Annotated in this window: 54 protein-coding genes; 20 read left to right on the top strand and 34 right to left on the bottom strand. The window is 71.6% G+C overall.

Translation table 11 applies throughout. The features are described 5' to 3' along the window. Positions 1 to 75: 75 nt before the first annotated feature. On the top strand, positions 76 to 609 hold the full coding sequence (cpt, locus tag ABGB14_RS33555; protein WP_347647859.1) for a chloramphenicol phosphotransferase CPT: 534 nt from the start codon (positions 76 to 78) through the stop codon (positions 607 to 609). Positions 610 to 745: 136 nt separating this feature from the next. Further along, on the top strand, positions 746 to 2,140 hold the full coding sequence (locus ABGB14_RS33550) for a hypothetical protein (protein WP_347647858.1): 1,395 nt from the start codon (positions 746 to 748) through the stop codon (positions 2,138 to 2,140). A 53-nt stretch (positions 2,141 to 2,193) separates the two neighbouring features. Here ABGB14_RS33550 and ABGB14_RS33545 read toward each other — a convergent pair whose 3' ends face one another. Beyond that, positions 2,194 to 3,528: a hypothetical protein gene (locus ABGB14_RS33545; protein WP_347647857.1), complete on the bottom strand. Its 1,335-nt coding sequence runs from the start codon at positions 3,526 to 3,528 to the stop codon at positions 2,194 to 2,196. A gap of 238 nt (positions 3,529 to 3,766) precedes the next feature. Between ABGB14_RS33545 and ABGB14_RS33540 the strand changes: the two genes are divergently transcribed. After that, complete coding sequence (locus tag ABGB14_RS33540; RefSeq protein ID WP_347647856.1) at positions 3,767 to 4,015, top strand: hypothetical protein; 249 nt, start codon at positions 3,767 to 3,769, stop codon at positions 4,013 to 4,015. A gap of 71 nt (positions 4,016 to 4,086) precedes the next feature. Here the strand turns inward: ABGB14_RS33540 and ABGB14_RS33535 are convergent, their stop codons facing one another. The 3 genes from ABGB14_RS33535 to ABGB14_RS33525 all read right to left on the bottom strand — a co-directional run bounded on the left by ABGB14_RS33535 (position 4,087) and on the right by ABGB14_RS33525 (position 7,251). Then, positions 4,087 to 5,223 carry a serine hydrolase domain-containing protein gene (locus ABGB14_RS33535; protein ID WP_347647855.1) on the bottom strand — a complete coding sequence of 379 codons (1,137 nt, stop codon included), beginning with the start codon at positions 5,221 to 5,223 and terminating at the stop codon, positions 4,087 to 4,089. 106 nt (positions 5,224 to 5,329) lie between these two features. After that, positions 5,330 to 5,992: a response regulator transcription factor gene (locus ABGB14_RS33530; protein ID WP_347647854.1), complete on the bottom strand. Its 663-nt coding sequence runs from the start codon at positions 5,990 to 5,992 to the stop codon at positions 5,330 to 5,332. Further along, positions 5,980 to 7,251 (bottom strand): sensor domain-containing protein, encoded by a 1,272-nt coding sequence (locus ABGB14_RS33525; protein ID WP_347647853.1) that lies wholly within the window; start codon positions 7,249 to 7,251, stop codon positions 5,980 to 5,982. Before ABGB14_RS33525 ends, ABGB14_RS33530 begins: the two co-directional genes overlap by 13 nt. 139 nt (positions 7,252 to 7,390) lie before the next feature. Here ABGB14_RS33525 and ABGB14_RS33520 point away from each other — a divergent pair, with 139 nt between their 5' ends. Both ABGB14_RS33520 and ABGB14_RS33515 read left to right on the top strand, forming a co-directional pair. Further along, positions 7,391 to 7,621: a hypothetical protein gene (locus ABGB14_RS33520; RefSeq protein WP_347647852.1), complete on the top strand. Its 231-nt coding sequence runs from the start codon at positions 7,391 to 7,393 to the stop codon at positions 7,619 to 7,621. 100 nt (positions 7,622 to 7,721) lie between these two features. Next, positions 7,722 to 8,240 carry a hypothetical protein gene (locus tag ABGB14_RS33515; RefSeq protein WP_347647851.1) on the top strand — a complete coding sequence of 173 codons (519 nt, stop codon included), beginning with the start codon at positions 7,722 to 7,724 and terminating at the stop codon, positions 8,238 to 8,240. 199 nt (positions 8,241 to 8,439) lie between these two features. Here ABGB14_RS33515 and ABGB14_RS33510 read toward each other — a convergent pair whose 3' ends face one another. Then, positions 8,440 to 9,606 (bottom strand): zinc-dependent alcohol dehydrogenase, encoded by a 1,167-nt coding sequence (locus tag ABGB14_RS33510; protein WP_347647850.1) that lies wholly within the window; start codon positions 9,604 to 9,606, stop codon positions 8,440 to 8,442. Continuing rightward, positions 9,603 to 10,073: a hypothetical protein gene (locus ABGB14_RS33505; protein ID WP_347647849.1), complete on the bottom strand. Its 471-nt coding sequence runs from the start codon at positions 10,071 to 10,073 to the stop codon at positions 9,603 to 9,605. Before ABGB14_RS33505 ends, ABGB14_RS33510 begins: the two co-directional genes overlap by 4 nt. A 253-nt stretch (positions 10,074 to 10,326) precedes the next feature. Here ABGB14_RS33505 and ABGB14_RS33500 point away from each other — a divergent pair, with 253 nt between their 5' ends. After that, on the top strand, positions 10,327 to 11,031 hold the full coding sequence (locus tag ABGB14_RS33500) for a TetR/AcrR family transcriptional regulator (protein WP_347647848.1): 705 nt from the start codon (positions 10,327 to 10,329) through the stop codon (positions 11,029 to 11,031). Positions 11,032 to 11,050: 19 nt separating this feature from the next. On the opposite strand, the gene ABGB14_RS33495 is transcribed toward ABGB14_RS33500, so the two are convergent. After that, positions 11,051 to 12,160 (bottom strand): hypothetical protein, encoded by a 1,110-nt coding sequence (locus tag ABGB14_RS33495; protein WP_347647847.1) that lies wholly within the window; start codon positions 12,158 to 12,160, stop codon positions 11,051 to 11,053. A gap of 343 nt (positions 12,161 to 12,503) precedes the next feature. Between ABGB14_RS33495 and ABGB14_RS33490 the strand changes: the two genes are divergently transcribed. After that, complete coding sequence (locus ABGB14_RS33490; RefSeq protein ID WP_347647846.1) at positions 12,504 to 13,409, top strand: helix-turn-helix transcriptional regulator; 906 nt, start codon at positions 12,504 to 12,506, stop codon at positions 13,407 to 13,409. A gap of 1 nt (position 13,410) precedes the next feature. Here the strand turns inward: ABGB14_RS33490 and ABGB14_RS33485 are convergent, their stop codons facing one another. The 3 genes from ABGB14_RS33485 to ABGB14_RS33475 all read right to left on the bottom strand — a co-directional run bounded on the left by ABGB14_RS33485 (position 13,411) and on the right by ABGB14_RS33475 (position 16,395). After that, a complete protein-coding gene (locus ABGB14_RS33485) occupies positions 13,411 to 14,232 on the bottom strand; it encodes an SAM-dependent methyltransferase (protein WP_347647845.1) in 822 nt (273 codons plus the stop codon). Positions 14,233 to 14,362: 130 nt separating this feature from the next. Beyond that, positions 14,363 to 15,526, bottom strand: coding sequence for a glycosyltransferase family 4 protein (locus ABGB14_RS33480; RefSeq protein ID WP_347647844.1), 1,164 nt, complete (start codon positions 15,524 to 15,526; stop codon positions 14,363 to 14,365). After that, a complete protein-coding gene (locus ABGB14_RS33475) occupies positions 15,523 to 16,395 on the bottom strand; it encodes a sulfotransferase (RefSeq protein ID WP_347647843.1) in 873 nt (290 codons plus the stop codon). The genes ABGB14_RS33480 and ABGB14_RS33475 overlap by 4 nt, the downstream gene beginning before the upstream one ends. A gap of 250 nt (positions 16,396 to 16,645) precedes the next feature. Between ABGB14_RS33475 and ABGB14_RS33470 the strand changes: the two genes are divergently transcribed. Beyond that, positions 16,646 to 17,983 (top strand): acyltransferase, encoded by a 1,338-nt coding sequence (locus ABGB14_RS33470; RefSeq protein WP_347647842.1) that lies wholly within the window; start codon positions 16,646 to 16,648, stop codon positions 17,981 to 17,983. 70 nt (positions 17,984 to 18,053) lie between these two features. Here ABGB14_RS33470 and ABGB14_RS33465 read toward each other — a convergent pair whose 3' ends face one another. The 5 genes from ABGB14_RS33465 to aztB all read right to left on the bottom strand — a co-directional run bounded on the left by ABGB14_RS33465 (position 18,054) and on the right by aztB (position 22,444). Then, positions 18,054 to 18,230: a hypothetical protein gene (locus ABGB14_RS33465; protein ID WP_347647841.1), complete on the bottom strand. Its 177-nt coding sequence runs from the start codon at positions 18,228 to 18,230 to the stop codon at positions 18,054 to 18,056. 112 nt (positions 18,231 to 18,342) lie between these two features. Then, positions 18,343 to 19,512 carry a zinc metallochaperone AztD gene (gene aztD, locus ABGB14_RS33460; protein WP_347647840.1) on the bottom strand — a complete coding sequence of 390 codons (1,170 nt, stop codon included), beginning with the start codon at positions 19,510 to 19,512 and terminating at the stop codon, positions 18,343 to 18,345. 24 nt (positions 19,513 to 19,536) lie between these two features. Beyond that, positions 19,537 to 20,451: a zinc ABC transporter substrate-binding protein AztC gene (gene aztC / locus ABGB14_RS33455; protein WP_347647839.1), complete on the bottom strand. Its 915-nt coding sequence runs from the start codon at positions 20,449 to 20,451 to the stop codon at positions 19,537 to 19,539. After that, positions 20,448 to 21,605, bottom strand: coding sequence for an ABC transporter (locus tag ABGB14_RS33450; RefSeq protein WP_347647838.1), 1,158 nt, complete (start codon positions 21,603 to 21,605; stop codon positions 20,448 to 20,450). The genes aztC and ABGB14_RS33450 overlap by 4 nt, the downstream gene beginning before the upstream one ends. After that, complete coding sequence (gene aztB, locus ABGB14_RS33445) at positions 21,602 to 22,444, bottom strand: zinc ABC transporter permease AztB (protein ID WP_347647837.1); 843 nt, start codon at positions 22,442 to 22,444, stop codon at positions 21,602 to 21,604. The genes ABGB14_RS33450 and aztB overlap by 4 nt, the downstream gene beginning before the upstream one ends. 51 nt (positions 22,445 to 22,495) lie before the next feature. On the opposite strand from aztB, the gene aztA reads away from it, so the two are divergent. Continuing rightward, positions 22,496 to 23,248, top strand: coding sequence for a zinc ABC transporter ATP-binding protein AztA (gene aztA / locus ABGB14_RS33440; RefSeq protein ID WP_347647836.1), 753 nt, complete (start codon positions 22,496 to 22,498; stop codon positions 23,246 to 23,248). Positions 23,249 to 23,295: 47 nt separating this feature from the next. Here the strand turns inward: aztA and ABGB14_RS33435 are convergent, their stop codons facing one another. After that, complete coding sequence (locus ABGB14_RS33435; RefSeq protein WP_347647835.1) at positions 23,296 to 24,402, bottom strand: hypothetical protein; 1,107 nt, start codon at positions 24,400 to 24,402, stop codon at positions 23,296 to 23,298. A gap of 134 nt (positions 24,403 to 24,536) precedes the next feature. Here ABGB14_RS33435 and ABGB14_RS33430 point away from each other — a divergent pair, with 134 nt between their 5' ends. Next, the gene (locus tag ABGB14_RS33430; RefSeq protein WP_347647834.1) at positions 24,537 to 25,547 is read left to right on the top strand and encodes a LuxR C-terminal-related transcriptional regulator; all 1,011 of its coding nucleotides are present in this window, start codon (positions 24,537 to 24,539) and stop codon (positions 25,545 to 25,547) included. Between the two features lie 88 nt (positions 25,548 to 25,635). On the opposite strand, the gene ABGB14_RS33425 is transcribed toward ABGB14_RS33430, so the two are convergent. Further along, a complete protein-coding gene (locus tag ABGB14_RS33425) occupies positions 25,636 to 28,722 on the bottom strand; it encodes a BTAD domain-containing putative transcriptional regulator (RefSeq protein ID WP_347647833.1) in 3,087 nt (1,028 codons plus the stop codon). 303 nt (positions 28,723 to 29,025) lie between these two features. Between ABGB14_RS33425 and ABGB14_RS33420 the strand changes: the two genes are divergently transcribed. Next, entirely contained in the window at positions 29,026 to 29,397 is a 372-nt protein-coding gene (locus ABGB14_RS33420) for a cupin domain-containing protein (RefSeq protein WP_347647832.1), read from the top strand. Between the two features lie 86 nt (positions 29,398 to 29,483). Here the strand turns inward: ABGB14_RS33420 and ABGB14_RS33415 are convergent, their stop codons facing one another. The 6 genes from ABGB14_RS33415 to ABGB14_RS33390 form a co-directional block, all read right to left on the bottom strand. Continuing rightward, a complete protein-coding gene (locus ABGB14_RS33415) occupies positions 29,484 to 30,683 on the bottom strand; it encodes a DUF1266 domain-containing protein (protein WP_347647831.1) in 1,200 nt (399 codons plus the stop codon). A 42-nt stretch (positions 30,684 to 30,725) separates the two neighbouring features. Then, entirely contained in the window at positions 30,726 to 31,064 is a 339-nt protein-coding gene (locus ABGB14_RS33410) for a metalloregulator ArsR/SmtB family transcription factor (protein WP_347647830.1), read from the bottom strand. Positions 31,065 to 31,137: 73 nt separating this feature from the next. Then, positions 31,138 to 31,956: an SAM-dependent methyltransferase gene (locus tag ABGB14_RS33405; RefSeq protein WP_347647829.1), complete on the bottom strand. Its 819-nt coding sequence runs from the start codon at positions 31,954 to 31,956 to the stop codon at positions 31,138 to 31,140. A gap of 194 nt (positions 31,957 to 32,150) precedes the next feature. Continuing rightward, positions 32,151 to 32,888, bottom strand: a complete 738-nt coding sequence (locus ABGB14_RS33400) for a trypsin-like serine protease (protein WP_347647828.1) — start codon at positions 32,886 to 32,888, stop codon at positions 32,151 to 32,153. Between the two features lie 145 nt (positions 32,889 to 33,033). Further along, the gene (locus ABGB14_RS33395) at positions 33,034 to 34,107 is read right to left on the bottom strand and encodes a peptidase (protein WP_347647827.1); all 1,074 of its coding nucleotides are present in this window, start codon (positions 34,105 to 34,107) and stop codon (positions 33,034 to 33,036) included. 123 nt (positions 34,108 to 34,230) lie between these two features. Further along, positions 34,231 to 34,521 carry a hypothetical protein gene (locus ABGB14_RS33390; protein ID WP_347647826.1) on the bottom strand — a complete coding sequence of 97 codons (291 nt, stop codon included), beginning with the start codon at positions 34,519 to 34,521 and terminating at the stop codon, positions 34,231 to 34,233. Between the two features lie 272 nt (positions 34,522 to 34,793). Here ABGB14_RS33390 and ABGB14_RS33385 point away from each other — a divergent pair, with 272 nt between their 5' ends. Next, a complete protein-coding gene (locus tag ABGB14_RS33385) occupies positions 34,794 to 35,132 on the top strand; it encodes a DUF3040 domain-containing protein (RefSeq protein ID WP_347647825.1) in 339 nt (112 codons plus the stop codon). Between the two features lie 96 nt (positions 35,133 to 35,228). Here the strand turns inward: ABGB14_RS33385 and ABGB14_RS33380 are convergent, their stop codons facing one another. Continuing rightward, positions 35,229 to 36,713, bottom strand: coding sequence for a serine/threonine-protein kinase (locus tag ABGB14_RS33380; RefSeq protein ID WP_347647824.1), 1,485 nt, complete (start codon positions 36,711 to 36,713; stop codon positions 35,229 to 35,231). A 121-nt stretch (positions 36,714 to 36,834) separates the two neighbouring features. On the opposite strand from ABGB14_RS33380, the gene ABGB14_RS33375 reads away from it, so the two are divergent. From ABGB14_RS33375 to ABGB14_RS33360, 4 genes are all read left to right on the top strand, one after another. Continuing rightward, a complete protein-coding gene (locus ABGB14_RS33375) occupies positions 36,835 to 37,260 on the top strand; it encodes a hypothetical protein (RefSeq protein WP_347647823.1) in 426 nt (141 codons plus the stop codon). A 44-nt stretch (positions 37,261 to 37,304) separates the two neighbouring features. Then, positions 37,305 to 38,033, top strand: a complete 729-nt coding sequence (locus ABGB14_RS33370; protein ID WP_347619813.1) for an FHA domain-containing protein — start codon at positions 37,305 to 37,307, stop codon at positions 38,031 to 38,033. A gap of 33 nt (positions 38,034 to 38,066) precedes the next feature. Next, complete coding sequence (locus tag ABGB14_RS33365; RefSeq protein ID WP_347647822.1) at positions 38,067 to 38,438, top strand: arsenate reductase family protein; 372 nt, start codon at positions 38,067 to 38,069, stop codon at positions 38,436 to 38,438. Positions 38,439 to 38,600: 162 nt separating this feature from the next. Next, complete coding sequence (locus ABGB14_RS33360) at positions 38,601 to 40,277, top strand: glycosyltransferase (protein ID WP_347647821.1); 1,677 nt, start codon at positions 38,601 to 38,603, stop codon at positions 40,275 to 40,277. A 23-nt stretch (positions 40,278 to 40,300) separates the two neighbouring features. On the opposite strand, the gene ABGB14_RS33355 is transcribed toward ABGB14_RS33360, so the two are convergent. Continuing rightward, positions 40,301 to 41,572, bottom strand: a complete 1,272-nt coding sequence (locus ABGB14_RS33355; RefSeq protein ID WP_347647820.1) for a sensor domain-containing protein — start codon at positions 41,570 to 41,572, stop codon at positions 40,301 to 40,303. Between the two features lie 120 nt (positions 41,573 to 41,692). Then, positions 41,693 to 42,532 (bottom strand): alpha/beta hydrolase, encoded by an 840-nt coding sequence (locus ABGB14_RS33350; protein ID WP_347647819.1) that lies wholly within the window; start codon positions 42,530 to 42,532, stop codon positions 41,693 to 41,695. A gap of 111 nt (positions 42,533 to 42,643) precedes the next feature. On the opposite strand from ABGB14_RS33350, the gene ABGB14_RS33345 reads away from it, so the two are divergent. From ABGB14_RS33345 to ABGB14_RS33330, 4 genes are all read left to right on the top strand, one after another. After that, positions 42,644 to 43,252, top strand: coding sequence for a helix-turn-helix domain-containing protein (locus ABGB14_RS33345; protein ID WP_347647818.1), 609 nt, complete (start codon positions 42,644 to 42,646; stop codon positions 43,250 to 43,252). 127 nt (positions 43,253 to 43,379) lie between these two features. Further along, positions 43,380 to 44,732: an MFS transporter gene (locus ABGB14_RS33340; protein ID WP_347647817.1), complete on the top strand. Its 1,353-nt coding sequence runs from the start codon at positions 43,380 to 43,382 to the stop codon at positions 44,730 to 44,732. 9 nt (positions 44,733 to 44,741) lie between these two features. Further along, a complete protein-coding gene (wrbA, locus tag ABGB14_RS33335; protein ID WP_347647816.1) occupies positions 44,742 to 45,350 on the top strand; it encodes an NAD(P)H:quinone oxidoreductase in 609 nt (202 codons plus the stop codon). Continuing rightward, the gene (locus ABGB14_RS33330; RefSeq protein ID WP_347647815.1) at positions 45,347 to 46,018 is read left to right on the top strand and encodes a DUF4386 family protein; all 672 of its coding nucleotides are present in this window, start codon (positions 45,347 to 45,349) and stop codon (positions 46,016 to 46,018) included. The genes wrbA and ABGB14_RS33330 overlap by 4 nt, the downstream gene beginning before the upstream one ends. A gap of 56 nt (positions 46,019 to 46,074) precedes the next feature. Here the strand turns inward: ABGB14_RS33330 and ABGB14_RS33325 are convergent, their stop codons facing one another. The 8 genes from ABGB14_RS33325 to ABGB14_RS33290 all read right to left on the bottom strand — a co-directional run bounded on the left by ABGB14_RS33325 (position 46,075) and on the right by ABGB14_RS33290 (position 54,374). After that, positions 46,075 to 46,344, bottom strand: a complete 270-nt coding sequence (locus ABGB14_RS33325; protein WP_347647814.1) for a GlsB/YeaQ/YmgE family stress response membrane protein — start codon at positions 46,342 to 46,344, stop codon at positions 46,075 to 46,077. Positions 46,345 to 46,460: 116 nt separating this feature from the next. Then, on the bottom strand, positions 46,461 to 47,231 hold the full coding sequence (locus tag ABGB14_RS33320) for a GolD/DthD family dehydrogenase (RefSeq protein WP_347647813.1): 771 nt from the start codon (positions 47,229 to 47,231) through the stop codon (positions 46,461 to 46,463). After that, on the bottom strand, positions 47,228 to 47,812 hold the full coding sequence (locus ABGB14_RS33315) for a ribose-5-phosphate isomerase (protein WP_347647812.1): 585 nt from the start codon (positions 47,810 to 47,812) through the stop codon (positions 47,228 to 47,230). The genes ABGB14_RS33320 and ABGB14_RS33315 overlap by 4 nt, the downstream gene beginning before the upstream one ends. Before the next feature lie 29 nt (positions 47,813 to 47,841). Next, a complete protein-coding gene (locus tag ABGB14_RS33310; RefSeq protein ID WP_347647811.1) occupies positions 47,842 to 49,611 on the bottom strand; it encodes a dihydroxyacetone kinase family protein in 1,770 nt (589 codons plus the stop codon). A 43-nt stretch (positions 49,612 to 49,654) separates the two neighbouring features. After that, the gene (locus ABGB14_RS33305) at positions 49,655 to 50,677 is read right to left on the bottom strand and encodes an NAD(P)-dependent alcohol dehydrogenase (RefSeq protein WP_347647810.1); all 1,023 of its coding nucleotides are present in this window, start codon (positions 50,675 to 50,677) and stop codon (positions 49,655 to 49,657) included. Between the two features lie 37 nt (positions 50,678 to 50,714). Then, entirely contained in the window at positions 50,715 to 51,761 is a 1,047-nt protein-coding gene (locus ABGB14_RS33300; RefSeq protein WP_347647809.1) for a substrate-binding domain-containing protein, read from the bottom strand. A 49-nt stretch (positions 51,762 to 51,810) separates the two neighbouring features. Then, the gene (locus tag ABGB14_RS33295; protein WP_347647808.1) at positions 51,811 to 52,830 is read right to left on the bottom strand and encodes an ABC transporter permease; all 1,020 of its coding nucleotides are present in this window, start codon (positions 52,828 to 52,830) and stop codon (positions 51,811 to 51,813) included. Then, positions 52,827 to 54,374 (bottom strand): sugar ABC transporter ATP-binding protein, encoded by a 1,548-nt coding sequence (locus ABGB14_RS33290; protein WP_347647807.1) that lies wholly within the window; start codon positions 54,372 to 54,374, stop codon positions 52,827 to 52,829. The genes ABGB14_RS33295 and ABGB14_RS33290 overlap by 4 nt, the downstream gene beginning before the upstream one ends. Positions 54,375 to 54,763 lie beyond the last annotated feature (389 nt).

Here is a 54,763-nt window from a genome sequence, read left to right as displayed (position 1 = left end):
CTGACCAGGGCGTTGTCCACCGTACTGCCCGAAATGTGCTTTCAGGTCCGCTGTCGGACGCTCTAGTGTGGCGTCGTGACCACTAACGTGATCTTGCTGAATGGTGGGTCCAGTTCGGGGAAGTCCGGCATCGCCCGGTGCCTCCAGGCGGTCCTGCCCGACCCATGGCTGGCTCTCAGTGTCGACACCATGGTCGACGCGATGCCCGCTGCCATGCGGGGGTCGGAGTCCGGGATCGAGTTCGCTCCGGACGGCGCCGTGAACGTCGGGCCGGAGTTCATGGCTCTGGACGCGGCGTGGACCGAGGGGGTCGCCGCCATGGCCCGTGCGGGTGCCCGGATCGTCATCGACGACGTCTTCCTCGGGGGAGCGGGATCCCAGGAGCGGTGGCGGAAGGCTCTCGCCGGGCTGGACGTGTTGTGGGTCGGCGTCAGGTGCGAGAGCGCGGTCGCGGCCGGCCGCGAGATCGCGAGGGGCGACCGGCCCCGGGGCATGGCCGCTCTGCAGGCGGAGGTGGTCCACCAGGGCGTGACCTATGACCTGGAGGTCGACACCACCCGCACCGAGTCCCTGGACTGCGCGCGGGTCATCGCCGCCCGGGTCGGCTGAGCGGGGGTCCCCCGCGAGGGCGGTCTTGGGAAGACACATATGACCCCAGAGTGATCAAACTGTTACTCATAGTTACTATGGGTCGGGTTGGTGCACGTATGCAGCGTGCAGCCGCGGATTACTCCAGGGGGCTGAAATGACCGATGACACCCGGGCCGAGAAGATAGAGGTCGACGCTGAGGAGACGGCGGTGGGGGCCGAGGCCACGCTGCTGCACTCCCAGGACGACCCGGCGGCCTCGGCGGCGATCGACGAGGCGGTGGCGTCAGAGCTGCTGGAAGACGCCTCCGCCCGCACCGCGGCCGAGGCCAGGCGCGAGAGCGAGAGCCAGATCGCCGCACTCGCCGCGCACGATCAGGAGCGCGTACGCGGGCTCCAGCGCGACCTGGGCGCCATGGGCGCGGAGGTCTGGCCGGTGGCCAGGTGGTGGGGTTTCGAGATCCACCTCAACGAGAGCGCGGCGCTGCTGGCCTCCGAGATCGCCCAACCGGCAGGAGAGCTCTCGGGCACCGTGCTGGGCTCCTGGCTCGCCCGGATCGTGGAGCGCTCGGTACGGGACAAGGCCGCCTGGATCACTTCGGCCGCCCGGCCGTACGGGGTCCGGCTGGTCTCGCCGTGGACCGCGCCCGCCATGCTCGTCCCCGCCCGCGACGACGACAGGCCCGGCGGCGACGCCCAGCTCTACTGGGCGATGCACGAGCCGGACGAGGGGTGGAGCGACGACCAGCCGTTCGTCGACCACTTCAGCGTCTCGGGGCCGGCCCTCGCGGAGTTCCAGGACCGCCTCTACCTGGCGCACCGCGGCGGCGACGGCGACTCCAGCCTGTGGTGGGCGGTCTACGACGCCGAGGAGGGCTGGAGCGAGGACCAGCGGTTCCCCGAGCACTTCAGCGACTCGGGGCCGGCGCTGGCCGCGTACGACGGGCAGCTCCACTGCGTGCACCGGGGCGCGGGCGACGACGCGCTGTGGTGGACGCGCTGGGACGGCACCTGCTGGACCCCCGACCAGAAGCTGCCCGGCCACGCCGGCTCCGCCGCCCCCGCGCTGGCCGCGTACGACGGGCAGCTCCACTGCGTGCACCGGGGCGCGGGCGACGAAGCGTTGTGGTGGACGCGGTGGGACGGCGCCGAGTGGAGCCCCGACCGGCGGCTGCCCGGCCACTCCAGCCGGTCGAACCCGGCGCTGGCCGTCTACCAGGGCCACCTCTACTGCGTGCACCGCGGCGCCGGCGAGGACTCGTCGTTGTGGTGGACGCGGTGGGACGGCGCCGAGTGGAGCCCCGACCAGAAGCTCCCCCGCCACCACGCCGCGGAGGGCCCGTCGCTGACCGTCTACAAGGACCGCCTCTACTGCGTGCACCGCGGCGACGCCGACCAGAGCCTGTGGTGGACCGCTTTCAACGGCTCCGGCTGGAGCATCGACCAGCGGCTGCCCGGCCACCACAGCGGCGAGGGCCCGGCCGTCATCGCCTACCGCGACAAGAACGCCACCCGCGACCAGCTCATGTGCGTGCACAGGGGCCGCCGCTGAAACGCCCCGCAGAAACACCGGGTGCCGGCCCGAGCCGGCACCCGGTGCGCGGGTCACCACCCCGCGAGCTGCTCCAGGAACCACTCGACCAGGGTCGGGGACACGCTGCTGTGCGCCGAGTTGCCGAGGTCGCAGCAGAACGCGTCCAGGAACGTCTCGTCCTTGGGCAGGTCGCTGAGGTCGCGGTAGAGCTCGGCCTGCCACTGGAAGGGGTCCCTGGCCAGGGCGACCGCGCTGACCACGGGGACGAAGCAGCCGGCGCGCAGGGCGTTGTCGATCGGCAGGCCCATCGCGTCGGCGAGCCGGCCCCACGAGTCGAGCGTGCCGCCCGGAGCGCCGTCGAACGCGGCCACGTGGCTGGTGGCGCTCGTCCACACCGGCCCGCCGAACCGTACCGTGCCGACGTTCTGCAGCTCGCCCAGGTCCGGCTGGATCCTCGCGGTGAGCTGCAGGGAGTCGTGGCGCAGGTCGAAGACCGGCGTGCCCGGCGGCAGGACGGGGCCCGTGCCGTTGCCGATCCCGTTGGCCATCCCCAGCTTGTACGGGCGCATCGGGAACCAGCCGACCCGGCGCAGGTCGTCGAGGAAGCCGGTGCGCAGCGTGCTGGCGGTGGCGACCGGGCCCGAGTAGTTCTCGTTCTCGACCCAGGCCCACAGGAGTTGCTGCGCGGCCGGGCTGCGGATCAGGTCGGCCTGGCCCGGCCCGTCGGAGGGCGGCTGGATCGACTCGTGCAGGTAGGCCAGCTGCTGGAGCACCAGCGGGATCCAGGCGCCGAGGTGCGGCGTGTCGTAGGAGAAGTACTTGTCCGTCTGGTGGTCGAGGCGCTCGCTCTCCATGCGGGCCAGCGCGTACCTGGTGATCATGCCGCCCATGCTGACGCCGCCGACGACCAGCGGATCGTCGCCCCGGCGCTCCTCGATGGCGCGCAGGACGCAGGTGACGGCGACGGCGGCGTTGGCCTGGATGTAGGTGTGCCGCTCGTCGAAGCCGAGCAGCACCACGTCGATGCCCATCATCCTGAGCTGGTCGAGGAACCCGGGGACGTTCTTCTGGTAGGGGGCGTTGAGGTGCAGCCAGAGTGCGTCGAGATCGCTCGGCCCGTGGTTGAAGCCGTCGGCGATGATCAGCGGCCGCGACAGCGCCGTGTGCCCCTCCGCCAGGTGCACGGCGGCCCGGCCGGTGGCCGTGTGGCCCTGGTACGGCTCGTCGCCCACCAGGTCCCAGACGAGGTCGGCCCTGGGCGCCTGGCCGTCGCGCTCGGGCGGCGTGGCGAACCAGACCCCCTGACGCCCGAGCGCGTCCGCGATGCGCTGGACCTGGTCGGCGGAGAGAGTGCCCTCGATCCCCGCTGCCTTGGCCTCGACGTCGATTCTCGGTTCCTGGGACATGTGCTCGATCCTCTCGCTCAAAGCGAAGCCCGCTGGGCCACTGGCCTCACCTTACGGTCACTCTTAGCGATATATCGAGCACATACGGTAGTGGCGCTACTTGTCCGCAGGTCCCCTGGTTTCACCGCCTCCAGTGGGGTAAGCGCAGTGCTGAGGCCAAGCCGGGCACCCGTGCGGCGACGGCCGCCAAGCACTGTCGGCAGGCACTGCCGGCACGTTCTGTCGGCGAGGAGCCGCGATGTCACTCATCGATCCGGAATGCGTCCGTCAACTGCTGGACTCGCGCCACCAGGACGCCACGCTGGTCTACGTCCGCGGCGACTGTGTCGTGCTGCCGGCCGCCGAGGTGGACGACGCCCACCGGGGCCTGGTCATCGCCAGCCGCGACGAGGTGGCGGCCCAGTTCCCCGACGACGGCCCGACCGACGAGACGCTGGAGGCCGTCGCGACCCGGCTGGACAACATCGTCAGGGACCTGGGCGCCTGACGCCGGCGAGCCCGCCCGCTCCCACGGAAGCGGCCGGGCTCCGGAGAACGGCGGGCGCGGCCCGCGCCGGGTCATTCGCAGAGGGCGCGGTCCAGCGCGGTCTCGATGTTCTTGACGGTCTTCATGTCGGCGGGGAGCGCGGTGGTGGCGATGGTGGCCGCCCGCCCGTCCTCGGTCGCGGCGTTGCTCGTGGCGTAGCCGGGGGCGGAGCCGCCGTGCGACCAGGCGACGCCGCCGCAGCTCAGCTTGAAGGTGGCGATGCCGAGCCCGTAGCGGGCCTTGCCCGAGGTGTCGAACTGCGGGGCGGCGACGGTCTTCTTCATCTGCGCGAGCTGCGCGGGCCTGAGCAGCCTGCCGTCCAGCAGCCCGACCATGAACCGGTTGAGGTCGCTCGGCGTGGAGACCAGCTGGCCGGCGGCCCAGGCCATGGACGGGTCCATCGTGGACACGTCGGTGTACGGCTCGTCGGGCTTCGTCCGCCAGTAGCCCTTGGGGTGCGGCCCGCGGATCCTCTGCTCGCCCAGGCTCGGCCAGTACGTCTTCTCCAGGCCCAGCGGCTTGATGACGCGCCGGGTGATCTCCTCGCCGACCGGCCGGCCGGTGACCTTCTGGATGATGAGCCCGGCGAGCACGTAGCCGGTGTTGCTGTAGCTCCAGCGGCCGACGGGCGTGCCCTTCCGCGTCCTGGCCGCCTCGACCAGCTCGTACGGCTCGTAGTGGCGGTGCTGGATGTCGAAGTAGTCCTTGAGCAGCACGCCGTCGTAGTCGGGCAGGCCGGCGGTGTGCTGGAGCAACCGGCGTACCGTGATCTTCCTGCCGTCGCCGGCCTTGCCGCGCAACATTCCGGGCAGGTACCGCTCGACCTTTCCGTCCAGCTTGATCTTGCCCTCGCCGACCAGCTGCAGAACGACCACGGCGGTGAACATCTTGGTGTTGCTGGCGATGCGCACCCGGCCGTCCACGGGCACCTCGGCCCCGGTCTTCAGGTCGGCCACGCCCGCGGTGTAGTGCCGGGTGCGCCCGTCGCGCCCGCGCACCGCCGCCAGGGCGGCGGGGGACCCGCCGTCGGTGACCAGCGCGTCGAGCCTGCGCTGCAGGGACGACGACGGCTCGGCCGCGCTCGCCGGGGCGGCCGCCAGCGTGCCGGCCAGCGCCAGCCCAGTCAGTCCTGCCAGCGTACGCCGGGTGGTGACACGCGGATCGATCATGGGGGGAACGCCTCCTGCTCGCGGCTGTCTGTGATGCCTCCAAGCATGTCGGCGAGCCGGTCCCTCGAGCGATCCCACGTGCTGGTGTCCGGCGGTACAGCCAGCACTACGCCGAGTGCCGCGCACCGCTCTCGAGGTAGTGCAGAACGGCGGCCACCCGGCGGTCCGTGCGATCCGTGGGCGCCAGGTCGAGCTTGGCGAAGATGTTGCGGATGTGCTTGTGCACGGCGCCGTCGGTGACGAAGAGCCGCTCGGCGATGGCCGCGTTGCCCAGGCCTTCGGCCATCAGCGCCAGCACGTCGCGCTCGCGCGGGCTGAGCCGTTCCAGCCGGTTGCCTGGGCGGGTGCGGGTGAGGAGCTGCGCGACGACCTCCGGATCGATCGCCGTGCCGCCGTCCGCCACCCGGTGCAGCGCGCTCAGGAACTCCTGCACCCGCCCCACCCGCTCCTTCAGCATGTAGCCCAGCCGGGAGCTGCCGTGGGCGAGCAGCTCGGTGGCGAAGGCCTGCTCGACGTACGCCGACAACACGAGCACCGCCAGGCCCGGCTGCCGGCGCCTGGCCGCGACGGCGGCCCTGATGCCCTCGTCCGTGTGGGTGGGCGGCATCCGCACGTCGACGATGGCCGTGTCGGGCCTGTGGGCGTCCACCGCCTCCAGGAAACCGTCGGGGTCCGCCGTGGTGGCCACGACGTCGAGCGCCTCGGCGCGCAACAGCAGCGCGAGACCCTCGCGCAGCAACGGGTCGTCCTCGGCGATCACAATCCGCATGGCAAACTCACATTCAGGGTGGTCGGCCCACCTGGGGGGCTGGTCAGCGCAAACGTTCCGTCGTGCGCTTCCGTACGGTGACGGATCCCGGCGAGGCCGGACCCGGATCGTTCCCCGGCTCCGCCGCGGCCGTCGTCGACGATCGTCAGCCAGAGCCGGTCGTCCCGCTGGCGGACGGTGACGGTGGCGCGCCCCGCCCCGCTGTGCCGGGCGACGTTGTTCAGCGCCTCGGCCACCACGAAATAGGCCGTGGCCTCGACGGACACGGCGCACCGGCGGGGGAGGTCGGCGTCGATCCCGCAGGGCACCGGACTGGCCGCCGCGAGGCCCGTCAGCGCGTCGGACAGGCTCCGGTCTTCGAGCACCGGAGGCAGGATGCTGCGCACGACGCCGCGCAGTTCGGCGAGCGCCTGCTCGGCGGCGCCCTGCGCGTCCTCGAGCATGGCCTCCGCGGTCGCCGGGTCGCGGGCCACCGCGCGGCGGGCGGCGCCGAGCATGACGGTGACGGCGACGATCCGGTTCTGGGTGCCGTCGTGCAGCAGCCGTTCGATCCGCCGCAGTTCGGCGGCGTGCGCGTCGACCGCCGCCGCGCGGGTCGCGGTGAGCTGGGCGACCCGCAGCGCCAGGTCCGCCCCAGGGACGGGGGCCAGCAGCCGGCGGCCCGGCCACGCCTGTAACCGCGGGATGACCGGGACCAGAAGGAGGGTGAGGACGATCCACCCCAGACCCATCAGGACGACCACGAAGGTGTCGGTGAGCTCGTCGACCTCCAGCAGGCCCATGCCGGGGCCGCCGGTCTCGCCCGGCGGCAGGAGCCGCCACCACAGGGGATAGGTGAGGTCACGCGCGGCGTAGAGCGGAAGGGTGATGCCGGCCAGGCCGAGCACCAGCCCGAAGCTCCCGTGCGTGAGCGCCCAGGCCAGCTCGCGCCGGGTCACCGGCTGTTTGAGAGCGGCCCGCAGCCCGGACGGCAGCGGATCGGGGACGATGATCTCCGGGCCCCAGCGGGACAGCCGCGCCCGCTCGCGGTCGGCGATGGCCCGCAGCACCCGCAGCGCGGTGGGCAACACGAGGAGGCCGGTGCCGACCAGGCAGGCCAGCGCGCTGACGATCACCACGAGCAGGGCGATCAGCGTCAGGACCGCCGTGCCGAACCCGCCGGCCAGATATTCGAGCCCGTCGAGGGTGGCGCGGGCGCGAACGATCGGGTCCCATGGGCGGACCTGCTGCTCACCCCTCGCAGGGTCGTTGACCGGCATTCCCGCACCTCCCGTGCACGACGATAGGACATCGTCGGAGGACCGGTGGAGATCGCCGGGGAAGAGTACAGCCTGCTGTACCGCCGGTGTCCCGATGGCGGGATTGCCGATGCCGGCGACGCTCCGTAGCTTCGACGGCATGACGACCACGACGAGTGAGGAGCGCACCATGACCGACTCCGGCATCGCCGCCCGCGGCAGGATGACCAGGCCCGTTCTCTGGGCGCTGCTGGGCGTCAGCGCCGTGTGCAACATGGTGACGTCCACGATCGGCATCAATCCGCTCATCGGGATCGGCTTCGGCCTGCTCACGCTGGCGCTGGGAGCCGGGTTGATCGCCCAGTACCGCAAGGAGCGCCGCCGCCGGTGACGGAGCACCCGCCCCCGTGGTGCCGGCTGGCTCCACCGGGGGAGGAGGTTCCCCCGGTGGAGGGAACCTCCGGCGGCCCGTCGCCGACAGGCTGGCGGGCATGAAACGAACCATCGCACTCGCCACCCCGATCGCCGCCCTCGCCCTGCTGGCCGGCCCTGCAGGGGCTGTCACGGCCCCCGAGGCGCCCATGTACTCGTTGCGCGGCAGCGCCTCGGGGACGCTGCCCGAGTCGTTCGGCCAGTGGGCGGGGGACAAGGTGCGCTTCGCCATCGACGCCAGGAGTGACGGGGCGAAGACGCGGGGCACCTTCGACGTGTTCCACGCGGGCAAGCCCGGCGAGCCGGCCGTGGGCGAATTCCAGGGCAGGATCAGCTGCCTGGTCGCGGCCGACGGCATCGCGGTCGCCACCGGGGTCATCACCAAGGGTCACGTCACCATCGGCGACAAGCCGGCCATGGACGTGAGCGGCAAGAAGGTCTCCTTCACCGTCCACGACAAGGGGCGCCGCGACACCATGTTCTGGATGTGGGAGTTCCTGGGCGCGCCGGTCAACGACTGCCAGGGCACGGTGCCGGTGTTCAGGCCGTCGAAGAGCAGCCTGAAGGTCAAGGGCTGACCGGTCCAGGGAATCACTCCAGAACCGGTCCATGCGCGTGGTCCGATGCCCGTCCAGCCTCGGCCGTTTGACGATGACGAGATGGTCGGGGACGGTTCTGACGACCCTGGACCACCGGGTCCCGCCGTTCATCCCGCAGGGGGCGGAGATGATGACGGCATGAGCATCCGCACCCGACGTGATCATGCACCAGCTGACCTCATGGGCGGAACACGGCCCTGACGCAGCCTTCCTGCTTCGTCTTGAACAGCTCGTAGCCCCTGGGCCCGTCCTCCAGGCGCATGGGGTGGGTGAGCAGGGGCGAGGCGTCGATCTCGCCCTTGCTCATCCGGTCGAGGATCATCGGGATGTAGCGGTGGCCGTGCTGCTGGCCGCCGCGGAGCGTCAGGCCCTTGTTCATGACCGCGCCCATCGGGAACTTGTCGACCACGCCGAGGTAGACGCCGAGCACGGAGACGACGCCGCCCTTGCGGCAGGCGTGGACGGCCTGGCGCAGCGAGATCCCGCGGTCGGTCTGCAGGCGCAGGGCGTGCTTGACCCGGTCGTAGGCGTACTGGGCGCCGGTGCCGTGGCTCTCCATGCCGACGGCCTCGATGCACACGTCGGGCCCGCGCCCGCCGGTCAGCTCCTTGAGCGCCTCCAGCACGTCGGACTCGCCGTAGTCCAGGATCTCCGCGCCCATCTCGGCGGCCATGGCCAGCCGTTCGGGGAACCGGTCGATGACGATCACCCGGTCGGCGCCCATGCGCAGGGACGCCAGGGCCGCCATCTGGCCGACGCCGCCGCAGCCCCACACCGCGACCACGTCACCGGGCCCCACCTCGCCGAGGTCGGCGCCCATCCACCCGGTGGGTACGGCGTCCGAGGCGAACACGGCGCTCGCGTCCGGCACGTCGTCCGGCACGGGGAAGGCGTTGACGTCCGCGTACGGCACCCGTACGTATTCGGCGTGGCTGCCCGCGAAGCCGCCCAGCGCGTGGGAGTAGCCGAAGATGCCCGCCGAGGCGTGCCCGTTCGCCGTCTCCAGGAAGCCGGGGTTGGGGTTGGAGTTGTCGCACAGCGACCACAACCCCTCCTTGCAGTAGTGGCAGCGCCCGCAGCCGATGATCGAGCACACCGTCACCCGTTCGCCGACGCGCCGCCGGCGCACGTCGGGGCCGGTCTCGACCACCTCGCCGACGAACTCGTGCCCGAGCACGTCACCGGCCATCATCGTGGGCACGTAGCCGTCCAGCAGGTGCAGGTCGGAGCCGCACGTGGAGCTCGCGGTGACCTTGACGACGGCGTCCTGCCGGTTGAGCAGCCCGGGGTCGGGGACGTCCTCGACCGCCACCTCGTTCACGCCGGTCCAGCACAGCGCCCTCATCGTGCGCCCTTCCTCGTGAGATGCCGGAACGCCGGCGTGCCGGCGCGGCCGAGCGCGGTGCGGTGGCCCTCGGGCTGCCCGTCGACCAGGAGCACCTCCCCGGTTTCGAGCACCTGCTTCAGCTTCCGTACGCGGTCGCGCGTCTCCCCGTCGGCCTCGCGTACCGCGATCTCGCTGCCCCGGCCGCCGGGTGCGGGCCTGACGCGGATCTCGTGCCGTTCGGCGATCCGGGCCAGTTCGTCGGGCCGGTCGGGGCCGGTCAGCCGGGCCGGGTCCGTCTCGACCGTGACGGTGAACCATCCGTTCGGGTTGGGCGGCGCTGAGCGTGCCGCGCGCACGATCGCCATCCCGGCCACCGCCGCCGCTCCGGCGAGGAGCAGGGCCGTGCGGCCCTTACGCCGCCGGGGGCCGCGGGCGGGCAGTTTCGCGCGGGCCCGGGCGGCCCGCTTTGTGCTGGACGCTTTCATGCTCCGCGGCTGCCCGGGGCCGTCCCCGGCAAACCGGCCCGGCGGAGGGACCTGATCGGCAACACCGGTTGGTCGCGGGTCCAGGTATAAGCGTATGTCGTACTCATAACTGGGTACGCTATACGCAGCCAAGGCGCCGCCGCCAGCGAGATCCGTCGAATGCGGCGGTGGGCGGCCCCCGCTACGGTGAGCACATACGCGTTGAGCAGGGGAGTGGCGCGCCGGAGTGGCGCTCCGACGTGAGGGGGAGGCGATGACCGGCGGCAGCCGCGAGGGGTCCGGGCCGCTCACGGGCGCCGAATGGCTCTGGGGAGATCGGCGGCGTGCCCCCAGGGGCCCCAAGCCGGTGCTGCACCTCGACCGGATCGTGGCCGAGGCGATCGCCATCGCCGACGAGGAGGGGCTGGCCGCGCTGTCCATGCAGCGGATCGCCGCCCGGCTCGGCTCCGGCACCATGTCGCTCTACCGCCACGTCTCCACGAAAGACGACCTCGTCAGCCTGATGCTGGACACCGCGATCGGCCCTCCCGCGAAGGAGCCGGCCGAGCCCGGGCACTGGCGGGAGGCGATCGAGCTGTGGGCGCGCGACACCCGCGACATCTTCCTGCGCCACCCCTGGGCGCTCGCGCTGGTGACGACCCGGCGCGTCATGGGGCCGAACGAGACCGCCCGCCTCGAAAGCGCCATGGCCGCCATGTCGGGCGCCGGACTGTCGCCCCGCGACGTGCTGAACTCCGTGCTCCTCGTCAACGGTTACGTCCGCGGCGCCGTCCAGCCGTCCGTCGACCACCAGGACTCCTCCTTCGGCCACGAGCTGATCAGGCGGGCGCAGGACCTTTTCCCCCACCTGAACGCCGTGCTGGGCCACCTCGCCGGCGAGGGCAAGCCGGCCGAGGGGTTCGAGTTCGGCCTGCAACGCGTGCTCGACGGCATCGAGGCCTATCTCGACCGAGGATGACGGTCCTGCGCCTGGCCTCTCACGAGGACGACCGGACGCCGTCGAGCACGATCCGGGTGAGCCTGGTGACCAGCGCGCACGACACGGGCGGCGCCTCGAAGCTCGCGTCCGCGTCCTCCAGCTCCAGCTTTCCGCTGGAGAGGCCGACGGTCACGTAGTGGGCGTCGTTCTTCCTGCTGTTCGTGGCCCGCCGCAGCTCCACGGAGTTCCGGCAGGACTTGGAGACCTTGTGGTCGGACCTGGAGTTGAGGGTGTACAGGCCGTTCATGGTGAGGCGCCGGTTCTTCACCTGCGCGGTCGACTCGCCGCCGGTCTGGCGCTCGTGAAAGGTCAGGCCTGAGGCGAGCGTGAGCTCCTGGTTCTTCGCCTTGTTCGCCAGCTGCAGATCGCAGCTGTACGGGCCGGAGTAGCGCACGTCGATGAGCGTGTACGAGCGGCCGATCGCGGCGAGCAGGTCGTCCTTGCGCGCGCACGGGTCCTTGCCCATGATGCCCACCGCCCGGCCCTTCCTCGGCGGCAGCTTGAGGACCCTGTCCATGACCGCGCCGAGATACTGCTTGGCGGCGGCGCAGCGCTGCGGCCACTCCTGGCTCTCCTTGCCGCGCGGCGGGGTCTTCAACAGGTCGAGGGCGAACGCGCTGCCCTCCACGCCCTCATAAGGCACCTTGTAGTGGCAGCTGCGGTGGCTCGCGCTGTCGGTGGAGTATTCCTCGCGGTAAATCGTGCGCCCGTCGAGCTTCTCCTGCTCGGCGTCTTCCGCGTCCTTCTGCTCGAAGTGCGTGTGCAGATCGATTTTGAAGCTGTAAACGCTCTTGGAGGCGTCGGAGTATCCGGTCAGGTACTGGCATTCGGTGATGCCCGACCCGCGCACGACGAGCTGCTCGGGGCCGTACTTCTTCAACATGGAGTGCGGCACGAGCTCGCACGGGTCGGCCGCCCGCACCCGCTTGAAGTGCGCGAACAGAGGGCCGTCCCCGGCGAGTGGGTCGTTCTTCGGCTGGAGGGGCTCCTCGCTCGGGCTCTCCTCCCGGCTCTGCGCCGGGGGGTCGTCGCCCGGCCGCTCCGCCCCGCGCCGGGAGCCGAGCTCGATCACGCCGCAGCCGCTCAATACAACGGCGGAGCCGAGCACGGCGGCAAGTGTTCGTACGCCTTTACTGAGATATTTCGAATTATTTTGAAATGTTGTCGAATTCATAGCGGGACGTCACGGTACAGCAAAGGGGTTGGCCCCTTCAAACCGGCGACGGGTTCAGGGCGGGCGCAGCCCGAGGAGCTCGCCGAGGTGGTGATCATTTCGTGCCCTGGATGATCTCTTATGGCCCCGGGACGGCGAAGAGAGCGAAACGCATGTCCCGTATCCGGGCAATGGCGGTGTGTCGACCGCTCGCTCCGAAATATGGTGTTTGAGGGGCGCCTTCGTGGCAGGATTGCCGGTGGGCGGCCCGGGGTGATGTGCCGAATTAGGAGCATTTATGTCGACTGCTCGTGAGATGAGCGATCCGACCGATATACCTGACAGGGATTCTCTGCAGCCTGGACCCACGGCGCTGCGCATATTGGTGGGGACACAGTTGCGCCGGCTGCGGGAGTCACGGGAGATCAGCCGCGAAAAGGCGGGATATACCATCCGCGGCTCCCATTCGAAGATCAGCCGGATGGAGGGCGGGCGCAGCAGTTTCAAGCTGCGCGACGTGGCCGACCTGCTCACCCTGTACGGCGTGGCCGACGACGCCGAACGCCAGGCCCTGCTCGTCCTCGCCGAGCAGGCCAACGCGCCGGGCTGGTGGCAGGACTACCGCGACGTGATCCCCGACTGGTTCGAGCCCTACCTCGGGCTGGAGCAGGACGCGGCGCTGATCCGTACGCACGAGATCCAGTTCGTCCCCGGGTTGCTGCAGACCGAGGACTACGCCCGCGCGGTCTTCGTGCAGGGCCACAAGGACGAACCCGCCGAGCTGATCGAGCACCGCGTCGAGCTGCGGATGCGCCGCCGGCGCATCCTGTCCGAGCCCGCGTCGCACAAGCTGTGGGCGGTCCTGGACGAGGCCGCGCTGCGCCGCCGCGTCGGCGGCGAGACGATCATGCGCGACCAGCTCCGCCACCTCGTCGAGCAGGCCGAGCTGCCGCACATCACCCTGCAGGTGATCCCGTTCAGCATCGAGGGCGCGGCCGGCGGCGCCGGCCCCGTCACCATCCTGCGCTTCGCTCAGGCGGAGCTGGACGACGTGGTCTACCTCGAACACCTCGCCGGCGCGCAGTATCTCACCAAGGACTCCGAGGTCCGCCCCTACCAGCACCTGATGAACGAGCTCAGCGTGCAGGCGCCGCCGCCGTCGGAGACCCCGGAGATCCTGCGTCAGATCATGGCCACGATGTAGGTCACCGCTTGCGGGCGACCCCGCACAGCGCGTCGACCTCTTCCATCGGGGCGAGCGGGTCGGGGTCGGGGCGCCACAGCGGCAGGGACACCACCCCGGGCTCCACGAGGTCCATGCCGTCGAAGAACGCGGCGAACCGCTCGGGGGTGCGCAGGTTGTAGGGGACGCCGCCGCCCGAGTTGTAGTCGTCCTGGGCCTGGTCGAGCGCCTCGCCGGTGACCAGGTTGACGCCGTCCCACAGGGCGAGGTGGCTGCCGGGCGGCAGGGCGTCGACCAGCCCTCGCACGATGTCGTGGGCGCCCTCCTCGTCGGTGACGTAGCCGACGATGCCCATCAGCATGAGCGCGACGGGCCGGTCGAGGTCGAGTGTCCTGGCGGCGGCGGAGACGATCGCGCCGGGGTCGCGCAGGTCGGCGTGGACGTAGTCGGTGGCGCCTTCCGGCGTGCCGACCAGCAGGGCGCGGGCGTGCGCGAGCACCAGGGGATCGTTGTCGACGTAGACGACGCGGCACGACGGATCGGCCCGCTGGGCGACCTCGTGCGTGTTGTCCACCGTGGGCAGCCCGGTGCCGATGTCGAGGAACTGGCGCACGCCCGCCTCGTTGACCAGATGGCGCACGATGCGGGCGAGCAGGTGCCGGGACAGGCGGGCGATGTGCACGATGTCGGGGAACGCCTGGCTGAACTGGTCGCCGGCCACGCGGTCGACGTCGTAATAGTCCTTGCCGCCGAGCCAGTAGTTCCACATCCGCGCGGCGTGCGGCACGGACGCGTCGATGCCGGACGCGGCCACGTGACCGGTGGGAGGGGGTTCACCTGCCATGAGAGTGCTGGGCTCCTTCCGAAAGGGCCTGCGGGAATCTCAACCTAGCGTCCCGCCCGCTCCGAAAGGAGATCACGCACAGAGCCGCGGCGCCGGAGACGGCCGGCGCCGCACGATCTCTCGCCGCCGCTCAGCCGGCGGCGACCGGTTCGCCGTTGCTCAGGCTGGTGAACAGGCGCTCCCACTGCGGCATCACGACCTGCGGCGTGTACGCGTGGGCGACCTCGGCGGCGGCGGCGCCCAGCCGCCGGCGCAGCGCGGGGTCGCTCATCACCCGCCTGAGCGCCGCCGACAGCGCCTCGATGTCGCGCGGCGGCACCAGCACGCCGTCCACGTCATGCGTCAGCACGTCACCGGGGCCCGTCGGGCAGTCGAAGGCGACGATCGGCAGGGCGTGACCCATCGCCTCGATCATCGCCATCGGCAGGCCCTCGATCCGCGAGCTCAGCGCGTAGACCGACGACTGCGACAGCTCCTCGTGGATGCGGTCGCTGCGGCCCATCAGCCGGATTGCGTCGCCCAGGTCGAACTCGTCGAGCCGCTGCTGCAGCCGGTCCTTCGACGGGCCCGTGCCGAAGATGCGCAGCCGCCAGTCGGGGAACTCGGGCGCGATCGCGGCGTAGGCCTTGATGAGCATGTCGAAGCCCTTCTGGGGCACCAGCCGGCCGACGGCGATCACCACCGGACGGGTCAGGTCGGAGTGCTTGCGCCCCTCCATGTCGACCGCGTTCGGGATGCGCACGACCGGGGTTCCGGGCAGCAGCGGCCGGTATTCGTCGACGCTGGTCTCCGTCAGCACCGTCACCGCGTCGAAACGGCCGTAGTGCTTGGTGATGTCCTCGCGTACCGCCGGGTGGTAGGAGCCCAGGTTCATGTGCTCCTGCGCGACCCTGATCACCTTGCGCGAGCCGCGGCGCGCGGAGATGAGGTTGAGCGCCGGCCGGGTGGTGACCAGGATGCCGCCCTCAAGCCCGGACACGTAGTCGATGACCGCGCCCTCCACCCGCTCCGTGAAGTATTCGGCGGCGAACTCGCCGTACGGCACGATCTTGCCGCGGGCACGCCGCCACACCTTGCGGGCCAGCGAGTCGGCGGCGACGCCGTCGCGCTGGTCCACCAAGGCCCACACCCGCACGCGCTCGTCGATGGCGAACTGCGGACTGCTCCGCCGGCGTACGACGCTGACGATCTCGACGTCGTGACCCGCCTCGGCCATCGCGTTGGCCTGGTTGACCACCGTCCTGATGGTCCCGCCCATGCCGTACGCGTGCAGCAGCATGTATCGGATCTTCACGGTAGGTACTCCCACGTCCGGCACATGGCGTGCAACACCTCGGGAATCTCCGCCGGCTCGGGCAGGTCGCGGCCCTTCTGCACGGTGCCCGAACGGATCTTGTCCTTCCAGTCGCCGAGCCCCTTGGTCACCACGTCGGGCGTGCCGTAGGAGAGCAGCTCGGGCGCCCAGCCGATGCCGAGGAAATCGCAGATCAGGCGGCTGATCTTCTCCGGGTCGGCGGTCAGCTCCTCGTAGCGCACGGTCAGGCCGGGCAGCGCCTTCCTGGCACGCTCCACCGCCTTCATGTACCGCAACGCGTCGGCCGCCGCTTCGTCCGGCGTGCGTTTGCCGGGGCTGGCTTCGTACCAGGACGTCGCGATCGAGGCGGGGTGGCGCAGCAGGAACACGAACCTGGCATCCGGCCAGCACGCGGCGAGCCGTTCGTAGGCGAAGGCGTTGGCCGGCGTCTTGTCCACGATGTACCGCTTCCCGCTGCGTACCAGCTCGCGGTGGAGCACCCGGTCCCACAGCAGGTGCTCGATGTCGGCGCGGTTGTGCCCGAGCGCCTCCATCGCCTTCTCGGCCAGGGTCGTGCCGAAGTCCACGCTCAACCGGCGTACGTGCAGCTCGTGGGGGGCGTGCAGGTCCGGGTGCGCGTTGAGCATCGACCGCAACAACGTCGAGCCGGACCTGACGGGGGAGATCACGAACACCGGGGCCTCGAGCAGGCGATCGCGGGGGTCGGACGGCGGCCGGAAAGAAGTGTCGGGGGCGGCCTTCCTGGGCCGCTCGACGACCTTCTTCGCGTTCTCCGCTTTTCCTACCCGTTCGATCCGGAATCCTGCGTACTTGGCCAGCGCGCTGTTGAACGTACGCTGCCACATCATGGTGGGCGAGGTTACCTGCCCTTTCTGTGGATTACCTGAAAATCATCGCCGAACTCGATCGTGGCTCAAGAACACGCCATCTCACGGCAAGAAATGACCATGTGTCACGCCAAGAACACGCGATGCAAACCGTATGTCGAGGAAACATCACGGCTATTACCCGTGCCCATTTTCCCGTCGTTCCAGCGGGTACCTGCTGGGTTGGGTAGATGCTCCAGCATGAAAGAGCACACGGTGCGCTGAGGGCGCCATGGGAGCCATCGAACGGGCCGCGAGAGAGCTGCGGCGCAAGGCCGAGCAGACCCCTGCCCACCGCGACCGCCACGTCGACCTCCTGCGTGCCGTCGCGATCGCGGCCGTGGTGACCGGGCACTGGCTGGTGCTCTCGGTCAGCTACAACGGCGGCCTGCACGGGGTCAACGTCCTGGACGTCGTGCCGTGGACCCGGCCGCTGACCTGGTTGTTCCAGGTCATGCCGATCTTCTTCCTGGTCGGCGGGTACGCCAACGCCGCCTCGCTCGCCGCCCACCGCCGCGAGGGCGGCGGCGCCGCCGGGTGGACGCTGCGCCGTACCGACCGGCTGGTGCGGCCCACCACGATGTTGCTGGCGGTGCTCACGGCCGCCGGCCTGGCCGCCGGCGTCGCGGGGGTCGGCCCCGAGCTGGTCGGCATGGGGGTCTGGCTGGCGGGCATCCCGCTGTGGTTCCTGGTGGCGTACCTGTCGGCGGTGGTCCTGACACCGGTGATGCACGCGCTGCACCGCAGGTACGGGCTGGCCGTGCCCATCGTGCTGGTCGTCCTCGTCGCGGCGGGCGACGCGGGGCGGTTCGTGCCGTGGATCCCTTACGGCGGGGCGGGCAACTACCTGTTCGCCTGGCTCGCGGTGCACCAGCTCGGCTTCGCCTGGCAGGACGGGCGGCTGCCGGCCCGCCCGGCCGTCGCGCTGCCCCTGGCGCTGACCGGGCTGGCCGCCCTGGTGGGGCTCACCGTGTTCGGCCCCTATCCGGTCAGCATGGTCGGCGTGGCGGGGCAGGAGATCCAGAACACGTCCCCGCCCACCCTGGCCCTGCTGGCGCTGGCCACCGCCCAGACCGGCGTCGCGCTGCTCCTCCACGAGCCCGCCAACCGGTGGTTGCAGGGAGTACGGCAGTGGACGGCGGTCGTGGCGGTCAACTCGGTGATCATGACCCTGTTCCTGTGGCACATGACCGCCGCCGTGCTCGGCGTCCTGGCGCTCTACCCCACCGGGCTGCTGCCCCAGGCCGCCCCCGGATCCCTTCCGTGGTTGTTGTTGCGCATCCCCTGGCTGGCCGCGCTCGCGATCATCCTCGGCCTGCTCGTCGCGGTGTTCGGGTCCGTGGAACGGCGCAGCGGCCCCAACGCGCCCCCGGGACGCGGCGCCGCTGCTCTGACCTTCGCCGGGATGGCCGCCGTCGTGGGCGGCCTCCTCGCCGTCGCCCTGGCAGGGCCCGGCAACCACGGTCCCGCCGGCTTCCCCACGGCGGCTCTGATCGGCTATTTCGCCGGGGCCTCGCTCCTGCGGATCTTGAGGAGCGGCTTCCCCGGCCGCTCCCGGCCGGACCCCTGACGTTCGAGGCCGGCCCGCGTCCCCCGACCCCCGTCCGAGGAGGTTGCACGGGCCGAGTACGGTCACGCGCTCAGGTCACGCGGGTGCCGTCCGTGCCGTCGCCGTACTCGCGGTCGAGCGTGCCGACGCCGTACTCGCGGTCGAACGTGCCGCCGCCGGAGTCGCGGTCGGCCATCGCCGGGGTCGCGAACAGCGCGGCGGAAAGCGCGCCGAGCGTGATGCCCGCCGCGATACGTGAGATCTTCACCAGTCACTCCTCTCGTGAGGGGAGCCGCTCCCCGTTCACGTCATCGAGTCTCGGCGGGTCGCGCGGGCCAGGACCAGGCCGCGAGCCGGACATTCGCCGGACATTGCGGCGTTCAGCCGGCGCCGCTGAGCTCGTTGGGACTGCGCGGCAGGGTGGTGCTCCTGACGACCTTCCCGGACGCGAGGTCGATCGCGTGCACCTTCCTGGTCGCCGGGTCGCTCACGTAGACGCTCCGGCCGCGGACGAAGATGGCCGGCCGCGGCTGCTGCCAGTCGATCGGCTCCTTCCACTCGCCCATGACCTCGATCGACCTGACGACCCTCGCCTCGGCGGGGTCGATGACGTGGACGCGGCCGTCGGTGCCGAGCACGAGGGCCTCCCCCTGCGGCCCGCGGGCCAGCGAGCGGAAGGTGTAGCTCGTCCCGAGGTCAAGCAGCCGCATCGTGCCGGCGGCGGTGTCGATGAGCGAGACCTGCGTCGGGCGCTCCAGCTCGGCGTCGGGATCCTTCTTGTAGTCGCCGAGAACGATGGGGGAGACGTCGGAGCCCGCCTGGTTGCCGATGCGGCCGTACTCGTCGGGGCTGTCGACCTTGGTGAACTCGCCGTCCTTGTAGATGAGCACGCCGTCCTCGCAGCCGACCACGACGGCCTCGTCCAGCGCGGTGGCCTCCCCGTGGACGCCCGGGCAGTCCTCGCTGCGCGCGATCTCCTTGCGCGACCTGTCGAGGACGAGCAGGCCCGTCCGCTTCTCCTCGGTGCCGAGGGAGACGACCAGCTCGCCGTTCTCCAGCTGGAGCGCCACACCGTGGTGGGGCGCGGCGGCGGTGTAGACCTCGCCTTCCGGCAGGCCCCCGGCCAGGTCGGCGGGGTCGAACACGGTCACCTCGCCGGTGCCGTCCGAGAACAGCACGGTGGTGCCGCCGTGCCTGACGACGTGGCCCGGCTTGCTGCCCTTGAACTCGTCGTCCTTCAGCGCCGGGGTGACCGCGTCGAGCACGCGGAAACCGGTCGCGGTGGAGACCATCACGTGCCGCTCGTCACCCGCGGGGTTGACCCGGTTGAACCCGGCCAGCGGGATGTCCTTGGCCAGCCGCAGGCTCTGGCCGTCGAGCACGTAGAGCCCGCCGTCGTAGGTCACCACGATCGGATCCGTCACGGGCGGCTGAGGGGAGGAGGCGGCGGGCGGCGCGGCGCCGGGCGCAGGGGCGGGCGGCGCGGTTCCGCACGCGGCCAGCAGGGCCGCGGCGGCGACCAGAACGGGAAGGGATGTCCTGACGGTCATGAGTGTGCCTTTCTCTGTGGGGGTTCAGCGGCCGTTGAGGCCGTCGACGATGGCTTTCGTGTTGGTGCGGACCATGTCGAGGTAGGTGGTGGCGCCCGCCGTGCTGCTCAGCGACTCCGAGAACAGGGGGACGACCTTGACCCGCACGCCGGCCTCGGAGGCGAGCACCTGGGCGAGCCGGTCGGGCTGGGAGGAGTCCGCGAAGATCGCGTTCACCTTCGTGCGCTGGACGGCGACCTTCAGCGACTGCAGGTCCGAGGCGCTCGGGGAGGCCAGGGTGGTGCCGCTGGGGATCACCGCGCCGACGACCTCGAAGCCGTAGCGCCGCGCGAAATAGCCGAAGACATGGTGGTTGGTGACCAGCTTGCGCGCGGCGGGAGGGACGGTCGCGACCTGCTCCGCCACCCAGGCGTCCAGCCGCTCGACCCGCTCGCGGTAAGCGTCGGCGGCGGCCCGCACGGCGGCCGGATCGGCGCCGTCCACGTGCGCGATGACCTGCTCGGCGATCAGGTCGACGGCCCTGGCCATGCGCCGCGGGTCGGTCCAGAAGTGGGGGTCGAGCTGCCCGGCGCTCTCGTCGCCGGCGAAGCGGAGGGGTTCGACGCCCTCGGCGACGGCCAGCGTGGGCAGGCCGGCGTCCGCGGCGGCCCGTACGTTCCGCAGAACGCCCTCCTCCAGGCCGAGCCCGTTGTGGACCACGAGGTCCGCGCGTTCGATCAGCGCGGCCTCCTGGGCCGAGACGCCGAACGAGTGCGGGTCGGAGTCGGGCTTCATCAGCACGGTCACCTCGGCCTCGCCGCCGGCGACGGCGCGGGTGACGTCGCCGAGGATGTTGGTGGTGACGACCACCTGGGGCCCCCGCGCGTCCTGGCCGGCGCATCCGGCCAGCGCCGCCAGCACGACGGCCGCCGCGGCGCAGGCGGCCCTGCGCGCCCTCATCGCCCGGTCTCCGTCATGTGCGCGGGCGCGAAGCCGGGCTCGAACGTGCGGGCGTGCCTGAGGCCGTCGTTGTAGTCGATCTCGTGCACGGCCCGGCCCGCCGGGTCGTTGACGTACGCGCGGGCGGCGTCGACCTCGATGGACGGCGCGCCGGTCAGCGGCGTGCGGAGCACCATCGTGCCGGCCTGTTCCTTCCCGGAGCCCGGGTCGTACGCGCGCAGCGTGCCGTCACCTGTCAGGACCAGGACCGGCATCCCGTCCCCCGCGGCGTTGACCGCCACGGCGGGCTCGGTCCTGATCCGCCGCCACGTCCTGGCGGTGACGTCGAGCACCCACACGCCCGCGTCGCCGGCCCTGGCCGCCAGGATCGTGCTGCCAGGCCGGTGCCGGAACTCCGTGGCCCGCCGGCCGGCGGACGGCACGCGCGGGTAGGGGATCCGCACGATCTCGAACGCGCCGTCGTCCTCGGTGACGAGCACGGCGCCGCCGGCGCAGCCGATGATGACGCCGCGCCTGGTCACCGCCGTTCCCGCCGCGTCCGCGCAGGCGCCGATGGCCTGGCCCGGCTCGCCGGCCCGCGTCACGAGCCGCACCTCGCCGCCATCGGCCACGATCACGTGCTCCGCGTACGGCACCGCGGCGGCGGCCGTGAATCTGGCGGTCTCCGCCAGCGTGCCCTTCTCCATGCGGGCGCGGTCGAGCAGCATGACCGTGCCGTCGGAGGAGCGCACGGCGGTCACGGCGGCGTCGCCGGCGATGGTGTACGGGGGCCGCCCGCGCAGCGTGCCGAGGTCGCGGGGCGCCGCCCGGTAGTAGTGCACGTGGTCGCCGTGGTCGACGGTCCACGCGCCGGTGTCGATCACCCGGAGCCCGCCCGTGGCGGTGGTGAGGTAGGCGAAGCGGCCGTCGCCGGTCACGCTCTCGACCTGCTCGACGTCGGCGACCGGTGACACCTTGCCGGTGAGCAGGTCGAGCACGCGCACGGCGCCCGCCCGGTCACCGGCCAGCAGCAGCCGCGACTGGGGCTCCGGCATCTCCTCGGCGCCCGCGACGTACCCGTGCGGGGTGCGGGCGGCCGTGCTCTGCTGCGGTTGCCGCCCGCACCCGGCCAGCAGGAGCAGCCCGGCGAGCGCCGCGGCGACGGCGGCCCTCATGACGGCGCTCCCGTACGGGCCGCGAGGCGGTGTCTCAGCAGGCCGGCCGCCGCGGAGACGAAGAACAGCGCCACGGCGACGGCGGCGATGGTGGCGCCCGCCGCCGTCGCCGCATGCCAGGAGACGACGAGCCCGGCCACGGTCGAGACGACCCCGAGCAGCGCCGCCCCGAGCATGATCTTCGGGATGGCCCGCGCCCACAACGCGGCGGCGGCGGCCGGCGCGATGAGCAGCCCGAAGACCAGCAGGGTGCCGACGATGTGGAACGAGGCGACGATGGCGACCGTGACCAACCCGACCAGCAGCACCTGAGCCGCCCGCGGGCGCAGGCCGAGCGTGTGGGCCTTGCGGGGGTCGAACGCGAGCGCGACGAACGCCCGGTGGCCGAGCGCCGCCACCACGACGGTGACCGCGAGCGCGGCGCCCAGGCCCGCGAGGTCGTCCCCGCGGACCGCGAGCACGTCACCGAACAGGAACGCGGTCAGGTCGACGGCGAACGACCGGGAGTGGGAGACGACGATCACGCCCAGCGCCAGCATCCCGGCGAAGAGCAGGCCGATGCCGGTGTCCTGGGACAGCCGCGGCGACCTGCCGAGCACGCTCACGCCCAACGCCATCCCGGCGGCGCTGAGCAGCCCGCCGACGAGCACGTTCACCCCCGTCAGGGACGCGAGCGCCACGCCCAGGAGCATCCCGTGGGACATCGCGTCGCCGAGGAAGGCCATGCCGCGCAGCACGACCCAGGTCCCGGCGATCGCGCAGATGAGGGAGACGAGGACGCCCGCCCAGAGCGCCTGCCGGACAAATGACACCTGGAAGGGATCAAGCAGCCAATCCATGACAGCCACACTACAATGAAAACCGTTGTCGTTTTCAAGTGGAGGTTGGCCATGAAGCTCGGCGATGCGGTCGCCATCCATGACGTCGTGGCCGGATTCGGCCGCAGGACGGTGCTGCGCGGGATCTCGGCCGGACTGCCCGCCTCGGCGGTGACGGCCGTCGTCGGCCCGAACGGCTCGGGCAAGTCCACGCTGCTCGGCGTGCTCGCCGGCGTCATCAGACCGGTACGCGGGCGGATCGAGCGCGACCGGCGGCGCCCGGGATACGTGGTTCAGCGCAGCGCGGTGCCGGACGCCCTGCCGCTCACGGTCCGCGACGCGGTGGCGATGGGCCGCTGGGCGCTACGCGGGCCGTGGCGGCGGCTGACGGCGGCCGACTGGGCGGTGGTCGACGCCTGCATGTCTCGCCTGGGCATCCTCGACCTGGCCGGGCGGCAGCTGGGCGCGCTGTCGGGAGGGCAGCGCCAGCGGGCGCTGGTCGCCCAGGGGCTGGCCCAGGAGCCGGGGCTGCTCCTGCTCGACGAGCCGGCGACGGGGCTCGACGTGGAGGCCGGCCGTCTCATCGGCGGCGTCGTCGACGAGGAGAGCGCGGGCGGTGTCACGGTGGTCCACGTCACCCATGACCTGGCCGCGGCCATGAGAGCCGGCCACTGCCTCCTCCTCGACGGTGGCCGGCTGGTGGCGCAGGGCCCTCCCGGCGAGGTCCTGACGCCGGAGGCGCTGCGGGAGGTGTTCGGCGGCTCTCATCCACAGCCTGTGGGCGCCGTGACAGCGCCTCCCGCCACGCTGGAACCGGAAGGGTGACGGGAGGCGCGCGGCGGAAAGGTGCGCCGGTCTCTCTCGCGGGGCGGTCAGACCTCTTCGGCCACCCCCAGGTACATCACGCTGGAGTCGGCGGGGTTGAAGGCGATCGAGGTGACCCGGTCGTAGGCGTTGTGCCGGATGGTGACGTTGTCGCGCCAGAAGTCGTACCGGTAGATGTCGGTGCCGAGGGAGGACCAGCCGGTGCCCCACACGAAATAGAGCACGCCCGGGTCCTTCGGGTGGGCGGCGAGCAGCGGTCCGTTGGGGATCGTGATGCCGTTGCCCTGGTCCACGACGGGGACGAAGCGGCGGCCTCCGTCCATCGAGCGGTAGATGTGCCGGCCGCCGGACGGCGCGCCCGCGTGCAGCTCGTCGAGGTCGAGCCCCATCACGTACACGACGTTCGGCGAGGTGGGCGAGATCGCGGCGCTGAACACGTTGACCTTCCCGCCGGACGCGCTCAGCCCTTTCGCGGTCGTCCAGGTGCGCCCGCCGTTGGTGGTGACGCGCACCCCGGTGTTCGACGCGCCCAGCACGACGTGGTTGAGGTTGTGCGGGTCGAACACCGCCGTGTAGACGCTGCGTAGCTCGTCCTTCTCCCAGGCCGGCACGCCGATGGGCTGCCACGTGCGCCCGCCGTCGCGCGACTCGTGCAGCTGCCCGTCGCCGTCGGCCACCCGCAGCTGGTCGCCGTGGCGGCGGTGGGTGCCGAGCCCGGCCAGCCTGTCGGCCGGAGAGGTCAGCGGCGTCACCCCGTCGGTCGTGGCGAGCGAGAGGTGGCCCTCGCGGTCCCACGCGTAGGCGCGGTCGCCGCGGGCCGCGGTCAGCTCGATGTTCGAGCCCGCCACCTCGCCCACGGGTTCCCACGTGCAGCCGGCGTCCGAGGAGCGCGACAACTGGTTGTTGGCCAAGGAGAGCAACGTGTCAGGGCGGTCGAGGGTGACCAGGCCGTTGGTGTAGACGACCGGCTCCAACGTCTTGCTGGTCGGTGTGATGGTCTTGCCTTCGTCCCGCGTGTACGTCACCGTGCCGTCGCCGGTGACCGTCTCGCAGGAGGGCTGGTGCCAGCGGCCGAAACCGTCAGCGGACGCGGGCGTCGGGGCCGACACGACCGCGAGCGCGGCCGTCAACCCGATGGCGAAAGCCTTCTTCAAAGCTGCCTCCCTGGCAGGCATGGGTGCGAAACATCAACAGGTCCATGTCCGTCCTACCGGGAAGCGGATCGCCGAGGCCAGCTCAGCGGTTGGCAGCTTTGCGACATTTCATGAATATGACATGCTTGTGGATCGTGGATCCGCATGACAACGCACTCGCGGCGGTCGGCGTCGACGCCGAGGACGAGCAAATATACCGTGATCTGCTGCGCCGGCCGCGCGCGACGCTGCACGAGCTGGCCGCGCACACCGGGCGCACCACGGTGGCCCTGCGCCGCGCGTTCGCCCGGCTGGAGGCGCTGGGTCTGGTCAGCCGCATGGCGGGGCGACCGGTCCGGTTCCTGGCGACCCGGCCGGACGTGGCGGTCTCCGCCCTCATCTCGCGCAGGGAGGAAGGGCTGGCGCAGGCGCGGCTGGCGGCGCTGGCGATGCTCGCCGAGACCCCGCGCACGGAGAACCACTCGCCCGAGGAGCTCGTCGAGGTCGTCCAGGGCCGGGCGGCCGTGGTCCAGCGGTTCACGCAGCTCCAGCAGGCGGCGACCGGGGAGATCCTGGTGCTGGACCGGCCACCGTACGCGCAGGACCCCAGCGAGCAGAACGTCGCCGAGATGGAGCGCCTCGCGTACGGGCTGCAGGTCCGCGGCATCTACGACGCCTCCGCCCTGGAGATCCCCGGCAAGCTGCGCCTCGCCCAGGAGTCGGTGGCCGCGGGCGAGCAGGCCAGGGTCAGCCCCGAGGTGCCGATGAAGCTGGCCATCGCCGACCGGCGGATCGCGATCCTGCCGCTGAGCACCGACGAGTCCGCCCATGCCGACAGCGCGGTCATCGTGCACTCCTCGACGCTGCTCGACGCGCTGGTCGCCCTGTTCGAGGTGTTGTGGAGGTCGGCGCTGCCGCTGCCGGCCAGACCGCTCGACGCGCCGTCCGGCGGCCCGGCCGACCTTCCCGACCCCGAGCTGTTCACGCTGCTGGCGGCCGGGCTCAAGGACGAGGCCGTGGCGCGCCAGCTCGGAGTGAGCCTGCGTACGGTGCACCGGCGGGTCAGCGAGATGATGGAGCGGCTCGGCGCGCGCACCCGCTTCCAGGCCGGGCTGCTCGCCGCCCGCCGCGGCTGGTGGGGCGAGGACGGCCCCCGACCCGGCTAGGGCGACCGCCCGAGGCCCGGCTGTTCGTCCATGGCATGGCTCCAGCCGCCCGCGACCCGGCTGGGCCCGCCGCCGTCCCCTTCTGCGCTCAGGCGGTCACGGCGAGCGCCGCCTTGACGGCCTGCTCGTGCCAGCCCGTGGCGCCGATGCCGGCGAAGATGTCCGCGGCCTGCCGGAAGCAGCCGATGCTCCCCTCGCCTTCGAGATGGCCGAGCGCGAGGAGAACGCGGCCCTCGATCAGCCTGTCACCCACCTGGCGGGCGATCCCCAACGCTCTGCGCAGGTCGGCGGCGGCCGCGACCAGCTCCCCACGGTCGTGCCGTGCCTCGCCCAGCGCGTGCAGCGCGTACGCCTGGCCCACCAGGTCGTTCAGGTCGATGGTGATGGCCAGGGCCTGCTCGCCGTCCCTGACGGCCTCGGCGTGCAGGCCCTGGCGGCGGCGGACCTCCGCTCTGCGCTTGAGCAGCTGCGCCTGCGACAGGGCCCGGTTCGTGTTGATGACCAGCGCACGATCCAGCAGCCGCGCGGCCTCCTCCAGCCGGCCTTCGAGCATGTGGATGTGCGAGAGGAAACCCAGCCCGTGCGCCAGCGACATGGCGTCGCCGACCTGCTCGAACAGCCCCAGCGCGCGTTCGAGCTCCGCCCTGCTCCTACCCAGGTCACCCTGGAAGAGATGGACGGTGCCGAGGTGACGGAGCACGATGGCCTGACCGGGCACGTCCGCGAGCCGCTCGAACAGGCCGAGCGCCGCGCGCAGGAACTCGGTGGCCTGCGGCAGTCGCCGCAGGACGAGGTGGAGCGAGCCGATGGAGTAGAGCATGGCGGCCTGGCCCGGCAGGTGGGAGGCGGCACGGCAGGCCTCGAAGGCCCTGGTCGCCACCGCCTGCCAGTCGGTGAAATAGGCGCGACACTCGAACAGGTGCACGTAGCTGGCCACCAGGTCGCGGCTCAGGTCGGCGAGTCCCAGCTCGGCGCACTGCGACACCGCGGCGACGAGCGTCAGCCGCTCGCTCTCCAGCCACGCCAGCGGGTCGCTCAGCAACACCGCCTGAGCCGCCTCGCCGGGCAGCCAGCGCGGCGCGTCGCCGCGCGGAACCCTGCTGTACTGGTGGCCGTAACGCAGGTCGCGCGCCTTCTCCGCCAGACCGAGCAGCCCGCCGAAAGCCCGGCACAGCGCGGCCGACGCTGCGCCCGGCGGCCCAGCCGAGGCCTGCTCGCGGGCGAACAGGCGGATCAGATCGTGGAAGCGGTAACGCGGCTGACCGGCCCCGTCACTACCGAGCGGCTGCAGCAGCTGGGCGTCCACCAGCTGTTCGAGCAGCAGTTCCGCGTCCTGGACCGACGTGTCCAGCAGCGCCGCCGCCAGCCAGGGCGCGAACCCGCCCGGGGTTTCCACCATCGCGAGCCAGCGGAAGGCCAGGGCGGCGCGCTCCGACAGCTCGCGGCAGGACAGCTCGATGCTCGCCCTGACCTCGAAGTCGCCCCGGCTGAGCTGGTCCAGCCGGTGGTGTTCGTCGGCCAGCCGCTCGGCCATCTCGGAGAGCGACCACCGCGGCCTCGCCGTCAGCTTCGCCGCCGCGATGCGCAGCGGCAGCGGTGACCTGTCGCACAGTGTCGCCAGCCGAGTCGCCGCCTCGTGCTCGGCCGACACCCGCTCGGCTCCCACCACGCGTTCGAGCAACTCGACCGACTCCTGCTCGCTCAGGACGTCCAACGGCACCTGCAGCGCGCCGTGGCTCACGGCCAACCCCTCCAACCGGCGCCGCCCGGTGACGATCACGCAGCAGTCCGGCGTGCCGGGCAGCAGCGGGCGCACCTGCGCGGCCGACTCGGCGTTGTCCAGCAGGACCAGCACCCGCTTGCCGTCCAGAGTGCTGCGGAACAGCGCGGTCCGCTCCTCCAGCGCGGGTGGAACCGCCGTCCCCGGCACCCCGAGCGCGCGCAGGAAACGCTCCAGGACGGCCGACGGCTCCGCCGACCTCCTGCCCCGGTCGTAGCCGTGCAGGTTCGTGAACAACTGACCGTCGGGGAACCGCCCGGCCACCTCCTGGGCCCACCGCAGGGCGAGCGAGGTCTTGCCCACCCCAGGGGCGCCGCTGATCACGGCCACCGGCAGGCCGTCCCGCTGCGGCCGCGTCAACCCGTCGAGCATCCGGATCTGCGGCGTACGGCCCACGAACGCCGACACAGCCGGCGGCAACTGGGCCGGACGTACCTTGACCAACGCAACGGGCTGGTCCACCTGAGCACCGGACGCGCCCGGCTGCGCGGTGGATGTGCCGGGCTGCGCGGTCGACCCTCCGGGTGGTGCGATGGACTGGCCCGGTGGACCGGACGGAGCGGTGGACGTCGGTACGGACGGCGTGCCGGTTGGGACGGCGGGCGTGCTGGGCGGCGGCGCGGGTGGGTCCTCGTGCGCTGTGCCGGCAGGGGGCGGTCCTGCCAGGATCGCCTGCTGGAGGTCCCGCAGAGCCTGTCCCGGCTCCAGACCGAGCTCATCCAGCAGGTGCCGGCGCCCCTGCTGGTAGCTTTCCAGCGCGTCGGCCTGCCGTCCCGAACGCCACAGCGCCAGCATCAGCCGCTCGCGCAGCCCTTCGCGCAGCGGGTGCTCCTCCACCAGCCCGGCCAGCCGGGCCACGGCCTCGCGGGGACGGCCGCAGGCCAGCTCCGCGTCGGCCCACTCCTCGGCGATGTCGAGCCGGGCGTTCTCCAGGCCGCGGGCGGCGGCGGCGATCTCGGTGGTGTCGATCTCGGCCAGCACCGGGCCGCGCCACAGGTCGAGCGCCCGTGCCAGCGTGGCCGACGCCTCCTCCGGCCGGCTCGCCCGCCGGGCGGCGGCGGCCTGCTGCCGCGCCTCGTGCGCGTCCAGCCATACGTCGTCGGTGAGCAGGCGGTAGCCGACCCGCTCGGTGGTGATCAGCTCCGCGTCCCGGCCGGCGGCCCTGACCGCCTTGCGCAACGTGTGTACGTGGATCGCGACCTGGTTGCGCGCCGAGCCGGGCAGGCGATCCCCCCAGATCGCCGTCACCAGCCGGTCGAGCGGCACGATCCGTCCGGCGTCCAGCAGCAGGGCGGCGAGCAGCGAGCGCGGCCGCGGGCCGCCCAGCTTGACCGGACGCCCCAGGCAGCTCGCCTCCAGAGGCCCGAGGATCCGGAATTCCATCTGTGTTGTCATGTCATCCCCCGTCGACCGTTCGATTGCCGTCTCCCCCTAGCGGCCGGGCCATCATGAATCGGTTCGAAATCACCCCTAAAGCCCGGGCCCTTAGCCTCGCATCTCGGCCTGACATGGCGTACCAGTTACGTAACAGGGAGGCATGAACAAGGCCGGACCCCGAGGAGGCCCGGGTGGCGGTCACCGGTGACCGTGCCGGTTGGACGGGCTCAGGTGAGAGGGCGATTCCGGGCGAGGAGGTTTACCTGGCCCTGCGATCAGGCAGGAGGAAAGCCCGTACGAACCCTGGAGCAGGAGCTGACCGTGCACCATTTCACCATCGCGACCGTTGCCGAGGAGAGCGCCGACTTCCGCCGCGTGTTGTGGACGGGGGAGAAGAGCCAGCTGGTGATCATGACCATCCCGCCGGGCGGCGAGATCGGCGACGAGGTCCACGAGGGCATCGACCAGATCCTGACGTTCGTCTCCGGCGTGGGCGAGGCCCGGGTGGGCGGCGAGACCAGGGAGGTACGGCAGGGCGACCTGGTCGCCGTCCCCGCCGGGACCCGGCACAACTTCGTCAACACCGGCGTGAACCCGCTGGTCCTCTACACCGTGTACGGCCCGCCGGAACACGCCGACGGGGCCGTGCACAGGACCAAGGAGGAGGCCGACCGGGCCGAGCACGCCGCCTGACCCCGCCGCCCCTCCCGGGCCGCCACCCGCGAGCGTCCGGCGTTCATGGGATGGGCTCGTTGCCCTGTCGGGTGGGCGGAGAGGGCCTACCGGGGGGCGTCGAGAGCGAACGGGATGTTCCGCCAGGGGCTGCCGGGATCCTGGGTGAGGATGCGGTGCGGGGTGAGCGCGGAGCCGTACATGTGGCCGAACGCCTCGTCGTCGAAGCGCAGCACCCGACCCAGGACGTAGCCGGCGGAGAACGACTCCCACGTCTCGTACACCTGCCGGGTCAGCTCGCCGGCCTTGGTCACGACCTGCTCCACCTCGAACGGCTCGGCAAAGCGGGCACTCAGCCCCCAGCGCGCGAAGTTCACCGCCCGGCCGAAGTCGTAGCCGAGTGCCGAGGTCACGTACCCGTCGGGCGGCAGGATGCCGTCGGCGCGGAACCGGTCCTCGTAGCGGGCGATCCGCCCGATCAGCTGCATCATGGCGTCGATGCCGGGCGGGCCCATGCCCTTCTGGGCGAGCACGCCGGCCGCCGCCTGCTGCCACATCGACGGGTCGCGGTGCGAGCCCGGGTACTGCCGGGCCAGATCGCTTCTCACCTGGAGCAGGAACTCCGGCTCGACCGGGCTGTTGCGTCCCTCCAGCAGGGCGGTGACCTGCGTGTGCCAGCCGCCGCGGTCGGTGACGCCCCAGGACTCGCGCAGGGTCTCGACGTCGCCCTCGTAGTGGGTGTAGACGTCGCCGATCTCGTTCCAGATGACCCCGTTGTGCACCGCGAGGTGCCCGCCGCAGGCCAGCCCGTGGGCCAGCGGCCCGTGCAGGGGGCCGGTGTACCTGGTGAGCAGCTGGTCGGCGTCGTGCTCGCGCTTCGGGACGCTCTTCTTGAGCGACTTCCAGTGCCGGCGTTGGCGCTTGGCGTCGTTGAAGTACGCACCCGACGGGCTCCCCGGGTTGACCAGCAGCCCCTGCAGCTCGCCGCCCCACCACTCCTCGGGAGGGAAGGGCAGGCCGACCTCGCAGGCGACGGCGTCGTGCCGTCTCGGGGGCAGCTCGCCCCGGGTGTAGACGACCAGGCAGTCCTTGCCCTCGGGCCCCTGCTCCGTCAGCCAGTTGACGACCAGCTTGCGGCTGTCGACGCGGTCTTTGGGCTTGTAGGAGAACGTGTCGACGCCCAGCAGGACACTCACGTACGCGTCCCAGTCACCGCGCGACTTGGCTTCGAACAGTGCCCGCTCGACGTCGGTCGGCGGCACCCAGGGCGGTCCCTGGCCCTGCGGGTTGTTGATCGGCATTCCCATGCAGGCGACCTTAGTGAACAAACTCCACGTAAAGGGGCGAAATCACAGGTCCCTCTCGGCGTTCCGGAGCTCGGCCGGCAGCTCGTCCTGCCCGGCGATCACGTCGGTGAGGATCCGGCGTGCCGAGCGCATCAGCTCGGCCACGTCTCCGCTGCTCAGGTCATAGACGGCGGTGGCGCCCCTCCGGGTCGCCGTCACGATCCCGGTCCGGCGCATCACCGCCAGATGCTGGGACAGGTTGGAGGGCTCGACGTCGATGGCGCCGAGCATGTCGCGCACTGACCGGGGTCCTTGCTGCAGGAGCTCCAGCACCCGGATGCGTACGGGGTGGCCGAGCGTACGGAAGAACTCCGCCTTCGCCTGGTGAAGGGGCACAGACATGCGTCAACCTTTGGTTGCCGAGCTCCGCATGGCTCACATGCGGGCTGGAGGTTGTGCGGGGGCCCGGAGGGCGTCAGGCCTTTCGGCCGACGCCGCCGTAGAGCCACTTCGTGGCCTGCGGGGCAGGGTCGGAGGGGTCCGGGTGCCAGTTGTCGATGGTCACCAGCCCGGGCTCGACCAGGTCGAAGCCGTCGAAGAAGCGGGCGATCTCCCCGTGCCCGCGGAAGAAGATCGGCGTCGGCGTCCTGGCGTAGACGGCCTCGATCTGGGCGACCGCCTCCGGCGAGTGGGCCTCGGTGGTGACGTGGGTGGCCGTGAGGTGGCTGCCGGCCGGCAGGGCGTCGTGCAGCTGGCGCATGATCGGGCCGCGTTCGTCCAGGGTGAGGAAGTGCACCATGGCGATCATGAGGACGCCGACCGGCTCGTTGAAGTCGATGAGCTTGACCGTCTCGGGGTGGCCGAACACGTCGGCGGGGCGGCGCATGTCGGCGGCGGCCACGCTGGTGTTGTCGTCGGTGGCCAGGAGCGCGCGGCCGTGCTGCAGCACCACCGGGTCGTTGTCGACGTAGACCACGCGGGAGTCGGGGGCGATCTCCTGGGCGATCCGGTGGGTGTTGCCCACGGTCGGCAGGCCGGAGCCGATGTCGATGAACTGCCGGATGCCGTTGCGGGCCATGTAGCGCACGGCGCGGCGCAGGAAAGCGCGGTTCTCCTGGGCGAGCTGGCGGATCTCGGGCATCGCCTTCTCGACCTGCCGCACGGCCTCCCGGTCGATCTCGAAGTTGTCCTTTCCTCCGAGGTAGTAGTCGTACATCCGGGCGACGCTCGGCCTGGTGACGTCGATGCTCGTCGGTCCGTTGGGCCCCTGCTCCACCATTTCCCCGACCTCCACGGTAGATCATTTCTTACTCAAGTTAGCGCAGTAGGGCAGGTCGAGGTGTAAAGAAGGCGTCATTCGACACCGAACCCGCCAAAGACCCCGGATGGTGCGATCGTTCGCCGACGGTCACGGGGCGCCGCGGCCACGGCGCCCCGTGTGGCGGTCGTGTCGTACCGGTGCAGGGTCCTGGCAGGGCTGGGGTGGCGCTACGGGAGGGTGACGTACTCGTCGAGGAAGCTCCGGGCCGTGGGGGTGTCCAGGCGGTAGTCGTAGTTGGTGCCACGGCAGGCGTCGTCGGCGCCGCTGATCGAGGTGGCGACGAGGAGGTGCGACTCGGGACCGCCGAGGAAGTTCGGGCCGCCGGAGTCACCGAAGCACGTGCTGCCGTCGCCTTCGGCCTTCAGCGACAGGTCGAGCCACCGGCGCGAGAGGTTCTTGAAGGAGATGGTGGCCTGGTTGCGGGTGTCCGGGTAGTGGAACCGCGGGGCGTCCTTCTTCTTCCTGGTGGGGTTCAGCGAGCCGTAGCCGACGGGGGTGAAGGCCGACTTCTGCAGCTTGCCCTCGGCTTCGAGCTCGTCGAGCATCCCCTCGCGGGGGAGCTGGGCGGGCTTGATGCCCGGGATGGGCTTGTCGAAGAGGACCACGGCCATGTCGTGCAGGGCTGATTCGTCCTTGAAGCGGGGATCCGGCACGTAACGCCCGGTGTAGTACGCGGTCCCGGGCTGGTAGCGGTCGGCGAAGGTGACCCTGGCGGTCTCCTGCCCGCGCTCCCCGCAGTGGGCGGCGGTGAGGAAGACGGTGGGCGCGATGAGCGTACCGGTGCAGTAGGCCCATGAGCCGTCGGGGTGCGCCTTCTTCGCGATGAGAGCGCCGACTTCGGGGTGTGCGTTTCCGTCGGCGACGCCGTTGGTGATGGCTGCTGCCGGCGCTGAGGGGCTCATCATCAGGGCAGCAAAAATCATGATAAAAAGGACGAAACGCATTAAATGAGTATAAACACCCCTGTCCTCTCCATGAAGATGAGGGGAAAAGATCTACTCATGCCGTTTCCGGCCCGGATCCGGAGCGGATCCAGGCCGGGAACACCCTTCAGAGCGCGTTGGTGTTCTGGGCGGCGCGGTAGACGGCCATCGCCTCGTTGCCGAAGAACGGGCCGAACATGAAGTCCGGGGCGAAGTTGTACTTGAAGCTGTTGACGGAGTTCAGCCAGCCCAGCCCCGTGGACTCGTCGAACCCCTGGAACCACGGGCCGCCGCTGGCACCCCCGGTCATGTTGCAGCGCAGCCCCAGGTCGCGCGTCTGGACGGTGTCGTTGAACGACCGCCCGCTGCAGTAGATCAGCTCGGAGCCGTCGAACGGCTCCGCGGCCGGATACCCGAACGAGAACATCTGCCGGATCCGCGGCTGGTTGAACGCCACCCCCTGCCCGCCCACGACGTCGGTCAGCGTCCGGTCCTGCAGCGGCGCGACCACGGCGGCGCCGACGTCGAAATTGATGTCCTCGCGCGCGTTCCACTGCTGGGTGGTCAGCAACCTGCTGGCCACCCAGGTGCCGAACGGCCGCTGCCCCTCATCGAAGGCCGGGACGAACGCCCAGTTGCGGTGGAACTGGCCGTTCAGCTTCACGCAGTGCCCCGCGGTCATCACCACGCTCTCGTTCGCGCTGGTCACGGCCGTGCCGGAGCAGGAGGAGTTCTGGCCGTCGGCGGTGGTGAAGAAGACCCGGCCGGTGGTGCGCACCACCGCGCCCGCGTCGGTCCACCGCAGGCCGGGGCTGTTGGGCACCGCGGCCTGCCGCCTGACGGCCGAGGTGGCGCCCGTGTCACGGGACGGGGTGGTGGAGGAGCCGCGCGTGGTCCACGAACCGCGGTTGTCGCGGGTGGCCGAGGTGCCGCGGGCCGACCAGGGGTTGCCCCGGGAGGGCTGCTCCGACCGGGCGGTGCGCCGCGGCGCGGGCGACGACAGCGGCTGTGCCGCGAGCATGCGCTGCCGGGTCCAGTACTGCGAGACGGTCCTGCGTTCCGACCACGAGTCCGTGGCCGACCACCTGACGGGCCCGTCGCGGTCAGGGCCGCTCAGGGCGCCGGCCTGCGCGGCTCCCGCGGGCGCCAGGACGCCGGTCACGACCGCGGCGGCGGAGAGCAGGGCGACTCTGCGGTGCATTACGTACCTCCCGAAAACCGGAATCTGCCGATTGGAGGTACGCATGGCGACATCCATGTCGCTCAAGGCATGCGCAGATTGATATGGCGGCGCTACAGCACGGAACGGCCACGAGACCGTGCGTCACCGCTCGCGGTGCGCCGCCTCCTGGAGTGAGCGCCGGTGCTCGGCGAGCAGCCGCCCGTTGTGCCGGATCTGGACCGCCTCGTACGGGCAGAGCTGCCGCGTCACGTACGTCCTGGCGATCGCGTCCGCGTCGGCCCGGCCGACCCCCCAGCCGACCGTGTTCCATTGCGCCTGGCCGTCGTCTCCCGTGGTGTCCAGGACGACGATCTCGAAGAGCTGGCCGGTGGGCGGAGGCGTGCAGGCGGTATGCCCGCGATATTCCTCGCGTGGCCGGTGCGGGACAGTCACGCCACTCCTTTCCGCCGGGACGAAGCCGGCAGCGATCTCAGGGCTGGGCGAACACGGGCATGCCCTGGCCCCTCGCGCGTAAACATGGCAAGAGATCTGGCTGGTAACGGTAACGGGCGATTCGCGGCGAACGCCCCGGGTAGGAGCGCGGCGGCTGACCAGCATCGCCCCGGCAGGGGCGGCGCGAAGGACCGTTCCCCCCTGGCAGGACGAGGGAGAACGATGTGACCAGCTTCACGCCCGGCGACCAGCCGCCGGCCCCATAGCCGACCATGAGCCTGTCGGACTGGGAGCGAAGGGCCCTGGCCGAGATGGAGCAGGAGCTCCGCCGGGAGGACCCTCCATTCGCGCACCGCATCGACGCGCTCAACGCGTCGCCGTGCCGCCTGAGCCCGCAGCGGTTCGCCTGCCAGGTGTCCGCGTGCGAGGTCGTGTGCGTGTTCCTCACCGTGGTCGTGCTCGTCGGGCTGTGCGTGCTGGTTATCCTCACTGCGGGCCCTCGCCAGGCCCCGCCGCCGTCCCGGATCGGCGGTCCCGGCATGGCCACCGGCCAGCCGGCCGCACCGCCGGGCGCCCGCGCGGGAACGCCGCAGCCCGCCGCCCCGCCCTGACCGCGAGCGGGTGCGCGCCCCGGCCCGGCGGGCGCCAGGCCGGGCGTGGCCGCGCAGGCCGGGTGGAGCGTCCGGCGGGCGCATGCGGGTGGAGCGTCAGGCGGGCTGGTAGTCGCGCATGTAGCGGGCCACCTTGGTGGTGTAGTCGCGCCACTTCGGCGGCACGCCGTTCGCCTGCTTCAGCGGGGCGACGCCGCTGCGGTAGAGGGCGGCGAGCTTCAGCGCGGGATCGCCGGGGATCTTCGTGACCTGAGGGCCGAGCCGGCACATGAACCGCCCCATGGAGACGATCGACAGCTCAGGGCTGAACGGCGGCGACGGCTCGGGACGCTGGAGGCCTCCAGGCTGCCAGTGCCACAACACCGCGGGGGTCCACCGGGCGATGCCGTACTCGTCGTTGGCCTTGTCGGACAGGTCGGGGTCGAAACCGGACTCCGCCTTGAGCATCGCGGCGATCAGCGCCGGGCTCAGGCCGGGCAACTCGCAGTAGGTGCCGGCCTGCACGATCAGCCCGCGGTATTCGTCGGGGATGTCCGAGCCGGTGCGCAGGTGGCCGCCGGTGGACGACACGGTGGACGACACGGCCGGCGAGCCGGCCGTCGTGCTCGGCTCGGGTGGCGGATCGACGGGCGGCGACGCGGTCAGCGCCACGGCCGTCACGGTCGCGGCGGCCACGACGACTCCGGTGCCGGCGACGATCGCCGTACGCCGCCCCGGCCGCCGCGGGCCCTCGTGCGCCTTCTCCTCGGGCGGTTCGCCGTCGTCAGCCGGAGCGGGCACGGGGAGGGGCTCGGGAACGGTGGACGACCTCAGGGCCGCGCCGAACGCGGCGGCGTCGGGCCAGCGGACCTCCCGGTCGGGATCCAGGGCCCGCATCACCGCGACGTCGACCACCTCCGACACCTCGGAGTTCAGCGCGCCGGGCGGCACCCGGTGCTCCGGCTTGGCGGGCACCTTCCCGGTGAGCATGTGGTACGCCAGCGCGCCCAGCCCGTGCACGTCGGCGCGCGCGTCCGGAGCCCCGTCGAAGTAGAGCTGCTCGGGGGCCTGGTAGCCGGGCGATCCCGCGGGCAGTGTCAGCCCGCTCAGATGGTCGGTCGACCGCGCGATGCCGAGATCGGCCACCATCACCCGCTCGCCGCCCTCGGGACGGGAGCAGAACAGCACGTTCGACGGCTTCAGATCGCGGTGGACGACCCCGATGCTGTGGAGCACGGCCACGCCCTGGCAGATGTCCCGCATCACGCCGAGCGCCTCGTCGACGGGGAGCGGGCGGCTGGCCAGGCGCTCCGCCAGGGTGCCGCGGTCGGCGTACGTCATCACGAAGTAGGGCCGGCCGTCGTCGAGTTCGCCGATGTCGAAGACCTGCACCAGCAGGTGGGAGTCGGCCCTGCGCAGCAGGCGCGCCTCCTGCAGGAAGCGCTCGCGCACGTCGGTCTTGCGGGCCCAGTTGTCCGCCAGGATCTTGACCGCCACGGGCGAGCGCAACTCGTCGTCGTGCGCCAGATGCACGGAGGCGAAACCCCCGACGCCGATGAGCTGCTCGATCCGGTAGCGACCTGCGTGGGATGGCGCCGTCATTCGGCTCATCATGGCCGATGGGCACGGGGTTCGTCCACGTCACCTCGCAGCTGACAGGTTTACCCGATCTGAGGTGGCGTCCAGGATCGGGTTGCAACACCGAAACGGGGAGGAATGCACCATGATTGTTCGACAGGCCGCGATCGCGGGGGTCTTCACCCTGGGCCTCCTGGCCGCCGTCGCACCCGCCGCGCAGGCCGCTGGGGACGGCAGCCCGTGCGGCAAGGCGTACAAGCACGGCACCTACAAGGTCCAGAACTGCCCTGACTGGTCGCCGAGCGGGAGCATCCCGGTCTACAAGTCGGCGAAGAAGGGTACGGTCGTCGGGTACATCAATCCGGCGGGCAACGACTGGTATCTGTGCGAGAAGGTCGGCGCCCGCTACGAGCTCGGCCGCTACCACAACTACTGGTGGGCGGCCACCATGGCCGACAACAACCGGTGGGGCTACGTGAACGAGGTCTATTTCCGCGGGGGCGGAAACGACGAGCCCGACGCGGGCCTGCGCACCTGCCGCGGCCCCGGCGGCAAGCCGTTGCCTGAGTGACGTGACCTCGACACCCCCATCCGATCCCGAGTAAGGTCCCCCCGATGCACAGCACGATCCTGATCCAGATGGCGGCCACGCCGACCGACGACCGGCCGTACTCTCTGGAGCTCGGGCCGGGCGAGCAGGCGTTCTTCGGGCGCGGCACCCCGGGCTCGCCGGTGGACATCGTGCTGGACGACCCCGCGGTCTCCCGCCGCGCCGGCAAGATCGTCGCGGTGGGAGACTACTGGCTGCTGTCCAACCTCAGCACGTCGAAGACGTACGTCGTGGAGAACCCCGAGGGTGGCGGGGAGTTCGTGAAGGTGCAGCCGGGACGCGTGGGGGCGCCGATCTCGTTCGAGTTCTCCCGGGTGAGCCTGCCCGCGGTCGACGGCACGGTGTCGTTCCTGGTCTTCGCGCCGCAGCACGTGCACGTGCCGCCGGGAGGCGCCGACGGCGGCGCGGCCACGCAGGTGGCCTACCCCCTCGACCAGAACGCCAAATACTTCCGCATCCTCGTGGCGTTGTGCGAGCCGCGCCTGCGCGACCCGTCGACCTCGCGCATCCCGACCATCCCCGAGATCGCCGAACGGCTCCCCGACCTGGGTCTGAGCCGCACCGCCATCGGCTTTCACATCGGCTATCTGGCGGAGAAGAAACTGCACGTCAAGAGCCCGCAGGGCGGCGACGGGAAGGCCGACTGGCAGCGCCACGCGCTGGTCTCGCTGGCCCTGAGGTTCGACCTGGTGACCAGCGAGCATCTCGCCCTGCTTCCTGTGCCCCGCCGCTGAACGAAGGGCGGCTGATGGGGGATCATCGGATCCATGGAGATCTGGATCAATCCCGCCTGTTCCAAGTGCCGCTCGGCGCTGTCGATCCTGGATGCCGAGGCCGCCTCGTACACCGTGCGCCGCTATCTCGACGATCCTCCGACGGAGAGCGAGATCCGCGAGGTGCTGGCCAGGCTCGGCCTCGAACCGTGGGACATCACCCGCACGGGCGAGCCCGTCGCCGACCGGCTCGGCATGGCCTCGTGGCCGCGCGAGCCCGGCGACCGTGACCGCTGGATCGGCGCGCTGGCCGCGAACCCCGTCCTGATCCAGCGCCCGATCATCACGGCCGACGACGGGAGCGCCGTGATCGGGCGTACCGAAGAGGCCGTGAGGTCCGTGACACGGCGAAGCGACGAAGCCTGACGGCGCTCCGCCGGGAGCGGGCTTCCTGTGAGCTTGCTGGCAGGAACGACCTGGGGCGATGCGGTGGAAAAGTATCCTGACTGATGGGTTTCGCCAGGAAGGTGGCGTAATGTAATGCGCCGTCCGCCACCCCGAGCCGACTGTCAGAGGAGCACCACGCGCATGTCCGACAATCGTCCCGGCCTCCCGCACCCCCCGGAAGATCTGGTGCCGGACGGTGGTGTGCGGCGCGTGCGCGGCAACGACTACCGCGTTCTGCAGCCGCAGGAGCAGTTCACCCCCGAGCTGCGGGTCAGCGTGATCATCCCGGCCTACGGCGCCCAGGACAAGCTCGACCTGGTGTTACAGGGCCTGTCGCGGCAGACGTACCCGGCCGCGCTGACGGAGATCATCGTCGTCGACAACGGCACCTCGCCCCCGCTGCGCCTTCCCGGGGGCACGGCGGCCCGCCTGACCGTCTGCGACAAGCCGGGCCGGGCCTGCGCCCGTAACGCGGGGCTCGCCGAGGCCACCGGCGACGTGATCTTCTGGCTCGACTCCGACGTGGTGCTGACGCCGGGCGCGATCGAGGCTCACATGCGCTGGCACCACACCGCTCCCTACCTCTCGGTGACCAGCTACATCAGGTTCACCGAGGCCCCGCTGCCCGAGGTGCTGCCCGACGACCTGGAGGCGGCGTTCGAGCCGGCCGCGCCGCACGCCTGGCTCGTCGGCCTGGTGGAGCGCACCGACGGGCTGACCACCAACTCGCCGCGCCCGTTCAGCCTCCACGTCGGCGGTGCCACCTCGGTCAACGCCGGCCTCGTCCAGGCGGCCGGGCCCATGGACGACGACCTGATCGTCGGCCAGGACACCGAGATGGGCTTCCGCCTCCACCAGGCGGGAGCGGTGTTCGTCCCCGAGCCGCGGGCCCGCGCCTACCACCTCGGGCCGACCATGCGGATGCGGCAGCAGAAGAGCATCGACCGGGTCAGCCACGCGTTCGTCGCCGACCGCATCCCGGCCTACCAGTGGCTGCGCACGCACCCCGCGCGGGAGTGGCAGGTGCCCTACGTGACCGCCGTCGTCGACGGCACGGCCGGGTACGAAGCCGTCCGCGCCAGCGTGGACGCGCTGCTCGCGTCGACCGTCGTGGACCTGTCCGTCGTCGTGGTCGGCCCGTGGGACACGCTCGACCGTGACCGCCGCGCCCCGCTCAACGACCCCAACCTCGACCTGGTGCTGGTCCACGGCCACTACGAGCACGAGAGCCGGGTGCGCCTGGCGACCGCGGAAGAGGTCGACCCGCGCGTCCCGTTCGTGCTGCGCCTGCCGGCGGGCTGGGCGCCCGGCGAGGACAGCGTGGCCGTGCTGCTCGACCTGGCCCGCGTCGAGGGGCTCGGCCTGATCGAGGCGGTGCTCGACGATCCGGCCGGCGACGCGGTGCCGGCCAGGCTGGAGCGCGTTTCCGCGTTCGCCCGCGCCCGGCTCGTCGCCCGGGAGGGAGAGCCGCTCGACGCCGCCGTGCGGGCCGTGTCGGGCGTACGGCGGGTCGAGGGCGACAAGCACGGCTTCACCCGCGAGCCCGGCGAGCTGCCCGGGCGGCGCAGCGCGTACAAGGCCAGGATCCAGGCCAAGGCAGAGGCGGCTCGGCTGGCCAGGGAGTCGGAGCGGCTGCGCGCGCAGGTCACCAAGTGGCGGGACGAGGCCGCGCGCTGGCGCAGGAGCACCGTGGAGTTGCGCCGCGAGGTCGGCACGCTGCGCCGCGAGCTCCACGCGGCCCAGAAGGCCCAGCGCGACATGCGCACCACCCTGGCCGGCACCGTGAAACGGGCCCTGGGCAAGCGGCTGCGCGGCTGACCAGGCGGGGCCCCGGCTCCGGCTCAGGACCCGCAGGGGAGGCTGACTCTGAGGGTGGTCGGTCCGCCCTGAGGGCTGTCGAACGCGAACGTCCCGTCGTGCGCCTCCGTACGGCGCCGGATGCCGCTGATCCCCGACCCGCCGTTCTCGTCGGCCCCGCCCTTCCCGTCGTCGACGACCTCGACGTGCAGCAGGTCATCGTGGCGGCGCACCCGGATGTGCGCCCGCCGGGCCCCGCTGTGCTTGGCGACGTTGGTGAGTGCCTCGGCCACCACGAAGTAGGCTGTGGCCTCGACGGACATGGCGCACCTGACGGGAATGTCGGCATCGATCGTGCACGGCAGCGGGAAGGTCGTGGCCAGGCCGTCGAGCGCGTCGGCCAGCGACCGTTCGGCCAGCAGCGGCGGCAGGATGCTCCGCACGACCCCGCGCAGCTCGGTGAGCGCCTGCTCGGCGGCGCCCTGGGCCTGGTCGAGGATGTCCTCGGCGGCGGCCGGGTTGCGCGCCACGGCGCGGCGGGCCGCGCCGACCAGCACGTTGACGGCGACGAGCCGGTTCTGCGTGCCGTCGTGCAGCGACCGTTCGATCCGCCGCAGCTCTGTGGCGTGCGCGTCCAGCGCGGCGGCACGGGTCGCGGTCAGCTGCGCCACGCGCACGCCGAGGTCGGCGTCGGGATCGGGGGCGAGGAGCCGGCGTCCCGGCCAGGCCTGCAGCCACGCCATGGCCGGCGAGAAGATCATGGTGAGCGCGATCCACACCGGAGCCACCAGGACGATGGACAGGGCGCTGGGCACGTCGTCCACGGTCCAGAGCCCCAGGCCGCCGTCGGAGGCCTCGCCCGGCGGCAGCAGCCACCACCACGCCCAGAACGTGGCGTCCTGCAGGGCTTTGATGGGCAGGGTGAGGCCGACCGAGCCGAGGAACAGCCCGAGCGAGGCGTGGGTGACCACCCAGGCGAGTTCCCTGCGCACGGTACGGTCGGCCAGCGCGGCGCGCAGGCCGTCGGGTAACGGCTCGGGGGTGATGAGCTCCTGGCCCCAGTCGGCGAGCCGGGAGCGCTCCCGATTCGCGACCGCGCGCAGCCCGTGCAGCGCGGCGGGCACCAGCAGCAACCCCACGCCGATCACGGACGTGAGCGCGGCGGCGACCAGCATCATGAGCGTCAACAGCGCCAGGACCCCCGTGCCGAGCCCGCCGATGAGGCGTTCGAGCGCGTCCAGGGTGGCCCGGCCACGGGCGAACACGCCCCGTCGAGCGGCAGGCCTCCTGCGGTTCCCGGCATCGCGGGTCGGCATCCGCATCTCCTCAACCAGACGACAGGCCCAGGCCGCGGGAGATCACTGCCAGGGACCACAGCAGGCTACACCTGTGCTTATCGCCTTGTTGGGGGCTAAGTCAGGGCATGCCGGGCGTTGTCAGTCGAGGAACGCTGCCACGGCGCTCACGAAGTGGCCGGCGTCGTCGAGCCACGGGAAGTGGCCGGCGCCGGGCTGGACGGTGAGCGTGGCGTTCTTGAACAGGCCGGCGTACTCGGTCATGGCGGGGAGCGGGGCGGCGACGTCCACCTCCCCGGCGAGCAGCAGGACCGGGCCCTCGAATGCGGCGAGCGCCGCGCGGGTGGCGGCGGGGTCGAAGGCCCCCTCGGCGCCGAACGCGGCCGCCGCCTCGTCGTTGCGCCGCTCCTCGTCGGCCGCGTGGTGAGCCTGGGCCGCCGCGTCCCACCGGCCGTAGGTGAACGGCGTGATGGCCTCCCAGTCGTCGGCCGTGGCCGTGCCCGCCGTGGCCGCCTCCAGGCCGGCGTACGCCCGCGCGAACCAGGGCTCGCCCGCCCGCAGTCGCGCGGTGTCGTGCCGCCACTCGCCGGCGATCTCGATGCCGACCGCCCGCGTGCTCGGCGTGATCAGCACGAGCCTGCCGGTGTGCTCGGGATGCCGGGCCGCGTACCGCACCGCGAGGTTCGCGCCCGCGGAGTGGCCGAGCAGGTCGATCCGGTCGAGCCCGAGGTGCAGACGGAGGGCCTCGACGTCGTCGACGAGGCGGTCGCAGCGGTAGGCGGAGGTGTCCGCGGGCGTCTCGGACCCGCCGGCGCCCCGGGGATCCAGCATGACCAGGCGCTTGCGCCCGGACAGGCCGCCGAGCTCGCCGAGGCAGGCCGAGGGCAACATCGGGCCGCCCGGCAGGCAGATCAGCGGCGACCCGTCACCGTACACGTGGTAGGCGAGCACGGCGCCGTCATGCGAGGTCAGGGAAGGCATGATCCAGATCCTGTCAGCGCCGTTCCGGCCGGGGCAACGGCTTTTCCGCCGTCCGGAGCCGCACTTCAGGAGTAAAGTGCACATGATGCGCAGTTACTAGGAAGGGGGGCCATGCCACCGGCGATCGACGACCCGCACAACGCGCGCAGCCGGCGCACCCGCGACGCCCTGCTCGCGGCCACCAGGGAGATCCTGGAGAGCGATGGTTTCGACGCCCTGACCATGGCTGAGGTCGCCGAGCGCGCCGGCGTCTCCCGGCGCGCGGTCTACCTGCACTTCCGCTCGCGCACCGACCTGGTCACCGCGCTGTTCGGCTATGTGGCCGGCCAGGAAGGGCTGGCCGGGTCGCTGGCCGAGGTCTGGGAGGCCGCCGACGCGACCGAGGCGCTGCGGGCGTGGGTGCGCCACCTGGTCCGCTATCACCCGCGGCTGGCCGCCATGAACCACGCGCTGGACCGTGTCGATCCCCAGGACCCCGACGCCGCCCGGCACAGGAGGACGGTCGCGACCGCCCAGATGGACAACTGCCGCCGCATCGCGGCCCGGCTCGCCGACGAGGGCCGGCTCGCGTCTCCCTGGACCGCCGACACGGCCGCCGACATGCTCTGGAGCCTGATCTCGACCGACCTGTTCAACCGCATCATGGTCGATCGCGGCTGGCCGGAGGAGCGGGTCCTGGAGCATCTGCTCGCGGTCTACGAGTCGGCGTTCGTCCGCTGAGCCGCACCTGGCCTGCGGCCGGGAATCCCTCGTTCTAGGACGTCTTCTCTGGTTTCTCTTGCACACAACTTCCCATGCTGTGTAGTTTCTGAACTGCACAGCATGAGAAGTTCGGGGGATCGGGCGAATGGACGGGGAGACCTCGCGGGACCGGTGGTGGCTCGTGGCCGCGAGCGGGATCGCCGTGTTCATGACCCAGCTCGACGCCACGGTCGTCACCGTCGCCATCCCCACCATCCAGGAGCGGATGGACATCGGGCCCAGCCTCGCCCAGTGGGTGGTGCTGGCGTACACGCTGCCCCTCATCGCCCTGACCGTGCCGAGCGGGCGCTGGCTGGACGGCGTCGGGCCGCGTACCGCCCTGGTGCTGTCCGTCTCCGGCTTCGGCGCCGCGAGTGCCCTGGTCGGGCTCGCTCCGGGCATCGCGTGGCTGATCGCCGCACGGGCCGTGCAGGGCGCGTTCGGCGCCGTGCTGCTCGCGCTGATCTCCCTCCTGGCCACGATCGCGGTACGCGAGCAGGCCCGAGGCAGGGCGATGTCCCTGGTGCTGCTCCTGGGCGCGCTGGGCGGGATGAGCGGCCCGGTGCTCGGCGGCCTGCTGATCGAGACCCTGGGCTGGCCCTGGATCTTCTACCTCAACGTGCCCGCGAGCGTTCTCGTGATCGCGATCGGGATGACGCAGCTGCCCCCGGGCGGCCGGCCACGCCTGCCCGACCGGCTCTGGGCCGTCGAGGCAGGGCTGCTCGGCGCCGCCGCCGTGGCGCTGCTGCTCGCCCTCTCGCTCGCCGGCGGATCGGGCGCCGGCTGGGTCGCGCTCGCGGCGGTCGCGGTGCCGTTCGTGCTGGTGTGGCTCCGCTTGCCGGGCAGCCGCCCGGTCGTGGACCTGCTGCGCTCACCCGGGGTGGCCGCCCCGCACCTGGCGCTGCTCGCCGAGATGGCGGCCGTGATGGCCGTGCAGTTCCTGATCCCGTTCCACCTGCAACGGGTCGCGGCGGTCCCGCCGGCCCAGATCGGGCTGACGATGCTGGCCTTCCCCGTGGCGATGTTGCTCACCGGGCCGGTCGGCGGCGCGCTCGCCGACCGCTGGAAACCCGTGCGGGTGGCCCGGCTCGGGACGGTGGTCGTGACCGCCGGGCTCGCGCTGCTCATCCCGCTCGGCTCCGACTGGGGACCGGCCGACCTGGCCTGGCGGCTGGCCGTCGCGGGCGCGGGCGCCGGCCTGTTCGCCGGCCCCGACCAGGCCATGGCCATGGCCGGCACGCCCCGGCACCTGCTCGGCACCACCGCCGCCACGACGAGCCTGGCCCGCCAGCTGGGCGTGGCTCTCGGCCCGGCACTGGCCACCGGCGTCTGGGCCTTCTCCGGCTACGACCCGCAGGGAATGCGCCTGGCCCTCGCGCTCGCCACGGCGCTGGCCTGCGCCAGCGTGCTGGCACTGACCTGGCCGGCCCGCCGGCCGCTGATCCGCACCACACAGTGAAGGAAGACCATGTCCGAACCCGTCAAGACCGCCGTGATCTACTACAGCTCCACCGGCAACGTGCACAAGCTCGCCACCGCTCTCGCCGAGGGAGCGGAGAAGGCCGGCTCCGACGTACGCCTGCGCAAGGTGACCGAGCTGGCCCCGCCCCAGGCCATCGCGAGCAACCCGCAGTGGGCCCAGCACGTCGAGAGCACCCGCGACGTCGCCGAGGCCGGCGTGGACGACCTGCTCTGGGCCGACGTGGTGCTGCTCGGCACGCCCACCAGGTACGGGGCGATGGCCAGCCAGCTCAAGCAGTTCATCGACACGACCGGCCCTGCCTGGCAGAAGGGGCTGCTGGCCGACAAGGTCTACGGCGCCTTCGGCTCGGCCGGCACCCGGCACGGCGGCCACGAAAGCACCCTGCTCTCGCTGTACACGATCTTCTACCACTGGGGCGGCATCATCGTCCCGCCCGGATACACCCACTCCATCCAGTTCCAGGTCGGCACGCCGTACGGCACGACCCACGTCGGCGGTGACGGCGAGCCCGGCGAGCCCGCCCTGGAGAGCGGCCGCTACCAGGCGCGGCGCGCGGTCGAAACGGCGGCGAAGCTCAAGGCGGGCCGCAGTTGACCCCTGACCGCCGGATCGCCGGGTGGTCCGGCGTTCTGGCCGGCGCCGGTCTGGCGGTGGAGGCCGCTCTGTGGACGGCCAGCGGCTGGAGCCCCGCGACGTTCGCAGATCCGGCCGCTGCCCTGGAGTTCCTGCGCGCGGAAGGCGGAGTGCTGCGCCTGGCGATGCTCTCGGGGTTCGTCAACCTGGTGTTCCTCGTGGTGTTCGTGGCGGGACTGGCCGCCCGGCTCAAGGACGGCACGCCCACACTCGCGTCGGCGACACTCTGGTTCGGCATGATCGGCATCATCACCCACGTGCTCGTGCCCCTGAACCATTGGTACGGCGTGCCCGCCTTCCTCGCCGCCGCCACGCGGGAGCCTGAGGCGGCGCAGACCGCCTGGACGGCCTATGCCGTCGTCGGCCATGACGCGCCGAGCGGAGCGGGCAGCCTGTTCCTCGGGCTTTCGATGGTCACGGCGGGCTGGGCCGCGATCGCCGGGCGGGCGCTGCCGGCGTCACTGGGTTGGCTCGGCCTGGTCACGGGCTGCGCCACCGTGCTGACCGTCTTCGCGCCGGACACCGTTCTGTCCGGAGTGGCGGGGGCCGTGGCCATGCCCTCGCTGCTGCTCGCCGTCGTCTTCCGCGTGTGGGGTGGGATCGCCCTGATCAGGACGCCGGCACTCTGAGGCCCACGCGTGACGGGGACGGGCGGCCGCAGGCGCCCGTCCGTCGCCCTTGTGCGTCACTTGCGGCGCCTGCCGTACATGCCGACCGACAGCGAGACGCCGAGCGCGGCCAGGGCGACCTGGATGCCCAGCTCGATCCAGTCGACGCCGCCGGTGTCGGCGACCCCCAGAGCCGCCGCGATGGCCGTGCCGATCAGCGCGGCGACCACGCCGATCACGATGGTCAGCCATATGGGGATGCGCTGTCGCCCCGGAATGACCAGGCGCCCCAGTGCGCCGATCACGATGCCGATGATGAGCCCGGAAATGATGCCGGTGATCTCCACGCTGAACTCCCGAAACTCGGTGGGTCCGCCTGTCTCTTCAACGATCGCGCGGTGACGGTGGTTCCTCCAGCCGCCGGCCGGACACAGGGCCCTTCCGCTCCGGATCCCCGCACCGGTCAGCGGATCGTGTAACCGCCGTCCACGAGGATGTCCGCGCCGTTGATCATGTCGGCGCCGTCCGAGGCGAGGAACAGCGCCGTGGCGGCGATCTCCTCGGGACGGGCGAAGCGGCCTGCGGGGATCTGCGCCTTCAACGCGTCGCCTTTGGGCCCCTCCCACGCTTTGCGGCCCAGGTCGGTGAGCACCACGGTGGGGGAGATGGTGTTGACCGTCACCCCGCGCCCCGCCCACTCGGAGGCGAGCACCTTCGACAGGCCGACCACGCCGAACTTGGAGGCGCAGTACGCGGCGTGCTGGTCCAGCGCCACGGTGGCGGCCTGTGACGCCATGTTGATGATCTTGCCGCTGCCGGCGGCCAGCATGTGCCTGCCGACGTCCCGGCACATCAGGAACGTGCCCTTGAGGTTGATGTCGATCGTCCGGTCGAACGCGTTGACGTCGAGCTCCTCGGCCGGGGCCAGGATCGCGACACCGGCGCTGTTCACCAGGATGTCGATGCGGCCGAAGGCGTCCACGACGGCGCCGGTCGCCGACCTGACCGCGTCGGGATCGGCTACGTCGCACGCGAACCCGGCGTGGCCCGCTCCGAGCTCCTTCGCCTTCGACCCAGCGGCCTCGTGGTCGATGTCGACCACGGCGACCCTGGCTCCCTTGGCCGCGTACGTGGCGGCGATGGCGGCGCCGATGCCCGACGCGCCGCCGGTCACCAGCGCCACCTTGCCCTGCAGCCCGAACGTGAGATCGAGGTCCTTCTCCGCTGCCGTCATGAGCACTGCTCCTCGCTGTTGGTCTGTACGGCCTGCTTGTCCTGTTCGTCGCCGGTGACGAGGGACGAGTGCACCAGTTCCTCGCCCAAGCGCAACGTCTCGGCCTGGTCGGCCAGGTCGTGTCCCGACTCGTAGTCGAGGAGGGTCCTGACCTTGGCCGCCGAGCTGGAGCTGGCGTCGAAGCGGTAGCCGAGCCACTCGCTCGCCAGGCGGCGGGCCAGTTCCAGGCCGACGACCCGCTGCCCGAAGCAGAGGATCTGGGCGTTGTTGCTCAGCACGGACCGTTCGACCGAGAAGCTGTCGTGCGCCGTCACCGCGCGGATGCCGGGCACCTTGTTGGCGCTGATCGCGACGCCCAGCCCGGTGCCGCACACCAGCAGCGCGCGGTCGGCCTCGCCGGCGGCGACCATGCGGGCCGCCATGACGGCGATGTGCGGATACGGTGTCGTGTCGTCGGCCCCGACCCCGATGTCGACGACCTCGGCCACTCTGGCGTCGCCCTCCAGGTCGGCCTTCAGGACGTTCTTGTACTCCAGGCCGGCATCGTCGGAACCGACGATGATCCGCCATTGGTGAGGCATGGCCCCCCATCCCTTCCTCTTCGTACGGCTCAGCGGGCGCGCTCCAGCACGTCCGCGACGGCGAGGGCGCACAGGGCGAGCGACGTCGCGCCCGCGTCCGGGGTCCCCACGCTGCGTTCGGCGAGGGGACGCGCCCGGCCCACCCGGGGACGCAGGCCGGCGGTCGCCTCGGCCGCGGACTTGCACACCCGCGCGGATTCCCGCCAAGCGGCGGGCAGCTCCGACCCGGATCCGACGCGGTCGGCCAGCGCCTCGCAGAACGGGACGAACGCATCGACCATCGTCTTGTCACCGGGCTGCGCCTTCCCGAGGTCGAGCAGCGCCTTCAGCCCTGCCGCGACGGCGTCCGCGACATCGCGGCCGGTGATCTTCTCCCGGTCGTCGCCCAGTTCCCGCCCGACAGCGCACAGCACGGCGCCCCAGAGCACGCCCGACGTGCCGCCGGCTTTCGCGGCCCACGCCTCGCCCGCCGCGAGCAGGACCGACTGCACCCCAGCGCCCGCTCCTGCGGCCTCCCGGCCGGCGGCGAGCGCGGCGGACGAGCCCTTGACCATCCCGCGCCCGTGATCTCCATCGCCGGCCACGGCGTCGATGCGCCCCAGCTCGGCCTCGGCCGCTGCCATGGCGGCGGCCATCGCCTCCAGTGCGGAGACGGCGACCTGGGCACTGGCGCGGGAGGCGGGCGAGCCGGGCGGAGGCGCGGGCACGGACGGCTCCGCCGGGTCGTCCGGGCGCCCGTGGCGGCGGTCACCCGACCCGGCATCACCGGGCGCCGCCGTGCGGCGGGTCGTCGTACGCGCCTCCACCAGGCCCCTGCGGAAGGCCGGGGTGTCGGCGGGCGCGCACCACAGCCGTTCCAGCTCGTCGTCGAGGAATACCAGGGTCAGGGAACAGCCGGCCATGTCCAGGCTGGTGACGAGCTCGCCCACCTCCGGCGCGACGACCTCGAGCCCCTGTTCGGAGAGCAGCCGGGCCACGGTACGCCAGACGACGAAGAGCTCCTCGTATTTCGTGGTGCCGAGGCCGTTCAATATCGCGGTCACCCGATTGCCGGAATCGGCGGGCTTCTCCGCGAGCACGCCGGACACCAGCCGCCTGGCCAGCTCCGCGGCGGGCGGCAGCACGTCCTCTCCCACGCCGGGCTCGCCGTGGATGCCGAGACCCACGCCCATACGTGCGGGAGGGACGGTGAACAGGGGCGCGGTCCCGCCGGGCAGAGTGCACCCGGCGAAGGCCACCCCGAGCGTGCGGGTCCTGTCGTTGGCGTGGCGGGCGACCCGTTCGACCGCGTCCAGATCGTAGCCCTCCTCGGCGGCGGCTCCCGCGACCTTGAACACGACGAAGTCCCCGGCGATCCCCCGGCGTGCGCCGAGCTCCGACTCCGGCGCGCTGGCGATGTCGTCGGTGACGAACACCACGCGGGTGTCGATGCCCTCTTGGCTCAGCCGCTGCTGGGCGAGGGTGAAGTTCATGACGTCGCCGGCGTAGTTGCCGGTGGAGAAGAGCAGGCCGGCGGTGCCGGCGGCGGCTCTGCCCACCGAGTACGCGTCCCGCGCCGACGGCGAGGTGAAGATGTTGCCGACGACGGCGCCGTCGGCGAACCCGTGCCCGACCACGCCGCAGAAGGCGGGGTAGTGCCCGGAGCCGCCGCCGACGACGACCGCGACCTTGCCCGGCGGCGTCTCGGCGGCGCGTACGACACCGCCCGGCACGCCGGTCACGGTGTCGCGGTGCACGTCCAGGAAACCGGCGAGCATGTCGTCGGTGAAGGTGCTGGGGTCGTCGTACAGACGGGTCATCGGGATTGTCCCTTCAGTCGCGACGGGCGAGCGCGCCGGCGTGTCATCGCTGGGGGTTGATCACGGACTTGACGGCGAGCGGGTCGCGTTCGGCGGCGAGCAGCGCCGCTTCCGACTCAGCGAGGGGGAAGTGGCCGGTGACGAGGCTGTCGACGTCGACCCGTCCAGAGGCGGCGAGCGCGATGGCCGTGGGCCAGGTGTTGGCGTAGCGGAACGTGCCCGTGATCTCGATCTCGCGGCTCTGGACGAAGGTGAGCGGCAGCGGCAGCCCGTCGTCGCCCATCCCGACCAGCACCGCGCGGCCCGCCCTGCCGAGGATGCGCAGTGCGTCGGTCGTGGCGCCCGGGTGGCCGGAGCATTCCAGCAGCACGGTGGGCTCGAGGCCGGCCTCGCCGAGGGGCGTGTCCTCGACGTTGACCGTGGCGGTCGCGCCCAGGTTCTGGGCGAGTTCGAGCCGGTGCGGGTTGAGGTCGGCGACCACGATCTCGGTGGCGCCGAAGGCGCGGGCGCACTGCGTCGCCACCAGCCCGATCGGTCCGGCGCCGGTGATCAGTACGCGGCTTCCCGCTCCCACGCGGCCCTTGCGGCAGGCCCAGACCCCGACCGACAGCGGCTCCAGCAGCGCGGCCGCGTCGTCCGAGATCGAGTCGGGCACCGGATGGGCGAAGGCCGCGTGTACGGTGACGAACCCGGCGAGCGAGCCGTCGATCGGCGGCGTCGCGAAGAACCGCATGCCGGGGCAGAGGTTGTAGCGGCCGGCGAGGCACTCCCGGCAGGTCAGGTCGGGCACGCCCGGCTCGACGGACACACGCTGCCCGATCCGGGAGGTCTCCACACCGGGCCCCACGGCGGTGACGAGGCCCCCGGACTCGTGGCCGAGGACCATGGGTCGCTCCACCACGAAGTCGCCGATACGGCCGTGCTGGTAGTAGTGGACGTCCGAGCCGCACACGCCCACCGCATCGACCCGTACCAGCACCTCGCCGGGTCCGGGCTCGGGGACGGGACGCTCCTCGATCGCCAGCTGCTGGATGCCACGCAGGACCGCTGCCCGCATCGTCGTCATGGAGGACCTCCTCGTTGCTCGGGCCGGATGGGACGGCCTACTTGGCCGTCTCCTCGTTGGCGATGTCGCCGGTCTTGAGGTTCGCCTCGATCAGCGCGGGCAACTGCTGGAGGAACTGGTCCTTCTTGGTGACCACGTGCTCCATGTAGGTGTCGACGTTGTCCTGGGTGACCTTCGGCATGAGGTAGACGGGGTTCTTGTCGACCTCCTCACCCTTGGCGATCTTGGCGGCCACGGCCAGGCCGGTGGCCAGCTCGACGGTGCCGTGCTGCAGGTTGGTGCCGATGAAGTCGCCGCTCTTGACGGCGTTGAGCCCGTCCTCGATGCCGTCGACGCCGACGATCGGGATCTTGACGCCGGCCTCGCGGGTGGCCTGCAGGGCGCCGAGCCCCATGTCGTCGTTCTCCGCGACGACGCCGTCGATCTTGTCGCCGAAGCTGGAGAGCCAGTTCTTCATCTTGTTGACGGCCTCGTCGCGCTTCCAGTTGGCCGTGTCCTTGGCGAGGATCTTGATGTCGGGGTACTTGGCCAGGACGTTCTGGATGCCCTTGGTACGGTCGATCTCCCCCGACTGGCCCAGCGGGCCCTGGAGGACGACGATGTTGCCCTTGCCGTCGAGCTCGTCCGCCATCATCTGCATCTCCTGCTCCCCGGCCTTGACGTCGTCGGGCAGGACGGTGCCGGCCAGGTCCTTGCTGTCGAGCCCGGCGTTGACGGCGAGGAACGGGATGTTCTTCGCCTTGGCCGCGGCGACCTGCGGGCCGAGCGAGTCGGCCTGGACGGGGACGACCATGATGGCGTCCACGCCGGCGTTGACGTACTGGTCCACCTGGCTGGCCTGGGTGCTGACGTCCAGGTTGGCCGAGTTCCAGAGGACCTCGATGTCGTTGGCCTTGGCGTAGGCGTCGATGCCGGCCTTCCCCGCGGTGATGAAGGACGACATGTCGTAGACGCTGATGCCGACGCGGAGCTTTCCCTCGCCGGACGCGCCGGCGTTGGGGTCGCCCGCGCCGCAGGCGGAGGTGGTCAGCAGGGTCGCGCTCGCGGCGGCGAGGGCGAAGGCACGCAAGCTTTTCATGCGCATGGATGCTCCATTGGTGCGTTTCGTGCAGGTCTGTTGGGGAGGTGGGGCGTCAGCCCCTGCGTTTGGCGGACCAGACGTCCACGGTGACGGCGGCGACGATGAGCGCTCCCTTGATCACGCTCTGCCAGTAGGCGGGGACGACGAGGATGTCGAGGCCGTTGTTCAGCGTCTGGATCAGGAACAGGCCGAGCGCCGTGCCGAGGATGCTGCCCCGGCCGCCGAGCAGGCTCGCGCCGCCGATGACGACGGCGGCGATGGCGTCGAGCTCGTAGCCCTCGCCGAGGTTGGGCGGGCCGGAGATGACCCTGGATGCGAGCATCACGCCCGACAGCCCGGCGAGCAGACCGCTGAGCGCGTAGACGCTGAACAGGATCCGGGTGGTCTTGACGCCGGCGATCTGCGCCGCGACGGGGTTGCCGCCCACGGCGTAGACGCGCATCCCGTACGAGGTCCGCTTCATGATGAGGGCGAGCGCGACGATGCCGACGATCATGACCACGACGGGGATCTGCAGGCCGAAGATCTTGTTGTTGGCGATCTCGCCGAAGTTCTGCGGCAGGCCGTTGATCGGCGCGCCCTGGCCCACGACGTACGCCAGGCCGGACGCCGTGGTCAGCATGCCGAGCGTGGCGATGAAAGGCGGCACGTTCACTTTCGAGACGAGGAAGCCGTTGACCGCCCCTGCCGCGAGCCCGACCAGCATGGCGACCAGAAGGGCCAGCCAGAGCCGTTCGGGATGGCCCTTCACGGTGTAGGCCGCGGTCATCGCGCTGAGCGCGATGATGCTGCCCACCGACAGGTCGATCCCGCCGGTGAGGATGACCAGCGTCTGTCCCAGCGCGATGAGCGCGAAGGGCGCCGCCGCGATGGCGATCGTCTGGAGGTTGTCCAGCGTGCCGAACCGGGCGCTCCGATAGCTGAAATAGGCGATGATCAGGAGCATCACCACCACCATCGAGTGGCGGATCAGCTGGTCCCGGACCCATGGTCCGGACAAGCGCCAGGTCAGGAGCCGAGCGGCCGCTCCGCCGGGCTTCGTAGGCTCCTGGGCTGACTCCTGCGTAATCATCGGCCCTCCTTCTCGGTGTGTCGGGGCGCGAGGCCGCCCTTCGCGTTCAGTCCGGCGGCGTACCTGAAGATCAGGTCCTGGACGTGGGGTGAGGACAGCTCCTCGCGGGTGAGCTCGCCCGCGACCGCTCCTCCGCGCATGACGAGCGCCCGGTGGGCGAGGCTGAGGATCTCGGGCATGTCGGAGGAGGCCATGACCACGGCCATCCCGGAGGCTGCGAGCTCGGTGATGATGCGGTAGATCTCGCTGCGCGCGCCGACGTCGACGCCGCGGGTGGGCTCGTCGAGCAGCAGGACGTTGACGCTGCCGGTCAGCCAGCGCGCCAGGACCACTTTCTGCTGGTTGCCGCCGGAGAGCGTGCCGACCTGCTGTGACAGCCCGCGGCTGCGCAGCTTGACCGACTCCATCGCCGCGCCGACCTGCTTGCCGCGACTGCGCTGCCGCAACCAGCCGGCGACGGTGAAGCGGGACAGGCGGGGCAGGGAGCCGTTGTCCAGCACGTTCATGGTCAGCACGGCCCCGGCTCCCTTGCGGTCCTCAGGGACGAGGGCCATGCCGCTGGTGATGGCGGCAGCGGGAGCGTTGCGCTTGACGGGCTTGCCGGCGACGGTGACAGTCCCCGCTGCGCTTCTGCGCACGCCGAAGATCGCTTCGAGAAGTTCGGTACGGCCGGCCCCCACGAGCCCGGCCAGCCCGAGGATCTCGCCGCGGCGGACGGTGAGGTCCACCGGCCGCGGATAGCCGCTGACGTGCAGCCCGCTGACCTGAAGGGCGACCTCGTCACCCGGGGGGTGCAGGTCGGGGAAGAACCCTTGCAGTTCGCGTCCGATCATCGCGTGGACGATCTCGTCGTCGGTGATGTCGCCGATCGGCCGGTCGAGGACCAGCCCTCCGTCGCGCAGCACGACCACCCTGTCCGCCAGGGCGCGGATCTCCTCCATCTTGTGAGTGGTGTAGAGCATGGCGACGCCCTGCTCCCGCAGCCTGCCGATGACGGCGTAGAGCCGTTCGACCTCGCGTTCGGAGATGGCCGAGCTGGGCTCGTCCAGCAGCAGGATCCGGGCGCCGCCGCTCGTGCTCTTGACGATCTCCACGAGCTGCCGCAGGCCGACCGGCAGCCGCCGCATCGTCGCCTGCGGGTCGATCTCCACGCCGAAGACGTTCAGGAGCTCGCGGGCCCTGCGCGCCATCGCCCGCCGGTCGAGCAGCCCTGCCCGCGTGCGCAACTCCCGGCCGATGAACAGGTTCTCGTACACCGTCATGTCCATGATCGGCGCGAGCTCCTGGGGGATGATCGCCACTCCGTGCCGGTGTGCCGCCTGCGGGTCGGCGTGGGGCAGGGGCTCGCCGCCGACCAGGACCCGGCCTCCGTCCGGCTTGACCTGGCCAGACGCGATCTTCATCAGCGTCGACTTGCCCGCGCCGTTCTCTCCGGCGAGGGCGGTGACAGAACCGGCGTCGAGAGCCAGAGAGACGCCTTTCAGCACGGGCACGCCGCCGAATGCCTTGGCCAGATCTCGGCACTCCAACGCGACATCTTCCACGAATGATCTCCAGACCCGGCCTGGCGGCTCGGTGTTTGGTCGGGGTCCACCCGGGGACGGTGGCGGTCCGGAACGGGTCCGGACACGTGCGGAAGGTGCCGGTGCGAGAAGCCGGTCCAGGTCAGGATGGCCGGCGCTCGCCCGACGGGCTCCGAGCGAGATCCCTTTTGTTTGCTTGTGTGAACATCACACGAAACGACATCCCAGTGTCAAGAGTGCGTTACCCATTCGATACATCCTGCACGTCCTCGCCCCTGCGCCCTCCTGACCAGCAGAAGGCGGCATTACCCAGCCTTGAACAAGCCGGCCGCATCCTCTATCGTTCACTCGCCAGCAGGTCCACGGCGTCTCCGGATGAGGCTGCGGGTGTGACAGTTGACAAGACTGAA

This window comes from Nonomuraea sp. B10E15 (assembly GCF_039871615.1).
In the GTDB taxonomy this organism is placed as follows: Bacteria; Actinomycetota; Actinomycetes; order Streptosporangiales; family Streptosporangiaceae; genus Nonomuraea.
The sequence above is the reverse complement of the archived record's forward strand: the minus strand, read 5'-3'. Positions and strand labels throughout refer to the sequence as shown.

Excerpts from the sequence above, each read along its gene's own strand:
- ABGB14_RS33485 (WP_347647845.1), bottom strand. The coding sequence starts at position 14,232 with ATGGCAGGTGAACCCCCTCCCACCGGTCACGTGGCCGCGTCCGGCATC.
- ABGB14_RS33520 (WP_347647852.1), top strand. The coding sequence starts at position 7,391 with ATGACGACCACGACGAGTGAGGAGCGCACCATGACCGACTCCGGCATC.
- ABGB14_RS33370 (WP_347619813.1), top strand. The coding sequence starts at position 37,305 with ATGCACAGCACGATCCTGATCCAGATGGCGGCCACGCCGACCGACGAC.
- ABGB14_RS33535 (WP_347647855.1), bottom strand. The coding sequence starts at position 5,223 with ATGATCGATCCGCGTGTCACCACCCGGCGTACGCTGGCAGGACTGACT.
- ABGB14_RS33355 (WP_347647820.1), bottom strand. The coding sequence starts at position 41,572 with ATGCCGACCCGCGATGCCGGGAACCGCAGGAGGCCTGCCGCTCGACGG.
- ABGB14_RS33500 (WP_347647848.1), top strand. The coding sequence starts at position 10,327 with ATGACCGGCGGCAGCCGCGAGGGGTCCGGGCCGCTCACGGGCGCCGAA.
- ABGB14_RS33395 (WP_347647827.1), bottom strand. The coding sequence starts at position 34,107 with ATGCACCGCAGAGTCGCCCTGCTCTCCGCCGCCGCGGTCGTGACCGGC.
- ABGB14_RS33545 (WP_347647857.1), bottom strand. The coding sequence starts at position 3,528 with ATGTCCCAGGAACCGAGAATCGACGTCGAGGCCAAGGCAGCGGGGATC.
- ABGB14_RS33505 (WP_347647849.1), bottom strand. The coding sequence starts at position 10,073 with ATGAAAGCGTCCAGCACAAAGCGGGCCGCCCGGGCCCGCGCGAAACTG.
- ABGB14_RS33475 (WP_347647843.1), bottom strand. The coding sequence starts at position 16,395 with ATGATGTGGCAGCGTACGTTCAACAGCGCGCTGGCCAAGTACGCAGGA.
- ABGB14_RS33530 (WP_347647854.1), bottom strand. The coding sequence starts at position 5,992 with ATGCGGATTGTGATCGCCGAGGACGACCCGTTGCTGCGCGAGGGTCTC.
- ABGB14_RS33415 (WP_347647831.1), bottom strand. The coding sequence starts at position 30,683 with ATGGGAATGCCGATCAACAACCCGCAGGGCCAGGGACCGCCCTGGGTG.
- ABGB14_RS33350 (WP_347647819.1), bottom strand. The coding sequence starts at position 42,532 with ATGCCTTCCCTGACCTCGCATGACGGCGCCGTGCTCGCCTACCACGTG.
- ABGB14_RS33295 (WP_347647808.1), bottom strand. The coding sequence starts at position 52,830 with ATGATTACGCAGGAGTCAGCCCAGGAGCCTACGAAGCCCGGCGGAGCG.
- ABGB14_RS33450 (WP_347647838.1), bottom strand. The coding sequence starts at position 21,605 with ATGAGGGCCGCCGTCGCCGCGGCGCTCGCCGGGCTGCTCCTGCTGGCC.
- ABGB14_RS33540 (WP_347647856.1), top strand. The coding sequence starts at position 3,767 with ATGTCACTCATCGATCCGGAATGCGTCCGTCAACTGCTGGACTCGCGC.
- ABGB14_RS33320 (WP_347647813.1), bottom strand. The coding sequence starts at position 47,231 with ATGACGGCAGCGGAGAAGGACCTCGATCTCACGTTCGGGCTGCAGGGC.
- aztB (WP_347647837.1), bottom strand. The coding sequence starts at position 22,444 with ATGGATTGGCTGCTTGATCCCTTCCAGGTGTCATTTGTCCGGCAGGCG.
- ABGB14_RS33410 (WP_347647830.1), bottom strand. The coding sequence starts at position 31,064 with ATGTCTGTGCCCCTTCACCAGGCGAAGGCGGAGTTCTTCCGTACGCTC.
- aztD (WP_347647840.1), bottom strand. The coding sequence starts at position 19,512 with ATGACCGTCAGGACATCCCTTCCCGTTCTGGTCGCCGCCGCGGCCCTG.
- ABGB14_RS33490 (WP_347647846.1), top strand. The coding sequence starts at position 12,504 with ATGTCGACTGCTCGTGAGATGAGCGATCCGACCGATATACCTGACAGG.
- ABGB14_RS33400 (WP_347647828.1), bottom strand. The coding sequence starts at position 32,888 with ATGATGAGCCCCTCAGCGCCGGCAGCAGCCATCACCAACGGCGTCGCC.
- ABGB14_RS33315 (WP_347647812.1), bottom strand. The coding sequence starts at position 47,812 with ATGCCTCACCAATGGCGGATCATCGTCGGTTCCGACGATGCCGGCCTG.
- ABGB14_RS33345 (WP_347647818.1), top strand. The coding sequence starts at position 42,644 with ATGCCACCGGCGATCGACGACCCGCACAACGCGCGCAGCCGGCGCACC.
- wrbA (WP_347647816.1), top strand. The coding sequence starts at position 44,742 with ATGTCCGAACCCGTCAAGACCGCCGTGATCTACTACAGCTCCACCGGC.
- ABGB14_RS33525 (WP_347647853.1), bottom strand. The coding sequence starts at position 7,251 with ATGCCGGTCAACGACCCTGCGAGGGGTGAGCAGCAGGTCCGCCCATGG.
- ABGB14_RS33375 (WP_347647823.1), top strand. The coding sequence starts at position 36,835 with ATGATTGTTCGACAGGCCGCGATCGCGGGGGTCTTCACCCTGGGCCTC.
- ABGB14_RS33550 (WP_347647858.1), top strand. The coding sequence starts at position 746 with ATGACCGATGACACCCGGGCCGAGAAGATAGAGGTCGACGCTGAGGAG.
- ABGB14_RS33470 (WP_347647842.1), top strand. The coding sequence starts at position 16,646 with ATGGGAGCCATCGAACGGGCCGCGAGAGAGCTGCGGCGCAAGGCCGAG.
- ABGB14_RS33300 (WP_347647809.1), bottom strand. The coding sequence starts at position 51,761 with ATGCGCATGAAAAGCTTGCGTGCCTTCGCCCTCGCCGCCGCGAGCGCG.
- ABGB14_RS33305 (WP_347647810.1), bottom strand. The coding sequence starts at position 50,677 with ATGACGACGATGCGGGCAGCGGTCCTGCGTGGCATCCAGCAGCTGGCG.
- ABGB14_RS33515 (WP_347647851.1), top strand. The coding sequence starts at position 7,722 with ATGAAACGAACCATCGCACTCGCCACCCCGATCGCCGCCCTCGCCCTG.
- aztA (WP_347647836.1), top strand. The coding sequence starts at position 22,496 with ATGAAGCTCGGCGATGCGGTCGCCATCCATGACGTCGTGGCCGGATTC.
- ABGB14_RS33510 (WP_347647850.1), bottom strand. The coding sequence starts at position 9,606 with ATGAGGGCGCTGTGCTGGACCGGCGTGAACGAGGTGGCGGTCGAGGAC.
- ABGB14_RS33310 (WP_347647811.1), bottom strand. The coding sequence starts at position 49,611 with ATGACCCGTCTGTACGACGACCCCAGCACCTTCACCGACGACATGCTC.
- aztC (WP_347647839.1), bottom strand. The coding sequence starts at position 20,451 with ATGAGGGCGCGCAGGGCCGCCTGCGCCGCGGCGGCCGTCGTGCTGGCG.
- ABGB14_RS33380 (WP_347647824.1), bottom strand. The coding sequence starts at position 36,713 with ATGACGGCGCCATCCCACGCAGGTCGCTACCGGATCGAGCAGCTCATC.
- ABGB14_RS33360 (WP_347647821.1), top strand. The coding sequence starts at position 38,601 with ATGTCCGACAATCGTCCCGGCCTCCCGCACCCCCCGGAAGATCTGGTG.
- ABGB14_RS33365 (WP_347647822.1), top strand. The coding sequence starts at position 38,067 with ATGGAGATCTGGATCAATCCCGCCTGTTCCAAGTGCCGCTCGGCGCTG.
- ABGB14_RS33340 (WP_347647817.1), top strand. The coding sequence starts at position 43,380 with ATGGACGGGGAGACCTCGCGGGACCGGTGGTGGCTCGTGGCCGCGAGC.
- ABGB14_RS33385 (WP_347647825.1), top strand. The coding sequence starts at position 34,794 with ATGAGCCTGTCGGACTGGGAGCGAAGGGCCCTGGCCGAGATGGAGCAG.
- ABGB14_RS33425 (WP_347647833.1), bottom strand. The coding sequence starts at position 28,722 with ATGACAACACAGATGGAATTCCGGATCCTCGGGCCTCTGGAGGCGAGC.